Raw genomic sequence first — 56,240 nt, forward strand, 5'->3', positions numbered from 1 at the left:
TCGCGCAGTACCGCGATCAGGTGCGCCGCCGCTTGTCGGGCGAGTTGAGCGAAGACGAGTTCCGTCCGCTGCGCCTGCAGAACGGCCTGTACATGCAGCGTCACGCATACATGCACCGCATCGCGATTCCGTACGGCAACCTGCGCAGCGACCAGCTGCGGATGCTGGCCCGCATCGCGCGCGAGCACGACCGCGGCTACGGCCACTTCTCGACCCGCTCGAACATCCAGTTCAACTGGGTCCAGCTGGAAGACACGCCCGAGATCCTCGCGAAGCTCGCGTCGGTGCAGATGCATGCGATCCAGACATCGGGCAACTGCATCCGCAACATCACGGCCGATCAGTTCGCCGGTGTGGCTCAAGACGAGGAGATCGATCCGCGCCCGTGGTCGGAAATCCTCCGCCAGTGGTCGACGTTCCATCCCGAATTCGCATGGCTGCCGCGCAAGTTCAAGATCGCGGTGTCGGGCTCGAAGGACGACCGCGCGGCCGTGCAGATCCACGACCTCGGCGTGTACCTGAAGAAGAACGCGCAGGGCGAGGTGGTCGCGAGCATCCTCGCGGGCGGCGGCCTCGGCCGCACGCCGATCGTCGGCGCGGTGATCAAGGAAGACCTGCCGTGGCAGCACCTGCTGACCTACTGCGAAGCCGTGCTGCGCGTGTACAACCGCTACGGCCGCCGCGACAACCTGTACAAGGCCCGGATCAAGATCCTCGTGAAGGCGCTGTCGCCGGCGAAGTTCGCGCAGCAGGTCGAAGAAGAGTGGCAGCACCTGAAGGACGGCCCGTCGACGCTCACGCAGGCGGAGCTCGACCGCGTGTCGCAGTATTTCCTGCCGCCCGTCTATGAAAAGCTCGCCGACACCGACGCGTCGTTCGAGCAGCACCTGCTCGAGAACAAGGCGTTCGCGCGCTGGGTCGAGCGCAACGTCGCGCCGCACAAGGTGCCCGGCTATGCGGCCGTCACGCTGTCGCTGAAGAATCATCGCATCGCCCCGGGCGACGCGACCGACGCGCAGATGGAGCAGGTTGCCGACTGGGCGGACGCCTACTCGTTCGGCGAGCTGCGCGTGTCGCACGAGCAGAACCTGATCCTCGCGAACGTGAAGAAGCGCGACCTGTTCGCCGTGTGGGAAAAGGCGAAGGCGGCCGGTTTCGCGACGCCGAACGTCGGCCTGCTGACCGATATCATCGCGTGCCCGGGCGGCGACTTCTGCTCGCTCGCGAACGCGAAGTCGATCCCGATCGCGCTGGCGATCCAGCAGCGCTTCGACGATCTCGACTACGTGTACGACCTCGGCGACCTGTCGCTGAACATTTCCGGTTGCATGAACTCGTGCGGCCATCACCACGTCGGCAACATCGGCATCCTCGGCGTCGACAAGGACGGCGCCGAGTGGTACCAGGTGTCGCTCGGCGGCGAGCAGGGCACGGGCCGCAACGGCGCGCGCCTCGGCCGCGTGATCGGCCCGTCGTTCTCGGCGGAGGAAGTGCCGGACGTGATCGCGAAGCTGATCGACACGTTCGTCGAGTCGCGCGCCGACGGCGAGCGCTTCATCGACACGTATGATCGCATCGGCATCGCGCCGTTCAAGGAGCGCGTCTACGCGGCGCGCCAGGCGGTGAACGCGTAACCAACCGGGTAGAAGGAATTTGCAGATGGCTTCGATTATCAAGAACCGCGCAGTGATCGACGATGCATGGCAGGTCGTGCGCGCGGCGGAAGACGGCGCGCTGCCCGCGGTCGACGCGTTGCCGGCCGGCAAGGTGCTGGTGCCGCTCGCGCTGTGGCAGGCCGAGCGCGCGGCGCTCGTCGCCGCGAAGACGAAGGACGAGCTCGGCGTGTGGCTCGCGCCGGACAGCGAGCCGGCCGATCTCGCCGCCGACTTCGACGCGATCTCGCTGATCGGCGTCGAGTTCCCGCGCTTCGCGGACGGCCGCGGCTACAGCATCGCGCGCCTGCTGCGCGAGCGCCACGGCTGGACGGGCGAGCTGCGCGCGATCGGCGACGTGCTGCGCGACCAGCTGCTGTACATGTCGCGCTGCGGCTTCGACGCGTTCGCGGTGCGCGCGGACAAGGACATCCACGACGCGCTGAACGCGTTCGGCGAATTCTCGCAACGCTATCAGGGCGCGTTCGACGAGCCCGCGCCGCTGTTTCGCCGCCGCGCCGCGACGCCCGACATAGCGACGCCCACAGCGAAGGTGACCGCATGAGCGACGCCAACACCACCGCGCTGACCCCGGAACTCGCCGCAAAGGTCGAACGGCTCGACGCGCTGCTCGCGCAGATCGCCGCGCGCCACCCGAACGTGAAATTCGCGAGCAGCCTTGCGGCGGAAGACATGCTCGTCACGCACGCGATCCTGTCGAAAGGCGTGGCGATCGGCATCTTCTCGCTGAACACGGGCCGCCTGCACGCGGAGACGCTCGGCATGATCGACCGCGTGCGCGAACGCTACGGCTACGAGATCGATCAGTTCCACCCGCAGCAGGACGCGGTCGACCAGTACGTCGCCGACCACGGCCTGAATGCGTTCTACGAGAGCGTCGAGCTGCGCAAGTCGTGCTGCCACATCCGCAAGGTCGAGCCGCTGAACCGTGCGCTCTCCGACGTCGATGCGTGGGTCACCGGCCAGCGCCGCGAGCAGTCGGTCACGCGCGCGGAGCTGCACGAGCAAGAGCAGGACGAAGCACGCGGGATCGCGAAGTACAACCCGCTCGCCGACTGGACGGAAAGCGAAGTGTGGGCGTACCTGAAGGCGTTCGACGTGCCGGTCAATCCGCTGCATGCGCGCGGCTACCCGAGCATCGGCTGCGAGCCCTGCACGCGGGCGATCCGCCCCGGCGAGGACAGCCGGGCCGGCCGCTGGTGGTGGGAGTCGCGCGACACGAAGGAATGCGGGCTGCACATCACGATCACGCCGATTCCCGCGACGTCCGATGCAAGCGCCGCGCACTGAGCGCCCTACAAGAAACTGAATATTGCGCCGCTCGCGAAAGCGGGCGGCACGAACCCGGAAGAGAAGGACTGAAATCATGAGCACGACGCTCGAGCAATCCGCCTTTGTCCCGCCCACCGGCGACAGCAGCCGCATGGGCCACCTCGACTGGCTCGAGGCCGAGTCGATCCACATCCTGCGCGAGCTGGTCGCCGAGTGCAGCAAGCCGGCGCTGCTGTTCTCGGGCGGCAAGGATTCGGTCGTCGTGCTGCATCTCGCGCTGAAGGCGTTCGGCCTCGGCGCGAATCGCAAGACGTCGCTGCCGTTCCCGCTCGTGCACATCGACACGGGCCACAACTACGACGAAGTGATCGACTTCCGCGACCGCCGCGCGCAGGAAATCGGCGCGGAGCTGATCGTCGGCCACGTCGAGGATTCGATCAAGCGCGGCACGGTCGTGCTGCGCCGCGAAACCGATTCGCGCAACGCCGCGCAGGCCGTCACGCTGCTCGAGACGATCGAGCAGCACGGCTACACCGCGATGATCGGCGGCGCGCGCCGCGACGAAGAGAAGGCGCGTGCGAAGGAACGCATCTTCTCGTTCCGCGACGAATTCGGCCAGTGGGACCCGAAGGCGCAGCGCCCGGAGCTGTGGAGCCTGTACAACGCACGCCTGCACAACGGCGAGCACCTGCGCGTGTTCCCGATCTCGAACTGGACCGAGCTCGACGTGTGGCAGTACATCGCCCGCGAGAACCTCGAGCTGCCGTCGATCTACTACGCGCACCAGCGCGAGATCGTGCGCCGCAACGGGCTGCTCGTGCCGGTCACGCCGCTTACGCCGATGCGTGAAGGCGAGACGAGCGAAGTCGCACAGGTGCGCTTCCGCACGGTCGGCGACATCAGCTGCACGTGCCCGGTCGAGAGCGACGCGGACGACGTCGAGAAGATCATCGCCGAGACGGCGGTGACCGAGATCACCGAGCGCGGCGCGACCCGGATGGACGACCAGACCTCCGAAGCCGCGATGGAACAGCGCAAGAAGCAAGGTTATTTCTGAAGCACACGAGGACATTCACATCATGAGCATCATCGAGAACAACGAAGACCTCGGCGTGCTGCGCTTCATCACCGCGGGCAGCGTCGACGACGGCAAGAGCACGCTGATCGGCCGCCTGCTGTACGACAGCAAGGCCGTGTTGTCCGACCAGCTGTCCGCGCTGTCGCGCGCGAAGAACAAGCGCACGGTCGGCGACGAGCTCGACCTCGCGCTCCTGACCGACGGGCTGGAAGCCGAGCGTGAGCAGGGCATCACGATCGACGTCGCGTACCGCTACTTCGCGACCGCGAAGCGCAAGTTCATCATCGCCGACACGCCGGGCCACGAGCAGTACACGCGCAACATGGTGACGGGCGCGTCGACCGCGCACGCGGCGATCATCCTGATCGACGCGACGCGCGTGACGGTCGAGAACGGCGTCGCCGAGCTGCTGCCGCAGACCAAGCGCCACAGCGCGATCGTCAAGCTGCTCGCGCTGCAGCACGTGATCGTCGCGATCAACAAGATGGACCTGGTCGACTACAGCGAAGCGCGCTTCAACGAGATCCGCGACGCGTACGTGACGCTCGCGCAGCAGCTCGGCCTCGCCGACGTGCGCTTCGTGCCGGTGTCGGCGCTCAAGGGCGACAACATCGTCGGCGCGAGCGAGCGCATGCCATGGTATGCGGGCGAGCCGCTGCTCGACGTGCTCGAGTCGCTGCCCGTCGAGACGCAGGCGCACGACGCGCTGCGCTTCCCGGTGCAGTGGGTCGCGCGCCAGGACGGCAGCTCGGCGGACGATTTCCGCGGCTACATGGGCCGCCTCGAGTCGGGCGAAGTGAAGGTCGGCGACGAGATCGTCGTGCTGCCGTCGAACCGCAGCGCGACGGTCGCCGAGATCATCGCGCCGGTGCCGGGCGGCACCGCGGCCGTCGAACAGGCGTTCGCGGGCCAGACGGTGACGATCCGCCTCGCGCAAGACGTCGACGTGTCGCGCGGCGACATGTTCGTCGCGGTCGCGCAGACGGTCGCGCCGGCGAAGAAGCTCGAGGCGGACCTGTGCTGGTTCGACGAAGCGCCGCTGTCGCCGCAGCGCAAGTACCTGCTGAAGCAGACCACGAGCACGGTGTTCGCGAAGATCGGCGCGGTCAAGCAGGTGCTCGACGTGCACACGCTGTCGCACGCGACCGACCGTCACGAGCTGAAGATGAACGACATCGGCCGCGTCGCATTGACGCTGCAGAAGCCGATCGTGTGCGACACGTACGACGCGCATCCGGGCACGGGCGCGTTCGTGCTGATCGACGAGGCGACGCATCACACGGTCGCCGCGGGCATGATCCGGGCGTTTTCGGCATAAGCGGGAAACTGCGCGGCGAACCGCGCCGCCTTTCGGGCGGCGCGGGCCGATGCCGGCGCCCGCGGACAAGCGAAGCGAAGAATATGGGCAAGGTATATCTGATCGGAGCCGGGCCGGGCGCGGCGGACCTCATCACGGTGCGCGGCGCGCGGCTGCTCGCGCAGGCCGACGTCGTGCTGCACGACGCGCTCGTCGAGCCCGCGATGCTCGACTACGCGCCGAACGCGCGCAGGATCGCGGTCGGCAAGCGCTGCGGGCAGCGCTCGACCGCGCAGCAGTTCATCAACAAGCAGATCGTCGACGCGGCGCGCGAGCATGCGTGCGTCGTGCGGCTGAAGGGCGGCGATCCGATGCTGTTCGGCCGCGCGGACGAAGAGATGCGTGCGCTCGAAGCGGCGGGCATCGACTACGAGATCGTGCCGGGGATCACCGCGGCGCTGGCCGGCGCGGCGACGCTGAAGCGCTCGCTGACGCTGCGCGGCGTCGCGCGCAGCGTCGCGTTCGCGACGCACAGCCGCGCGCCGGGCAGCGACGAGATTCGCGAAGCTGCGCGCGCCGATTCGATCGTCTACTACATGGGCCGCGACAGCGCGCCGGGCATCGCGCAGGAACTGATCGACGCGGGCCGCGCGAGCGCGACGCCGGTCGCGATCGTCGAGGCATGCAGCACCGCGCGCGAGCGCACGCTGACGCTGACGCTCGGCGAGATGGCGGCGGGCGCGGCGCAGGCGTGGCTCGATCCGGCGCAGCCGAGCCTGCTGATGATCGGCGATGCGTTTGCCGAACGCGGAGCGCATGCGAAACGCGCCGGCGGGATGCGCGACGCGGCCTGAGCGGAGCAGGGCGTCCGAAACGAAAAAGCGCTGGCCTGGTTGGCCAGCGCTTTTTTCTTGTGCGGCAGGTGGGGCAGGCGCAGCGCCTACGCGCCGTCGTCCAGCTGGTCGAGGCAATAGCGCGCGATCGCGTCGAGCACGCCGTCGTCCTCGCCGACCGCGGTCGCGCAGCGAATCTCGACGCCCGGATGCGCGGCGCGGCACGCATCGACGAGCTGCGGCAGGTCGCGCCGGATGTGGCCGCCCTGGCCGAAGAACACCGGTACCACGGTGATGCGCGTGCAGCCGGCCGCGGCTTGCGCGGCGACCGCGGTGTCGAGCGACGGCGTCATCAGCTCGAGAAACGCGAGCGATACGGGCGAAGCGGAAGAAGCGGGCGCGCCGCGCGCGGCGCGCAGCCGTGCGGCGAGCCGCTCGAACGGCTCCGCCCAGCGCGGATCGCGGGCGCCGTGAGCGAACAGGACGATGCCGTGCGAATCCATGTCGAACTCCGTCGCGAGGCCGGCGCTCAGTGCCGGTCGACCCATTTGAGCGCGAACAGGCCGAGCCCCAGGTAGAGCAGGCCGGGGAGCGCCGCCGTCAGCGGCGCGGGCCATGTATTCAGCGTGCCCATGTGCGAGAACAGCGTATTGAGCAGCTGGAAGCTCATGCCGAGCATGATGCCGCCGAACACCTTCACGCCGACCACGCCCGCGCGCGTATGCAGGTACGCGAACGGCAGCGACAGCACCAGCATCACGAACACCGCGAACGGATACAGCAGCTTGCGCCACAGCGCGATGTCATAGCGCTGCGTGTCCTGCTGGTTCTCCTTCAGGTGCTGGATGTAGCGGAACAGGTTGATCAGCGACATCCGTTCCGGCGACACGAGCAGCACCGACAGGATCTGCGGCGTCAGGTCCGAGCGCAGCCGGAACTCGGGCAGCGTGACCTGCTGCGACCGGTACACGGGGTTCAGCGCGTCGGCGGGCTGGCCGCTGATCGGCTTGATCGGCGTGAGCTCGGTCTCGGTGACGCCCGTCAGCAGCCAGTGGCCGGGCGCCTCGTAGCGGCCCGTCTGCGCGATGCGCACGTTCTGCAGCTGGAATTTCGAATCGAATTCGTAGATCCGCACGTTGCTGATCGTCGAATCCGGCGACAGGCTGCCGACGTTGACGAAGCGCGTGACCTGCTCGCCGTTGTCGCGCGCGGCGAGCGTGTCCTTCACCCACACGCCGGACTGGAAGTTCGACGACACCGACGCGCCGAGCGCCTGCAGCCGCACGCGCTCGGACAGCTGGTCGGCGTAGGGGCCGACGAATTCGCCGATCAGGTAGGTGACGATCACGAGCGGCACGCCGATCTTCAGCAGCGAGCGCAACGCCTGGTTGGTCGCGAGGCCCGACACGCGGAAGATCGTGAATTCCGAGTTCGCGGCCATCTGCGCGAACACGTAGATCGCGCTGATCAGCGCGGCGACCGGAATGATCTCGTAGAAGCGCGACGGCGTCTGCAGCGCGACGCGCAGCACCGCGTAGCCGAACTTGTAGTTGCCGTGCCCGACCGAGTTCAGCTCGTTGATCAGGTCGAAGAAGAAGAACAGGCCCGAGAACGCGAACAGGATGAAGACGAACGTGACGTAGATCTGCCGCGCGAAGTACTTTTCAAAGAGCCGCATCGATCATGCTCCCGTCGAGCGGCTGAACAGCGCGCGTGTGAACAGCGGGCGGTTGCGCACGCGCAGCCAGAAGATGAAGCCGACGATCGCCGCGACGACCACGTGCAGGCCGACGAGGCCGACGCCGAACGACAGCTTGCCCTGCTCGATCTGCGCCTGCACGACGTTCAGCAGGTTCGAGTAGGTCAGGTAGATCAGCACGGCCATCACGAGGTTGATCGTGCGGCTGCGGCGCGGGTTCTGGTACGCGAGCGGGATGCCGAGCACCATCAGGTTGATCGCGATCAGCGGCAGCCCCGCGCGCCAGGCGAATTCCGCGAGCTTTTCGCGCGTCGGGTCGCGCAGCAGCTCGGGCGTCGGCGTGCTGTTGGTCGTCTGCACGTTGACGACCGGCTTGCTCGTGATCTTCACGCCGTAGCGCTCGAACTCCATGATCTTGAAGTTCGGCTGGCCGGGCGAGCCGTCGTAGCGGCGGCCGTCCTCGAGCACGACGAAGCGGTCGCCGTCCTTCGTGGTCTCGGTGTGGCCCGTCTGCGATACGACGACGTTGACCTTGCCGTTCTCGGTCGACGTGACGAACACGTTCTGCACCTTGCTCTGGTCCGGCGCCATCTTCTCGATGAAGAACACGCGGTGGCTCGCCGCCGATTCGCGGAACTGGCCGGGCGCGAGCAGCGAGATCTCGTCGCGCTGCTGGAAGCGCGCCTTGATCATCTTGCTCTGCTGATTCGACCACGGCCAGCCGACGAACGCGAAGAACGCGATCAGCAGGATGATTGGCGTCGCGAACACGCCGATCGGCTTGATGAGGCGGGTCAGGCTCACGCCGGACGCGAGCCAGACGACCATTTCGGAGTCCCGGTACCACCGGGTCAGCACGAACAGGATCGACACGAACAGCGTGACGACGAGCATCACGGCGAGGTAGCCGATCACGGTCAGGCCGATCAGCACGAGCACGTCCTTCGGATCGATTTCGCCGGACGCGGCGTAGCCGACGATGCGGATCATCATCGTCGTGAGCATGATCGTGAGCAGCACCATGAACACGGCGCCAGCCGTATACGCAAGCTCGCGCTGGAGGGAGCGTTCGAAGATCATTCTTGAAGAGAAGAGGGCGGGAAGCTGCGCACGCGTGGGCAGGCGCTCGCGCCGCCACGGGAAAAATAGCGGATAATTGCGGCTTTCATCCTTAGCCCAGATTTTATCCGAGGACAAGCGCGATGGACTTTAGCATAAAAGGCTGTGATTGGAGCAAAGGTGAGTCGAAGGGGTTCCTGACCGGCAAGTCGGACTGCATCGTGCTCGGCATCTTCGAGGCGCAGACGCTGTCGGGCGCCGCGCTCGACATCGATACGGCCACCAAGGGGCTGATCTCGCGCGTCGTGAAGGCCGGCGACATGGACGGCAAGCGCGGCAAGACGCTGATCCTGCACGAAGTGCAGGGCATCGGCGCATCGCGCGTGCTGCTGGTCGGCCTCGGCAAGCAGGATGCTTTCAATCAGAAAGCCTATAACGACGCGGTCACCGCCGCATGGCGCGCGCTGCTCGCGACCAAGGTCGTTCAGGTCACCTTCACGCTGGCCCAGCTGCCGGTCGACGAGCGCGGTTCCGACTGGGGCGTGCGTGCGGCGATTCTCGCGCTGCGCAACGAAACGTATCGCTTCACGCAACTGAAGAGCAAGCCGGAACCGGCGTCGCATGCGCTCAAGCGCATCGTGTTCAGCGTCGATCCGGCCGACGAGAAGGCCGCGAAGGTCGCGGTCAAGCAGGCCGTCGCGCTCGCGAACGGGATGGATCTGACCCGCGATCTCGGCAACCTGCCGGGCAACGTCTGCACGCCGACCTATCTCGCGAACACCGCGAAGCAGCTCGCGAAGGACTGGGGCCTGAAGGCCGAGGTGCTCGGGCTCAAGCAGGTTCAGGCGCTCAAGATGGGCTCGTTCCTGTCGGTCGCGCGCGCATCGGTCGAGCCGGCGCAGTTCATCGTGCTGCACTACCAGGGCGCCGCGGCGAAGGCCAAGCCGGTCGTGCTGGTCGGCAAGGGCATCACGTTCGACACGGGCGGCATCTCGCTGAAGCCGGGCGACGGCATGGACGAGATGAAGTACGACATGTGCGGCGCGGGCTCGGTGCTCGGCACGATCCGCGCGGTCGCGGAGATGGGCCTGAAGATCAACGTCGTCGCGATCGTCCCGACCTGCGAGAACATGCCGGGCGGCAATGCGACCAAGCCGGGCGACATCGTCACCAGCATGAAGGGGCTGACGATCGAGGTGCTGAACACCGACGCCGAGGGTCGCCTGATCCTGTGCGACGCGCTGACCTACGCGGAGCGCTTCAAGCCGGCTGCGGTGATCGACGTCGCGACGCTGACGGGCGCCTGCGTGATCGCGCTCGGCGGTCACAACAGCGGCCTGTTCTCGAAGGACGACGCGCTCGCGGGCGAGCTGCTCGACGCGTCGCGCGAGGCGAACGATCCGGCATGGCGCATGCCGCTCGACGACGAATACCAGGACCAGCTGAAGTCGAACTTCGCGGATCTCGCGAACATCGGCGGGCGTCCGGCCGGCGCCGTGACGGCCGCGTGCTTCCTGTCGCGCTTCACCGACAGCTACCCGTGGGCGCACCTCGACATCGCGGGCACCGCGTGGAAGAGCGGCGCGGCGAAGGGCGCGACCGGCCGTCCGGTGCCGCTGCTCGCGCAATTCCTGATCGACCGCGCCGGCCAGTGATGGCAGAGTGGTCGACAATGCGGGCGGTCGGGTGATGACGCGGATCGATTTCCACACGAACGTCGGCGATTCGCTCGCTTACGCGTGCCGGCTGCTGCGCAAGGCCTACCAGGCCGGGCAGCCGGTCGTCGTGCTCGCGGAACCCGCGCGCTTGCGCGCGCTCGACGAGCGGCTCTGGACGTTCTCGCCGCTCGATTTCATCCCGCATTGCGGGATCGACAGCCGGCACGCGGCCGACACGCCGATCGTGCTGACCGCCGAGCTCGACAAGGCGCCGCATCATCAGGTGCTGCTGAATCTCGGCGCGGCGGTGCCCGCGCAGTTCGCGCGCTTCGAGCGGCTGCTCGAGGTGGTCGGCAACGAGCCGCCCGAACTGGCCGCGGGCCGCGAGCGCTACCGCTTCTATCGAGATCGCGGTTATGCGCTGAACAACTACAAGCAGGGCAGCTAGCCAGTCGACGGAGTATCACCGTGGGACAAGCCGAAACCTCCTCCATCCCGATGCTGACGGACGTGCTGGTGCCGGGCCATCCGGCGCCCGCGCGCCGGCCTGAGGCCGGGTTGCCGCAGGACGACGCGGCGATTCCGGTGCTTACCGACGTGATCGCGCCGGGCAATCCGGCCACGGCGGCGCCGGAGGCTGCGGCGCAGACGGTGCCGGCGCCCGAAGCAGCCGCGCCTGCCGACATCGAAGCCGACCCCGCGACGGTCGTGGTCCAGCCGGTGCCGACGCCGGAGGTGCCGGTCGTCGAGCTGGCGCCGGTCCCGCGGGCGGACGCGCCCGAGATGGCCACGCAGGGTGCCGCGACCGCGGCCGCGGCAGCGTTGACGCCGGAAGACGCGCAGCACATCGCCGAGCGGCTGCGCGATCGTCTGATGAATTACCTGACCGGGGAAGGGCGGGAGGCGATCGAGGCGCGCTGCCGCGACGCGCTGCAAGGCCATACGGCGTGGCTCGTCAGCCAGATCACGCGCGAAGTGGCGCTGGCGCTCGAGACCGAAGTGATGGATTGGGTGCGGGACGCGGTCGACGACGAGATCGCGCGCCGCCGCACCGGACGTTCGGGCTGACCGGGCCGGCCGCCTTATCTGAGCGACATCACCCAGTTCGCGAGGGCGTGCGCTTCGGCGCCCGTCAGCTGGGTATTGGCGGGCATCGGTACGCTGCCCCACACGCCGACGCTGCCCTTCACGATCGTCTGCGCGAGGTAGTCGCTCGCGTCGCTGCGCGGCGCGTACTTGCCCGCGATATCGTGGAATGACGGGCCCATCAGTGGTTTGCTGACCGCATGACAGGCCATGCAGTTCTTGCGCTGCGCGAGCGCGAGGCCGTCCGCCTCGGCGGCGTGCGCGGCCGTGCCGCCGAGCAGCAGGGCCAGGAGCGTCGCGCGCAATATCATCTGTTTCATGCCGTTCTCCGCCAGCAGGCACCGCCGGCTTGACTCCCGGGCATTATAAAAGCAAAGGGAGCGCGAGTTTTTCGCGCCCCCTTTGCGTGCGATCAATCAGGGGCCGCATCGCGGCCCGGCCGGGCGTCAGCCGGTGACGGCGCCCTGGTTCGCCGGGCGGGCGAGCGCGGCGAACTTGGCGAGCACGCCGCGCGTATAGCGCGGCGCCGGCTGCTTCCACGCGGCGCGGCGGCGCGCCAGTTCGGCGTCGTCGACGTTCAATTGCAGCAGCAGCTTGTGCGCGTCGATCGTGATCGAATCGCCTTCCTGCACGAGCGCGATCGTGCCGCCGACGAACGCTTCCGGCGCGACGTGGCCGACCACCATCCCCCAGGTGCCGCCCGAGAAGCGGCCGTCGGTGATGAAGCCGACCGACTCGCCGAGGCCCTTGCCGATGATCGCCGAGGTCGGCGCGAGCATCTCCGGCATCCCCGGGCCGCCCTGCGGGCCGAGGTAGCGCAGCACGAGGATGTCGCCCGCGCGAATCCGGTCGCCGAGGATCGCTTCCAGCGCGCTCTGCTCGTCGTCGAACACGCGCGCCGGGCCCGTGATGACCGGGTTCTTCAGGCCGGAGATCTTCGCGACCGCGCCGTCTTCCGCGAGGTTGCCCTTCAGGATCGCGAGGTGCCCCTCCTTGTATAGCGCCTGCTCGATCGGGAAGATCACCTTCTGGTCCGCGCGCGGCGCGCTCGACACGTCCTTCAGCTCGTCGGCGAGCGTGCGGCCCGTGATCGTCATGCAGTCGCCGTGCAGCAGGCCGGCGTCGAGCAGGATCTTCAGCACCTGCGGAATGCCGCCGGCCTGGTGCAGGTCGGTCGCGACGTACTGGCCCGACGGCTTCAGGTCGCAGATCACCGGCACGCGCTTGCGAATGCGCTCGAAATCGTCGATCGTCCAGTCGACCTCGGCCGCGTGCGCGATCGCCAGATAGTGCAGCACCGCGTTGGTCGAGCCGCCGGTCGCCATGATCAGCGACACCGCGTTCTCGATCGACTGCTTCGTGATGATGTCGCGCGGCTTCAGATCCTGCTTGACCGCCTCGACCAGCACGCGCGCCGATTCGGCCGCGGAGTCGACCTTTTCCTGGTCCGGGTTCGCCATCGTCGACGAATACAGCAGCGACATGCCGAGCGCCTCGAATGACGAGCTCATCGTGTTCGCGGTGTACATGCCGCCGCACGAGCCCGTCGTCGGACACGCGTTCTGCTCGACCCCTTCGAAATCCTCCTGCGACATCCGGCCCGCGGTGAACTCGCCGACCGCCTCGAACGACGACACGATCGTCAGGTCGCGGCCCTTCCAGTGGCCCGGGCGGATCGTGCCGCCGTACACGTAGATGCCCGGCACGTTCAGGCGCGCGAGCGCGATCATCCCGCCCGGCATGTTCTTGTCGCAGCCGCCGACGACGACCACGCCGTCCATCCACTGGCCCTGCGCGCAGGTCTCGATGCAGTCGGCGATCACTTCGCGCGACACGAGCGAGTACTTCATCCCCTCGGTGCCCATCGACATGCCGTCCGAGATCGTCGGCGTGCCGAAGATCTGCGGATTCGCGCCGGCGTCCTTCACGGCCGCGACCGCCGCGTCCGACAGGCGCTGCAGGCCCGCGTTGCACGGCGTGATCGTCGAATGGCCGTTGGCGATGCCGATCATCGGCTTGTCGAAATCTTCCTTCCGGTAGCCGAGCGCGTAATACATCGAGCGGTTCGGCGAACGGGCCACGCCCTGCGTGATGTTCTTCGAGCGGCGGTTGTATGACATGGGGGACTCCATCCTCGTTGGTGGGGGCATCGGCAGGTGCGTCCGGAGGCGGCGCATCGACTCGGCTGAGCCAAGAATGCAATGTCCGTTTGGGCGTGTCCAATATATTATTCATCGCCTATTAGGTCGATTTTCATATGACTGACCGATGCCTGATGTGACCCCCGATCTGCGCCAATGGCGCTATTTCGTGACCGTAGCCGAGGAACGCCATTTCGGCCGCGCGGCGGCGCGCCTGTCGATGACGCAGCCGCCGCTGTCGCAGGCGATCCGCGCGCTCGAGGACCTGCTCGGCGTCGCGCTGTTCGTGCGCACCAAGCGCTCGGTCGCGCTGACCGCGGTCGGCGCGGCGCTGCTGCCGGACGTGCGCAAGCTGCTGGCGGCGGCCGACGCGCTGCCGCCGCGCGCGCAGAGCCTCGCGCGCGGCGAGACCGGTTCGCTCGCGCTCGCGTTCGTGTCGACCGCCGACTACGGGCTCTTGCCGTCGCTGCTGCGCGCGTTCGGCGCGCGCTATCCGCAGGTGCGGCTGCAGCTCGAGGAGGCGACCAGCGACGTGCAGATCGAGGAGCTTGCCGCCGGCCGGATCGACGCCGGGCTGATCATTCCGCCGGTGCCGCCGCGTCATGCGGCCGAGCTGTCGTACCTGCCGGTCGTGCGCGAGCCGCTCGTGCTGGCGATGCCGGCCGCCGCAGCGCCGGCCGACGCATCCGAGAATGCGCCGGTGCGGCTCGCCGACGTCGCCGCGCTGCCGCTCGTGATCTTTCCGCGCCGTTTGGCGCCCGGCTTTTATGACATCATTACGGGCTGCTACGGCGCGGCGGGGGCGACCCCGCGCATCGGCCAGGAAGCGATCCAGATGCAGACGATCGTGAGCCTCGTGTCGGCCGGCATGGGCGTCGCACTGGTGCCGCAATCGCTGCGTAACCTGCGGCGCACCGGCGTGGTCTACCGGCCGCTCGCGGACGGCGCGCCCGTCGTCGAGACGGGCCTCGTGTGGCGCACCGGCGACGTCAGCCCCGTGCTCGCCGGCTTCATCGACATCGTGCGCGCGCAGGCGTTCGTGCGCGCATGACGCGAACGATGGCGCGCCGGCGCCGTCCAATGCGCGACGCGACGCAGGTGTGCGCGCCGCGCCGAATTCGAAAACTTCACCGCTAACCCATGATCATTCACCCGAATTTCGACCCCGTTGCGATCCATCTCGGGCCGCTGGCCGTGCGCTGGTACGGGCTCATGTATCTCGTCGCGTTCATCGCGGCGATCGTCGTCGGCCGGCTGCGCCTGAAGCTGCCGCATGTGGCCGCGCAGGGCTGGACCGTGAAGGACATCGACGACATGATGTTCTACGGCGTGCTCGGCACGGTGCTCGGCGGCCGGCTCGGCTACGTGCTGTTCTACAAGGCGGGCTACTACCTCGCACATCCGCTCGACGTCTTCAAGGTATGGGAAGGCGGGATGTCGTTTCACGGCGGCTTTCTCGGCGTGACGCTCGCGATGATGCTGTTCGCATGGCAGCGCAAGCGCCACTGGCTGCAGGTCACCGACTTCGTCGCGCCGATGGTGCCGACGGGGCTGGCGGCGGGCCGGCTCGGCAACTTCATCAACGGCGAGCTGTGGGGCCGCGTGACCGATCCGAATTCGCCGTGGGCGATGCTGTTCCCGGGCGCGATGCGCGACGATGCGGCCTGGCTGCCCGCGCATCCGGAGCTCGTCGCGAAGTGGCATCTGGCCGACGTGTTCATGCAGTACCAGATGCTGCCGCGCCATCCTTCGCAGCTCTATGAAATCGCGCTCGAAGGCGTCGTGCTGTTCTTTGCGCTGTTCTTGTTCTCGCGCAAGCCGCGGCCGATGGGCGCGATATCCGCGCTGTTCCTGATCGGCTACGGTCTCGCACGCTTCACGGTCGAGTTCGCGCGCGAACCGGACGACTTCCTCGGGCTGCTTGCGCTCGGCCTGTCGATGGGGCAGTGGCTGTCGCTGCCGATGATCCTCGCGGGCGTCGCGCTGATGGTCTGGGCATACCGCCGCCGTGCGGCGGCCTCGGCTGCATGATGCGATCGCGCAACTGACGCACCAACGAAAAACGCCGGCCCAGTGGCCGGCGTTTTCGCATCTGACGTACTCGAGCGTCGTGCGTTACTTCATCTGCACCGAGCCGTTGACCGTGACGGACACGGTCGCCTTGCCGCCTTCGACCGCGATCGGCGCGCTCATCTTCGCGTTGTCCATCGGTGCTGCGGCCATCGCCATCATGCGCGGATACGGCTGTACGTTGCGGCCGCTGCCGACGTTCACGTCGCGAATCGAATAGTTGTTGTAGCCGAACGCCTTCGCGGCTTCGTCCGCACGCACGCGGAACGACTTGATCGCTTCGGTCGTGAGCTTCTGCTCGGCCGTGCGCTGCGCTTCCGGCGACAGCGAGAACTCGACGTTCGCGACCTGCATCAGGTTCGACAACTGGCCCGCGAGCTTCGACGCCGCGGCGAAATCGCGCGATTCGAGCACGACCTCGGTGCGGCCGCGCCATGCGGAGATCCGGCCGTCGCGGTCGGTGCTCGGATAGACGGAGAACGCGCCCGTGTGCGCAGTGACGCCCGACACGGCCTTGGCCTGCGCGAGCGCGGCGTCGGCGCGCTGGTTCAGCGCGGACGTCAGGCTGCCCGGGTCCTTCGCCTGCTGCTCGTAGAACAGCGTGATGTGGATGATGTCCTGCGGCACTTCGGCGCTGGCCTGCGACGACAGCGACAGCACGCCCGACGGCTCCGGAAAGTGCGGGTTGACGGCCTGCGCGCGCGCCGCGGGCGACGCGAGCGTCACCGCGACGGGAACGGCGGCGGCGAGCGCGAGCGACAGCGCGAGTGCGGATTTCTTGGTCATTGTTGGACTCCTTGTGCGAGGGCGCGCACGCGGATCACGCGTGCGCGATGCGGGCGGGCCGCGCGACGAAAAAACGACGGCCGGCCCGATTGGCCGGCAGCGGTTGCTTAGGCTGCGCGAGCGCGCCGCGAGTTCCGGGCGGGCGGTCGTGCATTGACCAAATTTAATGTTTGCCCTTTACGTTCACTTCATCAGCCGTTCGGTGATGAAGCGCCATTCGGCGCGCGTGACGGGCGTGATCGACAGCCGGTTGCCTTTCGCGAGCACGCGCATGTCGGCGAGCGCGTCGTATTCGCGCAGCGCGGCGAGCGGCACGAGCGCCGCCTTCTTCACGAAGCGCACGTCGACGAGCAGCCAGCGCGGCGTTGCCTGCGTCGACTTCGGATCGTAATAGGGGCTCTTCGGATCGAACTGCGTGGGATCGGGGTAGGGTGTCGACGACACTTCGGCGAGGCCCGCGATGCCGGGCTCGGGGCAGCTCGAATGATAGAACAGCACGCCGTCGCCGATCTGCATCGTGTCGCGCATGAAATTGCGTGCCTGATAGTTGCGCACGCCGGTCCACGGCAGCGTGCGCTGCGGCGCATTCGCGAGATCGTCGATGCTCGCTTCGTCCGGTTCGGACTTCATCAGCCAGTATTGCATGGATCGTGATCGACGCAGAAAGAGGCCGCTACAAAAGGAAACGGCATCGGGATGTGTACCCGATGCCGTTGAATAGGCCCCCGCCTTAGCCGCTAGGCCGGCATCCTGAACCTGGGGTTCAGAATTGGTCGCAGTTAGCAGCACTTCGGGTACATCAGACAGAGTGACGCGCGCGCCCGTGCTACAAATTTCCGCAACCGTGCACATGGCATTGGTTCAAGGAATATATGACCTTGGCGAACCAGGCAGGGAAGCTGACTAAACTGTGAATCTATGTGTCCAATTTGACCACCGTTGACCGTGGAGATCAAGGGAAATCGACGCATCGATTCGGGTTACTGCGTCTCGTGCTGTGCGAGCACCGCACCGAGCTGTTCATTCATCTGGCGCATTGTACGCCGGATTTCTTCCGCGGGAAATGCTTCACCGTGACGCACGCTCTGCTGCAGCCGCAGCAGCTCCGACGCGAGCGACAGCGCCGCCATCACGGCGATGCGGTCGGTGCCGCGCACCGAGCTGTTCGAGCGGATCTTCGTCATTTCCGCGTCGACGCGCGCGACGGCTTCCAGCAGCGCCGCTTCGGTCTCGGCCGAACAGGCTAGCCGGTAGGCCTGGCCGAGAATCGAGACTTCGATCTGCTTGGTGCTCATGCATGTTCTCCGTGGCTGGCTGCGTCGTCGCTATCGGTGCGCGACTGCGCATCCAGCAGGTCGAGCTGGTTGTCGGCTTCCGCCGCGCTCTTCGTGCGCGGCAGCTTCTCGAGAATCGCGTTCAGCTTGACCTGCGCGTCGTCGATCTTCGCCGACAGCGTGTCGCGTTCCTCCGCAAGCGCGTTGCGTTCCTCGCGCAGCTGCGTGAGCTCGCCACGCACCGTGTCCGCTTCCGCGCGCAATTGCGCGACCTGCTCCTCGAGCGCGAGCCGTTCCGAGTGATAGCGCTGGTTCAGCGCAATCAGTCGGCCAATATTTTGAGATAAGGTTTCGAGTTCGTTGAGCATCTGCTGCGTCCTCTAAAGACCCAGCATTTTAGCGCGGAATAACGCACATTCCGACATATGTAACGTTTCCAGTCGTAACACCCCCGCTTCTTGCCGCGAATATGTCGATTGCGCGTCGCGCGGACCGCTTTCTTGACGCTCTCGCGGCCCGCTCCTAAACTTGGCGCCGCCTCGGTGCTCGCGCGTGCAACGCGCGGTTAAACGGGAAGCAGGGCGCGGGCTCCGCCAGGAGCCGCCAACCTGCGCTGCCCCCGCAACGGTAAGCGGCCGCATCGGACGATGCAGGCCGGCTCGGGTGCGCTCGACGTGTGCGGTTCGCACGCGGGCGCAGGCCACTGCGCATGTCTCGCGCGGGAAGGCGAGCCGGAACGCCGCCAGCCCGGATACCGGCCGAGGCGGGGAGCCCGTGCGCGGGCTTCGTGACGCGCGGCCTGCGGGGAAGCGGGGCGCGCTGCGGTTCACAGGACTTTCTTCGATGCTGACCCCAATCGCTCGCACGGCGCTCGGCGCGCTTTGCGGGCTGCCGCTCGCCGCCGTCGCGCAGACGGCGGCCGCCGCCGGTAATGCCCCCGCTGCGCCCACGGCCGCGTCCGCCGGCCATGCCGTCGACGCCGCGCAGCTCGCGCCGGTCGTCGTCACCGCGCAGCGTGCGCCGCAGGCGCTCGCCGACGCGATCCCGCAAACCACCGTGTTCGACGCGCAGGACATCGCCGCGCATCCCGGCGCCGACCTGCCGACGCTGCTCGCGCTCGCGCCGGGCGCGCAGATCGTGCGCAACGGCGGCCCGGGCGCGACCGCGACGCTGTTCCTGCGCGGCGCGCAATCGACGCAGTCGCTCGTGCTGATCGACGGCGTGCGGGTCGATTCCGCGAGTCTCGGCGCAGCGCAACTGAGCCAGCTGCCGCTCGACCAGATCGAGCGCGTCGAGGTCGTGAACGGCAACGTGTCGTCGCTGTATGGCTCCGGCGCGATCGGCGGCGTCGTGCAGGTGTTCACGAAGCACGGCGGCAATCATCCGCCGCGCTTCAATTTTGCGGTCGGCCTCGGCAGCTACGGCACGCAGACGCAGCAGGCCGGCGTGTCGGGCCGGCTCGACGGCGACGGCAGGACGACCTTCAGCGTGTCGGTCGCGCGCGAAAAGGACAACGGGTTCTCCGCGCTTGATCCGGCGAAGCGGCCGAAGGCGAACCCGAACGCGAACGGCTATCTGAACGAGAGCGTCACCGCGTCGCTGCGGCACCGCTTCGACGACCGCTGGGATGCGGGCGTCAGTTACTTTCAGTCGAACGGCAACAACAGCTACGACAGCGCGTTCGGTGCGCCGACCGACCTGAACAACCTGTATTCGCGCGTGCAGCAGGCGCGCGCGTTCGCGAACGGCAACCTGTTCGACTGGTGGACAACGCACGTGAGCGTCGCGATCGGCAACGACCGCAACCAGTCGGAACTGAACGGCGCGTACACCGACCACTTCAATACCGACAGCCGCCAGTACACGTGGCAGAACGATTTCCGGATCGCGCCGGACCACGTGATCCAGGCCGGTTACGAACGGCTCGACCAGCAGTTCATGTCGAACGTCTATTCGGTGCCGCAGCGTCACGTGAATTCCGGCTGGCTCGGCTACACGGCGCGCATCGGCCGCCAGCAGTTCCAGGCGAACGTGCGGCGCGACCAGTATTCGGATTTCGGCGGCGCGAACTCGTACTATCTCGGCTACGGTCTCGACCTCACCGACCGGTGGAAAGTCACCGCGAGCTATTCGAGCGCATTTCGCGCACCGACCTTCAACGACCTCTACTACCCGATTTACGGTAATCCGTCGATCCGGCCCGAGCGCAGCCATTCGGTCGAGGCCGCGGTGCAGTATGCGTCCGATGCGGTGGGCGTCGCGCGCTTGACCGCATTTCAGACGCGTTACACGAACCTCATCGACTACCAGCCCGTCGCACAGAACGTGGGCCGTGCAAAGGTGCAGGGGCTCGAAGCATCGTGGCAGGGGCATGTCGGCGCGACCGACGTGCGGGTCGCCGCCACCTTGCAGAACCCGGTCGACGAATCGCAGAATCAGGACCTGGACCGCCGCGCGCGGCGTTTCGCGTCGGCTTCGGTGGGCCGTGCATTCGGTCCCGTGCGGGTCGGCGGCGAATGGCTCGTCAGTGGCGCGCGCAACGATCAGTATGGCGGACGTCTCGGCGGCTACGGGCTCGTCAACCTGTCCGCGCGCTACAACATCACGAAGGCGTGGTACGTCAGCGCGCGCATCGACAACCTCTTCGACAAGGACTACGAGCTTGCCTACGCCTACAACACGCCGCGGCGCGGCGCCTATGTCACGCTCGGCTGGCAGCAGCAGTAAGCGGCCGGGCGGCGCGCCCGCGCGCGCGGGACGGGGCGCCGCATGAGCCCCGCACGCGCCGCCGCGATCTGGGCCGCGCTCGCGACCGCGGTCGCCGCGCTGTTCGTCGCGTCGCTGACGATCGGCAGCGTGCCGATCTCGCCGCTGCAGGCGCTCGCGTCGCTCGTGCCGCACGGCGGCGACGCATCGGGCGGCACGGCGCTGTTGGCCGACATCGTCCGCACGCTGCGCGTGCCGCGCGCGCTCGCCGGCTTCGCGTGCGGTGCGCTGCTCGCGCTCGCGGGCGCGCTGCTGCAGGTGCTGCTGCGCAATCCGCTCGCCGAGCCGTACGTGCTCGGCGTATCGGGCGGCGCGGCCGGTTTCGCGCTGGTCGCGATGATCGCGGGCGGCGCGTGGTGGCTCGTCGATGCGTCGGCGTTCGCCGGTGCGCTCGTGTCGATGCTGCTCGTGCTCGGCCTCGCGCGCCGCGAGCTGTGGCGCGGCGACGCGCGCGACGCGTCGCCGCGGCTGCTGCTCACCGGCGTCGTGATCGCGGCCGGGTGGGGCGCGCTCGTCACGCTGCTGCTGTCGCTCGCGCCCGATGCGCGGCTGCGCGGCATCATCTTCTGGCTGACGGGCGACCTGAACGGCGTCGCGACGCCGTGGTTCGCGTGGGCCGCGCTCGCGCTGGCCGCTAGCGTCGCGCTGCCGGCCGCGCCGCAACTGAACGTGCTGCTGCGCGGCGACGCGACCGCGCTCGCGCTCGGCGTGCCGGTCGCGCGGCTGCGCGTGCGGATCTATCTCGTCGCGTCGCTGGCCGCCGCGGCCGCGGTGACGACCGCCGGCACGATCGGCTTCGTCGGGCTCGTCGTTCCGCACGCGCTGCGCCTCGCGTTCGGCAACGACCAGCGCATGCTGCTGCCCGCCGCGATGCTCGCGGGCGGCGGCGGCGTGATGGCGGCCGACCTGCTCGCGCGCACCGTGATCGCGCCCGCGCAACTGCCGGTCGGCGTGATGACCGCGCTGATCGGCGTGCCGGTGTTCCTGTGGATGTTGCTGAGGAGACCGATGCGATGAGCGTGACCGAATCCCGTCGTTCCGGCGATGCCGTATACGCGGCCGTCGACCTGACGCTGCGGGCCGGTGCGCGCACGCTGCTGGGCGACTTCACGCAGACGTTCCGGCCCGGCGAGATCTGGTGCGTCGCGGGGCCGAACGGCGCCGGCAAGACGACGCTGCTCGCGACGCTCGCGGGCCTTTCCACGCCGTCGGGCGGCCACGTCGAAGCCGACGGCCGGCCGCTCGCCGCGTGGCCGGCCGCGCAGCTCGCGCAGCGGCGCGCGCTGATGCCGCAGCAACTGCACGACGCGTTCAGCGCGACCGTGTTCGACACGGTGCTGCTGAGCCGCTTCCCGTATCTCGGCGGCTGGGGCTGGGAGCGCGACGGCGATCGCGCGGCCGCGCGCGATGCGCTGGCGACCTTCGGCCTCGCGGCGTTCGCCGGGCGCGACGTGCTGTCGCTGTCCGGCGGCGAACGGCAGCGCGTCGCGCTGGCCGCGACGCTGTGCCAGGGCGCGCCGCTGCTGCTGCTCGACGAGCCGCTCGCGCATCTCGACGTGCATCACCAGATCGACTGCCTGACCGCGCTGGCCGCTTGGCTCGAAGCCGGCCGGCGCACCGTGCTGTTTTCGTGCCACGATCTGAATCTCGCGCGGCGCTTCGCGACGCATGCTCTGCTGCTCGATGGACGCGGCCGCGCATGGGCGGGGCCCGTGCATGACGTGCTGACGCCCGAACGCGCGAGCGACGCGTTCGGCTACCCGCTCGTGCTGATCCGCCAGGACGGCCGCGATGCGCTGCTGCCCGCGTGGCCGGAGCGGCGATGAATGCCTTTCTTTCGACGCGCGGCGGTTGCCGCGCACATGAGGTGAACTCACGATGACACCGATCGACTTCCTGCCCGAGATCGCGCCGCTCGACGCGTCGCTGCGCGCGCGCCTGCAACATGTGATCGACCACAAGACCAAGCCGCCCGGCAGCCTTGGCCAGCTCGAAGCGCTGGCGCTGCAGCTCGGCATGATCCAGCGCACCGAGCGTCCGCTCGTGCAGCGTCCGGTGACGATCGTGTTCGCCGCCGACCACGGGATCGCGGCCGAAGGCGTGAGCCCGTATCCGCAGGCCGTGACCGCGCAGATGGTCACGAACTTTCTCGCCGGCGGCGCGGCGATCAACGCGTTCTCGGGTGTCGCGCAGAGCACGCTCGAGATCGTCGACGCGGGCGTCGCATCACCGCTGCCCGCGTCCGACCGGCTGATCGCGCTGCCGATCGCGCGCGGCACGCGCAACTTTGCGCAAGAGCCCGCGATGACGCGCGACGAGGCCGTCGCCGCGCTCGCGGCCGGCGCGGCGCGCGTGCGTCATCACGCGGCGCTCGGCACCAACGTGATCGGCTTCGGCGAGATGGGCATCGCGAACACGTCGTCCGCCGCGTGCCTGATGAGCCGCCTGCTCGACGTGCCGATCGACGCCTGCGTCGGGCGCGGCACCGGCCTCGACGACCAGGGGCTCGCGCACAAGCGCGCGGTGCTCGGGCGCGCGCTCGTGCGGCATTCGCATGCGATCACGCCGCTCGACGTGCTCGCGACGTTCGGCGGTTTCGAGATCGCGATGATGACGGGCGCGTTTCTCGCGGCGGCGAGCGAGCGGATGACGATCCTCGTCGACGGCTTCATCGCGACGTCCGCGCTGCTGGTCGCCGAGCGGCTCGCGCCGGCCGTGCGCGACTACTGCGTGTTCTCGCACACGTCGCACGAGGCGGGGCACCGCCGGATGCTCGAGCATTTCGGCGCGAAGCCGTTGCTCGCGCTGGACCTGCGGCTCGGCGAGGGCACCGGCGCGGCGCTCGCGCTGCCGCTCGTGCGTGCGGCGGCGGCGTTCATGAGCGAGATGGCGAGCTTCGAATCCGCGGGCGTCGACGATCGTGACGCCTGACCGGACGACCGGCGTGCGCGCCGAGCTGCGTTACTTCTTCGTCGCGCTCGGCTATTTCACGCGCGTGCCGGTGCCGCGCGCGATCGGCTATGCGGCGGGCGATCTCGATCAGGCCGCGCGCTACTTCCCGCTGGTCGGCGCATGCGTCGGCGCGTGGGGCGCGCTCGTCTACCTGGCCGCGCTGCGCGTGTTCCCGGCATCGATCGCGGTCGGCCTGTCGATCGCCGCGACGCTCGTCGCGACCGGCGCGTTCCACGAGGACGGCCTTGCCGACAGCTGCGACGCGTTCGGCGGCGGCTACACGCGCGACGACGTGCTGCGCATCATGCACGACTCGCGGATCGGCACGTTCGGCGCTGCCGCGCTCGTGATCGCGCTCGGCCTGAAGTGGCAGGCGCTCGCCGCGCTGCCGCCGCTGCGCGCCGCGTGGACGATGATCGCCGCGCACGCGGCGAGCCGCGCGGCGGCGGTGAGCCTCTTGATGTCGCTCGACTATGTGCGGGCGGAGGGCAAGGCGAAGCCGGTCGCGCAGCGGATGGGGCCGCGCGCCGCGCTCGTCGCGGCGGCGTTCGGGCTGCCGTGGCTGTTCTGGCCGGACTGGCGCATGGGCGTTGCCGCGCTCGGCGCGCTCGTGCTGCTGCGCGCGTGGCTCGCGCGCTATCTGGTCCGGCGGATCGGCGGCTATACCGGTGATTGCCTGGGCTTCGCGCAGCAACTGTGCGAATTGACGATCTATCTGGTCGTGCTCGGATGGACGTCGTCCTGATCCGCCATCCGGCAGTCGCCGTCGATCCGGGCGTGTGCTACGGACGCAGCGACGTGCCGCTCGCCGCATCGGCGCAGGCCGGCGCGCAGGGGATGCGCGAGCGGCTCGACGCGTTGCGCGCGCCATTGCCGCAGCGCATCTGGTCGAGCCCGCTCGCGCGTTGCGCGTCGGTCGGCGAACGGCTCGCACAGGCGCTCGGCGTGCCGTTGCAGTACGACGGATGCTGGCAGGAGATGGACTTCGGCGCGTGGGAGATGCAGCGCTGGGACGATATCGACCGCGCGGCGCTCGATGCTTGGGCCGCCGATCTGATGCACGCCTGCGCGCATGGCGGCGAAAGCGTCGCGCGCTTCGCCGCACGGGTCGCGCAAGGCGTCGACGCGACCGTGCAGGCCGACGCGCCGCAATGGGCGGTCACGCACGCCGGCGTGATCCGCGCGTTTGCGTCGCAGGTGCTGCGCGTGCCGCTCGACACGCTGTTGTCGCGGCCGGTGCCGTTCGGCGGCATCGTATGGCTGCGCATGCGCGATGCGGCCGGCGCGTGGGAGATCGTGCACTGGGACGCGTGAGCGTCGCGCGTCCGTCAGCGTGCGGGCCGCCGCGTGCGCGCAGCGTCGAGGTCCTCGCACAGCGCGGCCGCGCCCTGCGCGACGCGCGGCGACGCGCGGGTCAGCAGGTCGCCGTCGATCGCGAACAGGTTGCCGCGCGCGACGGCCGTCAGCGCCGGCCATGCGCGCCAGCGCGCGAGGCTCGGCAGCGCGTCGTTCGACGGCGTCGCACCGGCGCTGGTCGTCACGATCGCTTCGGGATTGGCCGCGAGCACGGCCTCGTCGGTCACCGTCGGCACGAGCGGCTTGAGCGACGCGAACACGTTGCGGCCGCCGCACAGCGCAATCACGTCGCTGATCAGATGCGCGCCGTTGAGCGTCACCAGCGGCCGGTCCCACACCTGGAAGAACACCGTAACGGGCGGGCGCGCCGCATAGCGCGTGCGCAGCGCAGCGACGTCGCGCGTGAACGAAGTGGCCGCCGCGTCGGCCGCGGGCTGCGTGCCGAGCAGTGCGCCGAGCTGGCGCAGCGACGTCGCGATGTCGTCGAGACGTTTCGGTTCGCTGTAGAACAGCGGGATGTGCAATGCGCGCAGCGCATCGGTCTGCCGCTCGGCGTTGCCGTGACGCCAGACGACGATCAGGTCGGGCTTCAGCGCGGCGATGCGTTCGAGATCGAGCGACTTGTTGTCGCCGACGCGCGGCACCGCTCTCGCGGCGCTCGGGTAGTCGCTGTAAGTGACCGTGCCGACGAGCTTCGCGCCGCCGCCCGCCGCGTAGACCAGCTCGGTCGCGTGCGGCGCAAGGCTGACCACGCGCTGCGCGGGCGCGGGGAGCGTGACCGTGTTGCCGGCGTCGTCGCGTGCGCTGACGTCCGCATGCGCGAACGGGGCGGCGCCGAGCGCAATCAGTGCGGCAAGCGCCGGCAGGCCGCGGCGCGCCACGTTCGTCATCGCGGCTCCGCGAGCAAGGCCGGCACGCACTGTGCAAGCGCGCGCTCGAGACGCCGCCATTCGTCGTCGTTGCCGGGCAAGCCGAAGCGCACGCTCGACGGCTGCGCGAAATGGCGCGTCCAGATGCCGTGCCGCGCCAGCGCCGCATGCAGGTCCGCCGCGCGCGGATCGGCGGTCCAGCTGAACAGCGGCGTCGATTGCACGACGCAGCCGTGTCCGCGCAGCAGCGCCGCGAGCCGTTCGCCGTCGGCGGTGAGCCGTTCGCGTGCGGCCGCCTGCCACGCACGGTCGGCGAACGCGGCGGCCACCGCATGACGCGCGGGGCCGCCGACCGTCCACGCGCCAAGCGTGTCGCGCAGCCGGACGATCAGTTCGGGATGGGCCAGCACGAAACCGGCGCGGATGCCGGCGAGGCCGAAGAACTTGCCGACCGAGCGCAGGACGACGAGACCCGGGCGGTTCACGCAAGCGGCGAGCGAGCCGGTCGCGCCCGTATCGGCGAACGCCTCGTCGACGATCAGCGTGCCGCCGCGCGCCGCCAGCTGCGCATGCCAGCCGAGCAGGCGCTCGGCGGCGACGCGCTCGGCAGTCGGGTTGTTCGGATTCCCGACGATCACGTGGCGCAGCGTCGCGGGCAGCGTGTCGACGGTGATGTCGAGCGGTGCGACGCGATGGCCGCGCCGCGCGAACGCGGGCCCGTATTCGCCATACGCGAGTGGTGCGACGCCCACGTCGCCGTCGGGCAGCAGCGCGGGCAGCGCGCGGATCGCGGCCTGGCTGCCGGCGACCGGCAGCACGTGCGCCGGGTCCGGCGCGCCGTAGTAATCGGCCGCGCACGCGGCGAGCCCGTCGCCGTCGTCGGGCAGCCGGCGCCACGCGTCGGCGGGCACGGGCGGCACCGGATAGCCGACCGGGTTGATGCCGGTCGACAGGTCGAGCCATGCGTCGTACGGAATGCCGTGGCGGCGCGCGGCGTCATGCAGGTTGCCGCCGTGCGCGATGCGGGTGTCAGACATGTTGGGTGCCCATGACGAGGATGGCGCCGGCGACCAGCAGCGCGAGCCAGAGCGCGAGCGTGCGCGTGACGAGCGACAGCGCGGCGACGATGTGCGCGGCGCTCGCGGGCGAACCCGCGCCGAGCACCGGGCGGTGCTCGAGCTCGCCGTGATAGACGGCCGGGCCGCCGAGCTGCACGTTCAGGCTGCCGGCGCCGGCGGCCATCACCGGGCCCGCGTTCGGGCTGTCCCAGTGCCGGGCCTGCGTGCGCCAGCAGCGCCATGCCGACGCGGTGTCGCCGAGCAGCGCGTAGCTCGCGGCCGTGAGGCGCGCGGGCACCCAGTTCAGCAGGTCGTCGGTCCGCGCGGCGGCCCAGCCGAAGGTCAAAAAGCGCGGCGTGCGATAGCCCCACATCGCGTCGAGCGTGTTCGCGAGCCGGAACATCAGCGCGCCGGGGCCGCCGGCGATGACGAACCAGAAGAGGGCGCCGAAGATCGCGTCGTTGCCGTTCTCGAGCGCCGATTCGACGGCCGCGCGCGACAGCGCGCCCTCGTCGGCGGCGCTGGTGTCGCGCGACACGATGCGCGCGGTCAGCGCGCGCGCGCCCGGCAGGTCGTGCCGGAACAGCGCGGCGGCGATCGGCGCGAGATGGTCGGCGAGGCTCTTCGCGCCGAGCGCGAACCAGAGCAGCGCGACGTGCAGCGCGGCCGCGAGCGGCGTGGGCAGCGCGGCGGCCAGCCACACGGCGATCAAGACCGGCGGCGCGACGGCCGCGAGCCACGCGGCGATGCCCGTCAGGCGACCGCGCCGGCCCGTGTTCAGCACCGCTTCGATGCGTGCGGCGAGCCGCCCGAACGCGACGAGCGGATGCGCGGCCGACGGCTCGCCGACCACGCGGTCGACGATTACCGCGATGACCGCGAGCATCGCGACCGTGGGCAACGACAGCATCAGCATGACGCGGGCTCCGTCTTGATCGCGACCGGCACCCCGGCGACGAGCAGCGTGACGCGCGTCGCGAGCGCGGCGACGCGCTGGTTCAGGCGGCCGAGTTCGTCGACGTAGCGGCGCGTGAGCGCGCCGAGCGGCACGACGCCGAGCCCGATCTCGTTGCTGACGACGATCACCTTCGCGCGGGCGTCGCGCAGCGCGGCTTCGAGCGCGGCGACGCGCGCTTCGTAGTGCGCGTCGTCGAGCGGCTCGCCTTCGGCCGGGCACAGCAGGTTCGTGAGCCACAGCGTCAGGCAGTCGACCAGCAGGCATGCGCCGGGATCGTCGAGCCGCGCGATGGTTTCGGCGAGCTCGACGGGCGCGTCGGCGAATCCCCAGCTCGCGGGCCGGCGCGCGCGATGATGCGCGATGCGCTGCGCGAATTCGGCGTCGGCAGCCTGCGCGGTCGCGATATAGGTGACGGGGCGGCCGCAGTCGGCCGCGAGCCGTTCGGCATGCGCGCTCTTGCCCGAGCGTGCGCCGCCGAGGACGAAGGTGAGATCGTGCGGAATCATCGCGTGATTGTAACGGCGCAGGCGATAATGCGGCCTTCGATTCGCCACGCCTTTCACACGATGAATGCACCCGAGCCGCGGCCGCACGGCACGCTGATGATCCAGGGCACGACGTCGGACGCCGGCAAGAGCACGCTCGTCGCGGGCCTGTGCCGCCTGGCGCGCCGCGCCGGCGCGCGCGTCGCGCCGTTCAAGCCGCAGAACATGGCGCTCAACAGCGCGGTGACGGCCGATGGCGGCGAGATCGGCCGCGCGCAGGCGCTGCAGGCGCTCGCCGCGGGCGTCGCGCCGCATACCGATTTCAACCCCGTGCTGCTCAAGCCGACCAGCGACCGCGGCGCGCAGGTGATCATCCACGGCAAGGCGCGCGCGAACCTGAACGCGCGGGCGTACCACGACTACAAGCCGGTCGCGTTCGACGCGGTGCTCGAATCGTATGCGCGGCTGCGCGCCGGCTACGACACGGTGATCGTCGAGGGCGCGGGCAGCCCGGCCGAGATCAACCTGCGCGAAGGCGACATCGCGAACATGGGCTTTGCCGAGCGGGTCGACTGCCCGGTCGTGCTGGTCGCCGACATCGACCGCGGCGGCGTGTTCGCGCATCTGGTCGGCACGCTCGCGTGCCTGTCGGACACCGAGCGCGCGCGGGTGCGCGGCTTCGTGATCAATCGCTTCCGCGGCGACTTCAAGCTGCTCGAACCGGGCCTCGACTGGCTGCGCGCGCAGACCGGCAAGCCGGTGTTCGGCGTGCTGCCGTATCTGCACGGCCTCACGCTCGACGCAGAGGACATGCTGCCCGCGCAGGCCCGAAGCGGCGCCGCGCACGCCGGCGGCCGCGTGCTGCGTGTCGTCGTGCCGGCGCTGCCGCGGATCAGCAACCACACCGATTTCGATCCGCTGCGCGCGCATCCGCAGGTCGAGTTCACGTACTGGAAGAGCGGGCCCGTGCCGGCCGCCGACCTGCTGATCCTGCCCGGCTCGAAGAGCGTGCAGCGCGATCTCGCGTGGCTGCGCGACGCCGGCTGGGACGCGGCGATCCGGCGGCACCTGCGCTATGGCGGCAAGCTGATCGGCATCTGCGGCGGCATGCAGATGCTCGGCCGCTCGCTCGACGATCCGCTGGGCCTCGAAGGGGCGCCCGGCAGCGTGCCGGGGCTCGGCCTGCTCGAGTTCGACACGACGCTGCAGCCGGACAAGACGCTGAAGAACGTGACGGGCCGCCTGGCGTTGCCGGGCGGCGCGGCCGTGCACGGCTACGAGATCCACATGGGCGAGACGCGCGGCCCCGCGCTCGCGGCGCCGGCGCTCGAGCTGACGGCCGACGGCGCGGCCGCCGCGCACGCGGACGGCGCGCGGTCCGACGACGGCCAGATCCTCGCCACCTACGTGCACGGGCTGTTCGACGCGCCGGACGCGTGCGCGGCGCTGCTCGCGTGGGCGGGCCTCGACGCGGCCGAGCGGATCGACTACCCGGCGCTGCGCGAGGCGTCGCTCGAACGCCTCGCCGACACGTTCGCCGCGCATCTCGACCTGCCGGCGCTGTACGCCGAATTCCGCTGAGCGATTCGTCCTCGCTTTTTTCGTCGCGTGGCGTACAACCAAAGCAGGGCGGATATCCGTTCTGAGGAGCGCGACGATGAAGGCTCGACGGTGGTTGGGTGTATTGCTGCTGGCGTTGCTGACTGTTCCGACGTTGGCACAGGCCTGCGATTACGGATCGGGCGGCGGCAGCTCGTCCGGCACTAGCGGATCGCAAGGCAAGGGCGGCGGCTACTGACGCACGAATCGGGGGCATGATCGCTCATGCCCCTTTTTATTTTGATTCGTTCTTTTGAGGAGATAATTTAAGCGGGGTTGCGTATTTATTGGTGGAAAAGGTTCGAATAGAGTGCGGTTCATTCCAATCCACTCACGAAGGAACCCCGACATGAACCCCAACCGCCTCAACGATTTCGCCGCCACGCTGCTGCGCGTGGCGCTCGGCGTGCTGTATCTCGCGCACGTCGCGCAGAAGGTATTCGTCTTCACGCTGCCCGGCACCGCGCAGTTCTTCGCGTCGATCGGCCTGCCCGCGTGGCTTGCGTACGTCACGACGGCCGTCGAGCTGGCGGGCGGCATCGCGCTCCTGGCCGGCTTCCGTGTGCGCGTCGCCGCGCTGGCGCTGCTGCCGTTCATGCTCGGCGCGACGGCCGCGCACCTGCCGAACGGCTGGAGCTTCGGCGCGCCGCACGGCGGCTGGGAATATCCGGCATTCTGGGCCGTGACGCTCGCCGTGCAGGCGCTGCTGGGCGGCGGCGCATTCGCGCTCGGCGGGCCGCGGGTCGCGGCGCAGCGCGCGGCGTGACCCGGCCCGGCGCCGGGCGGCATCGATGCCGCCGGTTCCGGTGATGCCCCATTTGCCGATATCATCGCTCCCTGTATCCGCAATTGTGCGGCGCCCGCCTGCCGGCCGGCGCCGCACGGCTTCTTCGGGGGAATTCATGACGGTGATCGTGGTGGCGAATCCGAAGGGCGGCGTCGGCAAGAGCACGCTGTCCACCAATCTCGCTGGTTATTTCGCGGCGCAGGGCGCATGGGTCGCGCTGGCCGATCTCGACCGGCAGCAGTCCGCGCACGCGTGGCTCGACCTGCGCCCGGCCGGGCTGCCCGCCATCGAGGCGTGGGCGCTCGACCCGGATGCGCCGTCGAAGCCGCCGCGCGGGCTCGAATACGCGGTGATCGACACGCCGGCCGGCCTGCACGGCAACCGGCTGAACGTCGCGCTGCAGCTCGCGGACAAGGTGATCGTGCCGCTGCAGCCGTCGATGTTCGACATCCTCGCGACCCAGCACTTCCTCGAACGGCTCGCGAATGAAAAGGCGGTGCGCAGGGGCAGCGTCGAAGTCGGCATCGTCGGGATGCGGGTCGATGCGCGCACGCGCTCGTCCGAGCAGCTGCACCGTTTCGTCGAGGGGCTCGAGCTGCCGGTGCTCGGCTACGTGCGCGACACGCAGAACTACGTGCAGCTCGCCGCGCACGGGCTCACGCTGTGGGACGTCGCGAAGAGCCGCGTCGACAAGGACCTCGAACAGTGGGGCCCGATCGTCGCGTGGGCGGAGCGCAAGGCGTCGAAGGGCGCATGACGGCGCGGCGCGGATCGGTCGCCGGCGATAACCGCCGACACGCCGCGCGCACGTGACAAGGGCCGGATTCCGTGCTGGACGGAATCCGGCCCTTTGCATTGGGCGGCGCCGCCTGACGCGGCGCTCGGGCTTACGACCAGCTCTGGGTCGGCACGTGGTCGCGGCTGCCCTTGATCTTGTTGTCGTCGTCGACGAACACGAGGTTCGGCTTCCAGCCGGCCTGCAGTTCGGCTTCGTCGACCATCGCGAACGCCGCGATGATCACGAGATCGCCGAGCTGCGCGCGCCGTGCGGCCGAGCCGTTCAGCGAGATCATCCCGCTGCCGCGTTCGCCCTTGATCGCGTAGGTCGAGAAGCGTTCGCCGTTGTTGATGTTCCAGATGTCGATCCGCTCGTTTTCCGCGATGTTCGCGGCCTCGAGCAGGTTCTCGTCGATCGCGCACGAGCCTTCGTAGTGCAATTCGCAGTGGGTGACGGCTACGCGGTGGATCTTCGATTTGAGCATGTGGCGCTGCATGGGGCCTCCTTGATGCGTCGTGATGCGCTGGCGGACGAAAGCCGTCAGATTTCCAGGTTGTCGATGAGGCGCGTCGCGCCGAGCTTCGCGGCCGCGAGCACGACGAGCGGCTCGCCGGCTTCGAGCTCGGCGGCGCTCGGAGCGATCAGGTTCGCGCGCCGGCGGATCGAGATGTAGTCGGGCGCCCAGCCGCGGCCGGCGAGGTGCGCCTGCGCGTGCTGCTCGAGCTTGACGAGGTCGCGCTCGCCGCCGAGCACGCTTTCGCGCATGCGCTGCAGCGTCTTCGCGAGCTCCGGCGCCTCCTGGCGCTCGGCCGGCGCGAGATAGCGGTTGCGCGACGACAGCGCGAGGCCGTCGGTGTCGCGCACGGTCTCGGCCGCGATGATGTCGACCGGCAGCGCGAGCTGCTGGCACATGCTGCGCACGATCATCAGCTGCTGATAGTCCTTCTTGCCGAACACGGCGACGCGCGGCTGCACGCAGGCCATCAGCTTCGCGACGACCGTGCACACGCCGGTGAAGAAGCCGGGCCGGAACTCGCCTTCGAGGATCCCGCCGAGGTCGTCCGGCGGCTGCACGCGGTATTCCTGCGGCTCCGGATACATGTCGCGCTCGGTCGGCGCGAACAGCACGTAGACGTTTTCCTTCTGCAGCTTCTCGATGTCGTCCTGCAGCGTGCGCGGATACTTGTCGAAATCCTCGTTCGGGCCGAACTGCAGGCGGTTGACGAAGATGCTCGCCACGACCGGATCGCCGTGCTGGCGCGCGAGGCGCATCAGCGACAGGTGCCCTTCGTGCAGATTGCCCATCGTCGGCACGAAGGCGGTGCGGTTCTGGCCGCGCAACTGGTCGCGCAGTTCCTGGATCGAGCTGATGACTTTCATGATCGGGTAGCGGGTTCCTCGCGCTGGCGCGCGTTGACGCCGCGGCACGCGGCGTCGGGGTCGAAGCGGCAAAAAGTAAGTATCCGCGGCATCCGCGCGCGGGCGGCGCGTCGGGCGTCGGCGATTGTAGAGGATTTGGCCGCCGGGCGCACCGATAAAAGGACGATCGTTCACTTTTATCGGGAATGCGGCCGCGCGGGTGTGCCGGGTCCGGCGCGCCGCGCGGCGGTGCGGTTCAGGCGGGCAGGTACGCGAGGCGCACGTAGATCGGCGCGAACGGTTCGGGCTGGGTGATCTCGACGAGCGATTCGCGCGCGAGCTCGAGCATTGCGATGAAGTTCACGACGACGACCGGCACGCCGCGCGACGTGTCGAACAGCTCGGCGAATTCCATGAAGCGCGCGTTCTGCAGCTTGCGCAGGATCAGGCTCATGTGCTCGCGCACCGACAGCTCCTCGCGGGAGATCTTGTGATGCTGGACGAGCTTCGCGCGCTTGAGCACGTCGGCCCACGCGGCGCGCAGGTCGTCGGAATTCACGTCGGGGAAGCGCGGCGTGATGCTCTGCTCGATGTACACCTCGGCGCGCAGGAAGTCGCGGCCGAGCTGCGGCAGCCGGTCGAGGCGCTGCGCGGCGAGCTTCATCTGCTCGTATTCGAGCAGGCGGCGCACCAGCTCCGCGCGCGGGTCTTCCGCCTCCTCGCCGGTGTCGGCCTTCTTGACCGGCAGCAGCATCCGCGACTTGATCTCGATGAGCATCGCGGCCATCAGCAGGTATTCGGCCGCGAGTTCGAGGTTCGACGCGCGGATCTGGTCGACATAGCCCAGATACTGCGCGGTGACCTGCGCCATCGGGATGTCGAGCACGTTGAAGTTCTGCTTGCGGATCAGGTAGAGCAGCAGGTCGAGCGGGCCTTCGAACGTTTCGAGGAACACCTCGAGCGCGTCGGGCGGGATGTACAGGTCCTGCGGCAGCTTGAAGAGCGGCTCGCCGTACAGGCGTGCGAACGCCGCGACGCCGTCGACCGTGTCGGGCGTCGAATCGGCACCCGCGGGCGCGGCGACCGCGTCTTCGGGTCGGGCCGCGTCAGGCCGGGCGGCGCTGGCCTCGTCGGCGGCGCTCACGTCGTCAGAAGTTCTGGTAGTAGACGTAGGACGTCTGCTTCACGCGCGATTCCTGCTGCGCGGCGCGCTCGTCGAGGTCGATCGGCTGCTTGTCCCACAGCAGTGCGCGGCCCTTGCGCTGCTCGTCCTCGAGCGTCGGCTTCTGCTGCTTGAGCTGGTTCAGGAATTGCGTGACGTCGGACTGGTACGGCATGGCTTGGCTTTCCGTTTCAGGCGGCGCGCAACGCGCCGGATTGTGCGATGGCGGGATTTTACCGCATCGCGGGGAACGGCCGGCGTGAAACGCGCGTCGAACGCGCGGGCGTCGCGCCGTTGCGCGCAAGCATCAAAGCGGCGCGCAGGCGGGGGCGGCGACGTCCGTGTGGTCAAATACGGGTTTTCGAACAATTCACATCATTGAGGGCGAGGTCATATTTGGCGGGGCAGGCACACCAGCAACGAAACACGGCGCATGACGCCGCGCGGGGCGCCCGACGCGGCGACGCCGGCGCGGCCCGGGCCGCGCGCATCCTCGCCGGCTGCCTGGCCGCGCTCGCCGCACTGCCCGCCTGGGCGAAATACGACGTCGAGATCGACGCGCCGCGCGCGGTCCGCAAGCTGCTCAAGTCGCACCTCGACATCGCGCGCTTCGCGAAGCGCGACGACGTCAGCGACGACCAGTTCGACTTCCTCGTCACCGCCACGCCGCAGCAGGTGCGCGACCTGACCGCGACCGAAGGCTATTTCTCGCCGGTCGTGCGCACCGACGTGCGCACGCGCGACGGCAAGCGCAGCGTGCAGATCGCGGTCGATCCGGGGCCGCAGACCGTCGTGTCGTCGGTGGACCTGACGTTCAAGGGTCCGGTCGGCTCGGAAGACCCGAAGCAGGAGACCGCGACGCGCTTCGCGTTCTCGCTGAAGACGGGCGAGCCGTTCACGCAGGCGGGCTGGGACGCCGCGAAGGGCGCCGCGCTCAGGCAGCTGCAGTCGCGCCGCTACCTCGGCGCGAAGATCACCGCGTCCGAGGCGCGCGTCGATCCGCGCACGCAGCGCGCGACGCTCGCGGTCACGTTCGACAGCGGCCCGACGTTTACGATCGGCAAGGTCGACGTCGAAGGCGTGCGCCGCTATCCGGAGAAGATCGTCACCAACGTCAATCCGCTGTCCGAAGGCGAGATCTACGACGTGCAGCGGATCACCGAGCTGCAGCGGCAACTGCAGAACACGCCGTACTACGCGAGCGTCGCGATCGACGTCGGCAACGACACCGAGAAGCCGGACAAGACGCCCGTGCACGTGAAGGTCAGCGAGTACCCGTACAACAGCGTGCGCGGCGGGGTCGGCTACGCGACCGACACCGGCCCGCACATCCAGGGTTCGTACACGTACCTCGACACGTTCGGTGCGGCCTGGCCGCTGACGGTGTCGGGCCGGCTCGACCAGATCCAGCAGTACGGCCAGGTGCAGCTGTCGATGCCGCCGGGGCAGCGCGCGTGGACCAACAGCGTGCTCGCGTCGTATACGAACACCGACGTGTCGGACACGCGCATCTACAGCGCGCGGGTCGGCGTGCAGCGCACCCGCACCGGGCAGTACATCGACTACGCGTATTCGCTGATGTTCTATCAGGACCGGCTCAAGCAGAACGGTGCGGGACCGACCATGAGCCGCGCGCTCGTGCCGCAGTGGGCGTGGACGCGCCGCAACGTCGACGATCCGCTGTTTCCGCGCTCGGGCAACCTGATTCATGCGGAGGCCGGCTTCGCGATCAAGAACGTGCTGACCGACCAGACCTTCATCCGCGGCTATGCGCGCGGCCAGCAGTACGTGCCGATCGGCAAGCGCGACCTGTTCGTGTTCCGCGCGGAGCTTGGCGGCGTGTTCACGAGCGGCAGCTCGAGCGGCGTGCCGGCGTCGCTGCTGTTCCGCGCGGGCGGCTCGAACTCGGTGCGCGGCTACGGCTACCAGAGCATCGGCAACAGCGTCGCCGGCTCGGTGCTGCCCACCAAGTACCTGACGACCGGCACCGCCGAATACCAGCACTGGTTCAACCGCGACTGGGGCGCCGCGACGTTCTTCGACGTCGGCACCGCGACCGACGCGTGGGGCGAGAAGGTGTTCTACAAGGGCGTCGGCATCGGCGCGCGCTGGCGCAGCCCGGTCGGCCCGATCAATGTCGACCTCGCCTACGGGCTGCGCAACCACAGCGTGCGCCCGTACCTGACGCTCGGCGTCGCATTCTGACCCAACCGATTCATCCATCACGCACCGCATGACGAAGGACACCCACGACACGCCGCCGCCCCACGATCCGGACACGCCCGAGCGAGCGCCCGAGGACGCGCCGCGTCGGTCGCGGCTCGTGCGCGGCGTCGCATGGACGCTGGCCGGCGTCGTGCTGCTGGTCGTGCTGGTGGCGGGGCTCGCGCTCGCCGCGGTCACGACCGAGCGCGGCACCCGGCTCGCGTGGCAGACGGCGGTGCACGTGCTCGGCGGACGGTTGTCGGGCAAGCTCGACGGCGGCGCGCTGGCTACCGGCGTGCGCCTGCGCGCGTTCGCGTGGACGAGCCCGGACGGCACGGGTACCGAGGTGCGGATCGACCGTCTCGACGGCCGCTGGGCGTTGACCCGTGCGCCGCTGCGCCTGACGATCGACGCGCTGCGCGCGGGCACGATCGACGTGCGGATCGTGCCGGGGCCGCCGACGCCGACCGTGATGCCGCAGGACCTGCGCCTGCCGCTGCAGCTGCGGATCGTCGACCTGCGCTTCGACCGTCTCGCGATCCACGAGGGCGGCTCGACGACGCAGCTCGACCATCTCGCGCTGAGCGGCCGCAGCGACGGCCGCCACCATGAGCTTGCGCTCGAGCGGCTCGACACGCCGTACGGCGCGCTCACCGCGCGCGCGAAGCTCGACGGCGTGCGGCCGTTCGCGCTGACGGGCGACGCGACCTACGCGGGCAAGCTCGCCGACGAGCCGGTCGATGCGCGCGCGCGCGTGTCGGGCTCGCTCGAAGCGCTCATCGCCGACGTCGACGCGAGCGGCCTGAAGCTCAACGGGCGCGCGCATGTCGAGGCGGCGCCGTTCGGCGCGGTGCCGCTCACGCGCGCGTCGCTCGCGTTCGATCACGTGAATCCGCAGGCGCTGGCGCCGGGCGCGCCGGCCGCGGACCTCGCGGTGCGCGCCGAGCTCGCACCCGCGCCGGCCGATCCCGCGCATCCGCACGCATTCGCGGTGACGGGCCCGGTGTCGATCGTCAACGCGAAGCCCGGCACGCTCGGCGACCATCTGCTGCCGGTCGTCGATGCGCACGCGGCCGTGCGGCTCGACGCGCACGCGCAGCGGATCGACGGCCTCGCGCTGAAGCTGATCCGCGACGGCAGCGTGACGGGCGGCGGCGCGGTGGCGGGCGGCAAGGGCCGTTTCGACCTGAAGGTCGCGAATCTCGACCTCAATGCGTTCGTGGCTGAACTGCGCCCGATGCGGCTCGGCGGGCCGGTCGGCGTGACGCTCGCGAGCGGCGTGCAGACCGTCGAGTTCGACCTGAACGATCCGAAGCTCGCGCTCGGCGCGCGCGCGAAGGTCGCGCTGACGCCGCAGCAGACGGTGCTGACCGAAGCGCGCGTGACGGCGGCCAAGGGGCGCATCGACCTGGCCGGCGTGTTCCGCCACGACGCGCATTCGAGCTACGACGCGAAGGCGACGCTCGCCAACTTCGATCCGCTGCTGCTCGCCGCGATGCGCGCGCCGCCGCCAGCCGCCGGCAAGGCGGCCAGGAATGTACCGAAGCTGGCGAAGGCCGCGCCCGCGAAGCGCGGCGAGACGCGCGTGAACGGCACGCTGACCGCGTCGGGCGCGTTCGCGCCGCAAGTGTCGACGAAGGCGACCTTCAAGCTCGGCGACAGCCTGTACGACGGCTTGCCGCTGACCGGCGCGGGCGTCGTGCAGCTCGCGGGCGCGCGAATCCTGCCGAGCAACGCGAACCTGTCGATCGCGGGCAACCGCGTCGACCTGCGCGGCAGCTTCGGTGCGCCAGGCGACCGGCTGCGCTTCGTCGTCGATGCGCCGCAGCTCGACCGGCTCGGCTTCGGCGTCGCGGGGCTCGTCGAGGCGCAGGGCGACCTGACGGGCAGCTTCGCGCATCCGAACGTGACCGCGACCTACAAGGCGCAGGGCGTCGTGTTCGGCGCGAACCGGATCGGCGCCGCGCAGGGCCGCGCCGATATCCGCGACGGTGCGCACGGCGCGCTGGTGTTTACCGCCGACGCGAGCAACGTGGCGCTCGGCTCGCTGCAGCTGAAGACGCTGCGCGCGAACCTCGACGGCACGCGCGCGAAGCACACGCTCGACGCGTCGGCGCTCGGGGCGGCCGGCGGGCGCGTGATCGACCTGACGGTCGCGGCGAACGGCGGCGTCGTCGAGAACCGTGACGGGATGCGCTGGGACGGCACCGTGACGCGCCTTGCGAACCGCGGCACGCCGGCGCTTGCGCTGCAGACGCCGCTCGCCGTCTCGGCGGGCGCCGGGCGCGTGACGCTCGGCGCAGCGAAGCTGACGCTCGAAGGCGCGGCGATCGACCTGAAGACCTTCGTGTTCGACCACGGCCTGCTGCGCTCCGTGGGCACGGTGAGCGGCGCGTCGGTCGCGCGCTTGCTCGAGGTCCGCCAGGAACTGACGGGCGAGCGAGCGCCGGTGCGGACCGACGTGGTGCTCGATGCCGACTGGGATTTCGCGGTCGGCGCGAGCGCGACCGGCCATCTGCAGGTCAAGCGGCGCAGCGGCGACGTGACCGTCGAGACCGCGCGCGGGATCGCGTCGCTCGGGCTCACCGACCTGCAGGCGCGCGCCGTGTTCGGCGCGGGCAATCGGCTGAACGTGACCGTGCAGGGCAAGGCGAACCGGGTCGGCACGCTCGACGCGAGCGTCGCGGTGCCGTTCGCGCCGCGCGACGGCATGCTCGCGGTCGCCGACGACGGTCCGCTGTCGGGCCGCATCGATGCCGACATCCCTTCGCTGAAGGCGACCGGCAACCTGTTCGGGCCGAGCTACCTGCTCGGCGGGCGCGCGGCGCTGAAGCTGACGGTCGCCGGCACGCCGGCGAAGCCGAACGTGTCCGGGATGCTGACGGGCGACGACCTGTCCGCGACGCTCGTCGACCAGGGCGTGCAGCTGAAGGACGGCATCGTGCGCATCCGGCTGGCGGAGAACCTCGTCGAATTCCAGCAGGTCGAGTTCCACGGCGGCAGCGGCACGCTGCGCGCGATCGGCCGCGTGCGGCTCGACAACGAGGCGCCCGACCTGACCGCGAGCATCGTCGCGGACAAGCTCGAGCTGTTCGCAGCGCCGGACCGCAAGCTGTCGCTGTCGGGCAAGGCGACGGTCGCGAACGAGGGGGCGCACGGCGGGCTCGCGATCGACGGCAAGTTCGTCGTCGACCATGCGCTGTTCGACCTGCCGGAACAGGCGGCGCCGCACCTGTCCGACGACGTGGTGATCGTGCGCCCGGACAGCACGGTGCGCGGCGAGACGCAGACCGGCACCGCGATCGCGAAGCCGAAGCCGGCGACCGACAAGCCTGCGCCGTCGCTCGCGCCGCGCGCGAACATCGACATCGGCCTTGGCAACGACTTCCGCTTCAAGGGCCACGGCGCGGATCTCGGGCTGCGCGGCACGATCACCGTGATGAGCGCGCCCGGCGTGCCGCTGCGGGCGGTCGGCAACGTGCGCGTGACGGAAGGCTCGACGTACACGTCGTTCGGCCGCAAGCTCGCGGTCGAGAACGGCTTCTTCACGTTCAACGGCCCGGTGTCGAACCCGGGCGTCAACATCCTCGCGATGCGGCGCAACCAGGAAGTCGAGGCGGGCGTGCAGGTGACGGGCACGATCCAGGCGCCGACGGTGAAGCTCGTGTCGGAGCCGAACGTGACCGACAACGAGAAGCTGTCGTGGCTGCTGTTCGGCCACGGCACCGACCAGGGCAACAACGTCGGCCAGCAGAACGCGATGACCGCCGCGCTCGCGCTGCTCGGCAGCGCGACCGGCAAGCGCGTCGCACAGAGCATCGGCCTCGACGAATTCTCGATCGGCCGCAGCGATGTCGGCCTGACCGATCCGCAGGTCGTGCAGATCTCGAAGGCGATCAACGAGCGCTTCGTGCTCGGCTACGAGCAGGGGCTGCAATCGGCAGCCAACGCGTTCAAGGGGACGATCAACCTGACGCGCTTCTGGTCGGTGTCCGCGTACGGCGGCACGTTCCAGGGCGTCGACCTGAACTACACGCGGCGCTTCGACCGGTGGTTCGGCCAGCGGTGACGGCGGCGCGCGCGCAACCGGCTCAGCGGTCGTTCGCGCCTGCCGCCGCGCACGCGGCGTATCCTTCCCGCGTGTCGGCGACCGTGACGTCGACCTGCAACAGCCGGCCGTGCGCATCGACCCGCCGCGCGCGGAAGTAGTGGCGGTAGCGCAGCGCGGCGGCCGCGACTGGCGGCGTGATCCGTGCATTCCACGATTCCAGCGCAAAGCCGTCGGCTTCCAGCCATTGCAGCAGCCGCGATACGCCCGCGTCGTCGGGCGGCACCACGAGGTCGACGTCGTTCAGCGGCGCATCGGCGTCGTCATCGCCATGGCCCGCTTCGGCCGCGAGCCGGCGCGCGAAGCCGCCGATCACGGCGAACGCGAAGCCGTCGCGCGTCAGCGCGGCGACGAGCGCACGGGCGGCGTCGGCGTCGCTCGCAAGCGGCGCCTTGCGGCACACGAGCGCGTACTCGTGCGTGCGATCGGTCGCGCCGTCGCCGTGCGGCGCGGGGCCGCCCGCGCGTTCGTAGATCAGCACGCGCTCCTCGTGCAGCTCGAAGCGTTCGCCGAGCAGCCGCGCGACATCCCACGCGAGCGGCACGAACCGGCCGCCGAGGCGCAGGTTCTGCGCCATCGCGATGCACCAGCCGCCCGGTTCGAGCAGCGCGTGCACGCCCGCGAATACGTTGCGCATCCGTTCCAGATACGGCGCGTAGTGCGCGACACCGTACAGCTGCCCGTCGGACGCCTTGCCGGGCAGCTCGTCGCAGCCGAAGTACGGCACGCTCGTCAGGCACAGCGTGAACGGGCCGCCGGCGCTGCGCGCGGAGGCTTGCGTCGCGATGGTCGACAAATCGCCCGCGAGCACCGGATGGCGGCCGGCCGCGGCGCCCGCCCGCGCGAGCCGTTCGCGCGCGAACGCCGCGCGCTCCGGATCGACCTCGACGCCGAGCGCCGGCGCACCGCATTGCGCAGCGGCCACGAGCGTCGTGCCGAAGCCGCAGAATGGATCGACGATCCAGCCGCCCGGCGTCGCGTGGCTGCCGATGAACGGCACCATCTGCTCGACCCAGCCGCAATCGCGCGCGGCGAATGAATCCCGCGCGCGCAGGTCGGCGGGCAGGGTGGTGTCGGCGGCCTCTTCGGTCAGGCGCAGCCAGCTAGTCACGGTGGTCATCGTCGCTCCACAGGATGTCGCGCGTCGGTTGCCAGCCCGCGCACAGGTTGCCGTTCGGATGAAATACGAGCTTGTACACGGCGTCGCGCAGTTCATGCTCGCGCATCGCGCCGTAGTCGGACGCCTCGAACACGACCTCGAACCCGTCGCGGTGCGCCCAGCGCGCGTTCCAGAAGTAGTAGCCGCCCGTCAGCGCGATCGGCTCGCACCGGGAGGCGAACGCGGGGTCGGCGACGCACGCGAGCAGCAGCGCGTCGATCGCGATCCGCGCGTGGTCGACGTAGCGCCGCGTCGCGTTGTGCCGGTACGTGTCGGGCAGCGCGGAGAACTCGCGGAAGATCACGGCGCTCGCGCCGAGCACGCGTGCGCGGTCCAGGTAACGGAGCACGTCGGCCGGCGTCTCGACGCCGCCGCGCTGCACGATGCAGACGAGCTTGACCGGGAAGCGCTCGCGCGCGGCGGCGAACGCCGTCTCGAACGCGGCGTCGCGCATCACGGGCTGGCCGGGGCGAAAGCGCATGATCGACTGATTCACGTCGTCGCGATCGTGATGCCGCGACCATTCGAGCCACGACAGCCCGAAGCTCGCGAGCGCGGGCAGCAGCGCGCCGCCGTGCTCGACGAGGCCCGCGCCGTTCGTATACAGCACGCTGCCGCCGACGTCGGGGCCGTCGTCGCCGGCCGCGCCGAGGGTCGCGACGAGCGACAGCAGCCAGCCCGGATCGTCGGTGTTCTCGAGCCCGGACAGCGAATACGACAGCGGCACGCCGCGCAGCGCCCGCAGCGCGCGGCCGAGCGTGTCGAAGTAGCTCGCGCCCGGGCGCAGGCTCGCGGCCATCGGGCCGGACGCGGTCTCGTCGACGAGCGTTTCCGAGCAGAACCGGCAGCGCGCGGAGCAGGGCTGCGCGGCGGCGTAGGGCGTGAACGTCAGCGGCTGCGCGAAGCGGATCGCGCGTTTGCCGAGCCTGTGCGCGTGCCAGCGGGCATTGTCGTCGGCGGGCGGCTCGCGCAGCGCGAGCCACGCGAAGCGTTCGGCGAGCGCGTCGAACGCGCGGCTGCGCGCGACGAGCGGCGCGACGCCGTTCGCGTCGGCGACCGGCACGAGCGGGATCGTCATCGGGGAACGGGCGCGGCTCATGCGGGACGACGCGCGCGTCCGGCCGGCCGGGAAGGTGTCGGGTGCGTTTTCATTTCGTTGTTCTGTGGGCGGAGCCCCGCCGCCACGGCCCGTGGCCGACCGCTCGCGGCGATCGTCGGAATCCGGCGGGTTCCGGTGCTGCATATTGCGTCGGCATGCGCTAGCGGCTGCCGCGCAAGCCGACATGGTAGCGGAATCCGTCCGCGGTACGCACCGCGCGGCCCAAGCATAAAAAAACCCCGCACGCATCGTGCGGGGCTGTCGCGCAAGCGGCGGCGCGTGCGGCTTACTTCACGCGCATGCCGGGCTTCGCGCCGCTGTGCGGCTCGAGGATGTAGAGGCCCGGCTCGGCCTTCTCGTCGGTTGCCGACGCCGCGAGCACCATCCCTTCGGACAGGCCGAACTTCATCTTGCGCGGCGCGAGGTTCGCGACCATCACGGTCAGCTTGCCGACGAGCTGCTCCGGCTGGTACGCGGACTTGATCCCGGAGAACACGTTGCGGGTCTTCTCCTCGCCGACGTCGAGCGTGAGCTGCAGCAGCTTGTCCGAGCCTTCGACCGCCTGGCACGCGACGATTTTCGCGATGCGCAGGTCGATCTTCGCGAAATCGTCGATCGAGATGGGCGCGCCGGTGTCGTCCGCGCCGTTCGCGGCCGCTGCGGGCTTCGCGTTCGTCTTCGCGGCCTTGGCGTCGGCCGTCGCGGCTTTCGCGGCCTTCGCGCTGCCGGCCGCATCCGTCGAGGCGCCCGCGCCGGCCAGCGAATCGCGGTTCGCGGCGAGCAGCGCGTCGATCTGCTTCGCGTCGACGCGGGTCATCAGGTGCTGGTACGCCTTGATCGGCTGCTCCGACGACAGCGGCTTCGCGGCGTCGGCCCACGCGAGCGGCGCGATGCCGAAGAACGACTCGACCGCAACCGCCACGCGCGGCATCACCGGCTTCAGCGCGAGCGACAGCAGGCGGAACGCCTCGAGGCTGACGCTGCAGGTCTCGTGCAGCGCGACGGCGTTGGCCGGATCCTTCGCGAGCTCCCACGGCTTCGCGCCGTCGACGTACGCGTTGACTTCGTCGGCGAGCTCCATCGTGTGGCGCAGCGCGCGGCCGTATTCGCGGGCCTCGTAGTGGGCGGCGATGCCGGGAATCGCGTCGCGCAGCTTCGCGACGAGCGGATGGTTCATCGCGCTGTCCTGCACGCGGCCGTCGAAGCGCTTGAGCAGGAAGCCCGCCGCGCGGCTCGCGATGTTCACGTACTTGCCGACGAGGTCGCTGTTCACGCGCGCCTGGAAGTCGTCGAGGTTCAGGTCGAGGTCTTCCATCGTCGCGTTCAGCTTCGCGGCGAAGTAGTAGCGCAGCCACTCGGGGTTCAGGCCCGTGTCGATGTAGCTTTGCGCGGTGATGAACGTGCCGCGCGACTTCGACATCTTCGCGCCGTCGACCGTCAGGAAGCCGTGTGCGAACACGTTGGTCGGCGTGCGGTGGCCGGAGAACTCGAGCATCGCGGGCCAGAACAGCGTGTGGAAGTACAGGATGTCCTTGCCGATGAAGTGGTACTGCTCGGCGGTCGAGCCCTTGCGGATCCACGCGTCGAAATCGATCCCGCGCTGGTCGCACAGGTTCTTGAAGCTCGCGTAGTAGCCGACCGGCGCGTCGAGCCACACGTAGAAATACTTGCCGGGCGCGCCCGGGATCTCGAAGCCGAAGTAGGGCGCGTCGCGCGAGATATCCCAGTCGGCGAGCTTCGCTTCGCCGGCGTCGCCGAGCCATTCGCGCATCTTGTTGGTCGCTTCCGGCTGCGCGAGGCCGCTCACCCAGTCGCGCAGGAACGTTTCGCAGCGCGGATCGGACAGGCGGAAGAAGTAGTGCTTCGACGTCTTGCGCACCGGCGTCGCACCCGACACCACCGAATACGGGTTCAGCAGCTCGGTCGGCAGGTAGGTCGAGCCGCACACTTCGCAGCTGTCGCCGTACTGGTCCTTCGCGTGGCACTTCGGGCACTCGCCCTTGATGAAGCGGTCCGGCAGGAACATTTCCTTGACGGGATCGTACGCCTGCTCGATCTCGCGCTCGGCGATCAGGCCGTTTTCCTTCAGCGCGACGTAGATCTGCTCGCTCAGCACGCGGTTCTCGTCCGAATCGGTCGAGTAGAAGTTGTCGAACGACACGCCGAAGCTGTCGAAGTCGCGCTTGTGCTCGGTCCAGACGCGGTCGATCAGCTGCTTCGGCGTCAGCCCTTCCTTCTCGGCGCGCAGCATGACCGGCGTGCCGTGCGTGTCGTCGGCGCCGATGTAGTAGACCTCATGGCCGTGCATTCGCAGCGTCCGCACCCAGATGTCGGTCTGGATGTACTCGACCAGGTGGCCGATGTGGATCTGGCCGTTGGCGTACGGCAGAGCGGACGTGACGAGAATCTGGCGGCGGCCTTGCGGCGCGGCCTGCACGGAAGTGAGGTCGGATGCGGACATAGGGTCTGTAGAGGAACGGCGGGAAACCACTGGAAACTGCGATTCTAGCAGGGGCGCGGGCCGGACAGGCGGGTGGCCGGCCCAGGTGGCACGGGCGGGACGCAGCGGGCTGCAAGCGGCGTGTCCGGGTGTCGAATGTTGCGTTGCAGCGCAAATTGCGCAGGCAAAAAAAACCGGGGCGGATACGGCCCCGGAGCAACAACGACAAGAGGAGAATGGTGACGCGCCGGCAACACCAGCCACGTACCGTAAAGAAAGACCGCGGAACGCGACAGAAGTTCGAAATTTTTTTCGATTTGTTACTTGCCCCGCCGGAAGCCTTGTCCGGCGGGGCAGTGCGGGCGGCGCGAGCCGCGCATTCCCCCGCCTGCGCGCTTACTGCTGGGCAGCGCGCAGGTAGATCTCGACGCGGCGGTTCTGCGCGCGGCCGGCTTCGGTCGCATTGTCGGCGATCGGGTTCGACGCGCCCATGCCTTGCGCCGACAGGCGGCCGCCGGCGACGCCGCGCTGCGTCAGCGCGTTGACGACGCTCTGCGCGCGGTTCTGCGACAGCGTCTGGTTCAGCCCTGCCGAGCCGGTGCTGTCGGTGTAGCCGACGACCGACGCGGTGACCTGCGGGTTCTGGTTCAGCGTCGTCGCGAGGTCGTTCAGCAGCGGCGTGAACGCCGGCGTGATCGCGTACTGGTTCGTCGCGAACGTCACCGAGCTCGGCACGTTCAGCTTCAGCGAGCCGTCCGGCTGCTCGGTCACCTGCGTGCCGGTCTGGGCCGCCGACGGCGCGAGCTTGTTCTTGATCGCCTGCCAGTTGTAACCCGTCACGCCGCCGACCAGCGCGCCGACGCCTGCACCGATCGCCGCGCCCTTGCCGCCGCCCGCCAGCGCGCCGATGCCGGCGCCCAGCGCGGCGCCCGCGCCCGTGCCGACGGCCGTGTTGGTGCCTTGCGGCGACGTCGCGCAGCCGGCGAGAACCGCACCGGCCAATACGAAGACGGACAGGCGAGTCGCGATTTTCATGTTCATGTTGGATTCCTCTCTTGATTGAACGAGTCGACAACGACAACAACAACAGGTACGGCTTCCCGGGCAGGCCCGCCCGGAAAAAGAGGGGCGATCCTGCACGCGCGGCGGTCGCCGCGGCGACCGCATGCCCTGCCCGGCAGCGTGGCTGTTCGGGCAGCGCGACGCGTCAGCCTCTACAATATAGGCGGTACGGGGTCGATTTGGCCCCATGGCCGCGCCGCACGCGAAGATTGCGCCGGCCCGCGCGTTCGCGCAATGGCATGCAACAGATTCTTTCACTTTTCCCGATTTTCGCCGCGTTATTTGATAATTCTTGACGTTTGGGTGCGAAAAGAACGTTTTCACGGAGTTTCGATGAGCATTGACCGGGCACTCGTCGACGCCGCGCTCGCGGCTGTCGTTGATCTCAACACCGGCCGCCCGTATGCGGCCAGCAAAGGCGTGCGCAACGTCGCGATCGACGGCGACGTCGTGAGCGTCGACGTCGTGCTCGGCTATCCGGCGAAGAGCCTTCATGACGATGTGCGCGCGCGCGTGAGCGCTGCGCTCGAGGCCGTGCCGGGCGTGCGCGATGCGCGCGTCGCCGTCTCGCAGGACATCGTCGCGCATACCGTGCAGCGCGGCGTCAAACTATTGCCGAACGTGAAGAACATCGTCGCGGTCGCGTCCGGCAAGGGCGGCGTCGGCAAGAGCACGACGGCCGTCAACCTCGCGCTCGCGCTGGCCGCGGAAGGCGCGTCGGTCGGCATCCTCGACGCCGACATCTACGGCCCGTCGCTGCCGACGATGCTCGGCATCCACGGCCAGCGGCCCGAGTCGCCGGACAACCAGTCGATGAACCCGCTCGTCGGCCACGGGCTGCAGGCCAACTCGATCGGCTTCCTGATCGAGGAGGACAACCCGATGGTGTGGCGCGGCCCGATGGCGACGTCGGCGCTGGAGCAACTGCTGCGCCAGACCAACTGGCGCGAGCTCGACTACCTGATCGTCGACATGCCGCCGGGCACCGGCGACATCCAGCTGACGCTCGCGCAGCGCGTGCCGGTGACGGGCGCGGTGATCGTCACGACCCCGCAGGACATCGCGCTGCTCGACGCGAAGAAGGGCCTCAAGATGTTCGAGAAGGTCGGCATCCCGATCCTCGGCATCGTCGAGAACATGAGCATCCATGTGTGCTCGAACTGCGGCCACGAGGAGCACATCTTCGGCGCCGGCGGCGCGCAGCGGTTGTCGCAGGACTACGGCGTGAACGTGCTCGGCAGCCTGCCGCTCGACATCGCGATCCGCGAGCAGGCCGACAGCGGCGCGCCGACGGTCGCGGCGGATCCGGACGGCAAGCTCGCGCAGCGTTATCGGGAAATCGCGCGCGGCGTCGCGCTCGCGATTGCCGAGCGCGCACGCGACATGACGTCGAAGTTTCCGAGCATCGTTGTTCAAAATACGTAAAACCCTTGCGGGGCGGGGCCGGACGCTGTTTACGCCGCCGCGAGGCGCGGTATCATGGCGACTTTTCCAGGGTCCCTTTACCCGCCCGGTGGGCGCCACGCCACAAGCGGCGTCCGCCGGCATGAGGAACGCATGAACGATCGACATCACGGCGCGCGCGCCGGCAGCGTGCGGCACGCGCTGCTGGCCGCCGCCGCGCTGGGCCTCTTGGCCGGCTGTACTTCCTTTTCATCGACGCACGAAAAGCGCGCCGACGCGCAACTGCAACCGACGGTCGGGTCGCAGGCGCGCGGCATGGTGACGCTCGTCGAGCGCCCCGACGGCGTGCAGGTCACCTACAACCTGGTGGGCCTGCCGCCGAACAGCGACCACGCGCTGCAGGTGCACGAGCGCGGCGACTGCAATGCGGGCGACGGCTCGAGCGCCGGCCAGGTGTTCGCGCCGGCCGCCGACCGGCTGCGCGCGGGCGCCCGCGTCGCCGGCGACCTCGGCAATATCCACGCGGACGCGAACGGCGTCGCGGCGGGTTTCATCGTCGCGCCCGACCTGGCTCTCGACGGCGTGCGCTCGGCGTTCGGCCGCTCGGCGCTCGTGCATCGCGACCCGAGCGATCCGGCGTTCCCGCAGCACGGCGCGGGGCCCGCGCTCGCGTGCGGCGTGATCCGCTGATGACAAGGGCCGCATGCGCGCCGTCGCGATCGCGTAAAATGTGCGCCTTTCCCGGCCGCCGCCCTGGGCGGACGGCCCTCCCTGACAGTCACGCAGCGTTTTCTGGCGCCCATTTATGAGCATCAAGTCCGACAAGTGGATCCGGCGCATGGCCGAAGAGCACAAGATGATCGAGCCGTTCGTGCCCGATCAGGTCCGTGCGTCCGCGGACGGCCGCAGGATCGTCAGCTACGGCACGTCGAGTTACGGCTACGACATCCGCTGCGCCGACGAATTCAAGATCTTCACGAACATCAACTCGACGATCGTCGATCCGAAGAACTTCGACGAGGGTTCGTTTGTCGATTTCAAGGGCGACGTGTGCATCATCCCGCCGAACTCGTTCGCGCTGGCCCGCACCGTCGAATATTTCCGCATTCCGCGCACCGTGCTGACGGTCTGCCTCGGCAAGTCGACCTACGCGCGCTGCGGGATCATCGTCAACGTGACGCCGTTCGAGCCCGAATGGGAAGGCTACGTCACGCTGGAATTCTCGAACACCACGCCGTTGCCCGCGAAGATCTACGCGAACGAAGGCGTCGCCCAGGTGCTCTTCTTCGAGAGCGACGAGGTGTGCGACGTGTCGTACGCGGATCGCGGCGGCAAGTATCAAGGGCAACGGGGTGTCACGCTGCCGAAAACCTGATCTGGTTGCATATCAGCCATACACCGACCGGTTATCAGGTGACCGCTGCGCGTGACGCGCCGCGGTCGTTCTTTTTGGAGATTCGCCCATGAAGTTTCGTTTCCCCGTCGTGATCATCGACGAAGATTTCCGCTCCGAGAACATCTCGGGCTCCGGCATCCGGGCACTGGCCGAAGCGATCGAGAAGGAGGGCGTCGAAGTCCTCGGCCTCACGAGCTACGGCGATCTGACGTCGTTCGCGCAGCAGTCGAGCCGCGCGTCGTGCTTCATCCTGTCGATCGACGACGACGAACTCATGCTCGGCGAGACGGGCCCGGACGGCGAGCTGCCCGAACTGGCCACCGCGATCATCGAGCTGCGCGCGTTCGTCAGCGAAGTGCGCCGCCGCAACGCGGACATCCCGATCTTCCTGTACGGCGAGACGCGCACGTCGCGCCACCTGCCGAACGACATCCTGCGCGAGCTGCACGGCTTCATCCACATGTTCGAGGACACGCCGGAGTTCGTCGCGCGCCACATCATCCGCGAGGCGAAGGTGTATCTCGACTCGCTCGCGCCGCCGTTCTTCAAGGAGCTCGTCAAGTACGCGGACGAAGGCTCGTACTCGTGGCACTGCCCGGGCCACTCGGGCGGCGTCGCGTTCCTGAAGAACCCGCTCGGCCAGATGTTCCACCAGTTCTTCGGCGAGAACATGCTGCGCGCGGACGTCTGCAACGCGGTCGACGAACTCGGCCAGCTGCTCGACCACACGGGCCCGGTGGCCGCGTCCGAGCGCAACGCGGCGCGCATCTTCAGCGCCGACCACCTGTTCTTCGTGACCAACGGCACGTCGACGTCGAACAAGATCGTCTGGCACGCGACGGTCGCGCCCGGCGACATCGTGCTGGTCGACCGCAACTGCCACAAGTCGATCCTGCACGCGATCACGATGACGGGCGCGATTCCGGTGTTCCTCACGCCGACGCGCAACCACTTCGGCATCATCGGCCCGATCCCGCGCGACGAGTTCAAGCCGGAGAACATCCGCAAGAAGATCGAGGCGAACCCGTTCGCGCGCGAGGCGATGCGCCAGAATCCGGACATGAAGCCGCGCATCCTGACGATCACGCAGAGCACGTACGACGGCGTCGTCTACAACGTCGAGATGATCAAGGACCTGCTCGGCGACCTGCTCGACACGCTGCACTTCGACGAAGCGTGGCTGCCGCATGCGACGTTCCACGACTTCTATCGCGACATGCACGCGATCGGCGACGGCCGGCCGCGCACCGGCGCGCTCGTGTTCGCGACGCACTCGACCCACAAGCTGCTCGCGGGCATCTCGCAGGCGTCGCAGATCGTCGTGCAGGATTCGGAGAACCGCACGTTCGACAAGCACCGCTTCAACGAGGCGTACCTGATGCACACGTCGACGAGCCCGCAGTACGCGATCATCGCGTCGTGCGACGTTGCGGCCGCGATGATGGAGCCGCCGGGCGGCACCGCGCTCGTCGAGGAATCGATCGCCGAGGCGATCGACTTCCGCCGCGCGATGCGCAAGGTCGACGCCGAGTACGGCGACGACTGGTTCTTCAGCGTGTGGGGGCCGGAAGACCTCGCGCAGGAAGGCATCGGCTCGCGGGAAGACTGGATGCTGAAGCCGAACGACCGCTGGCACGGCTTCGGCCCGCTCGCGGAAGGCTTCAACATGCTCGACCCGATCAAGGCGACGATCATCACGCCGGGGCTCGACGTGGACGGCGAATTCGGCGAGACCGGCATCCCGGCCGCGATCGTCACGAAGTACCTCGCCGAGCACGGGATCATCGTCGAGAAGACGGGCCTGTACTCGTTCTTCATCATGTTCACGATCGGCATCACGAAGGGCCGCTGGAACTCGATGGTGACCGAGCTGCAGCAGTTCAAGGACGACTACGACAACAACCAGCCGCTGTGGCGCGTGCTGCCGGAATTCGTCGCGCAGCATCCGCGCTACGAGCGCGTCGGCCTGCGCGACCTGTGCACGCAGATCCACGACGTCTACCGCGCGAACGACATCGCGCGCCTGACGACCGAGATGTACCTGTCGGACATGGAGCCGGCGATGAAGCCGTCGGACGCGTTCGCGAAGCTCGCGCACCGCAAGATCGACCGCGTGCCGCTCGACGAGCTCGAAGGCCGCGTGACGAGCATCCTGCTGACGCCGTACCCGCCGGGCATTCCGCTGCTGATTCCGGGCGAGCGCTTCAACAAGACGATCGTCAACTACCTGCGGTTCGCGCGCGACTTCAACGAGCGCTTCCCGGGCTTCCACACCGACATCCACGGCCTCGTCGCGGAAGAGGTGAACGGGCGCGTCGAGTACTTCGTCGACTGCGTGCGCGACTGACGATGGCACGGAATCGAATCGGGACGATGCGCGCGGCCGCGGCCGCGCTCGTCGCCTGGGCGGCCTGGTCGGCGGGGTTGGGGGGGGCGCACGCGGAAGTCGCGGCGGCCGATCCGATCGACGTCGCGATGCGGCAGTGCCTCGCGCAGCGCGACCGCTCGTCGACGGCCGGGCAGATCCAGTGCATGGGCGAAGCGCAGCAGCAGTGGCAGACGGTGATGGACGCCGCGTACAAGCGCCTGCTGAACGACGCGCCCGCCGACGCGAAGCGCGGCTGGCAGGAGAGCCAGCGGCGCTGGCTGATGTGGCGCAAGGACGAGGCGCACCTGCTGACGGCCGTGTACGACACGACGCGCGGCACGATGTACACGATGGCGAGCGCCGACATGCAGCTGCAGCCGGTGCGCGAGCGCGCGCTCGCGCTGCGGGCGGCGGCCGATCGTTATGCGGCGCCGGCCGGCGGGCCGGGCCAGGTGGCGGCGAAGGCGGCGGACAACGGCGCGGCGAACGCGGCGAATGCAGATGCGAGCGGCCCGGCGAACGCGCCCAGGAACGACGCGCGCGATCCGTTGCGCCGCATCCGGCCGTGCGAGCAGGACGCCGCGTGCGAGCACGCGCTGTTCGACCTGAACCGCTATTACCAGAAGCTGCGGCGCAAGATGCCCGCGCATTCGGCCGCGACGCTCGTGCATGCGCAGCGCGCGTGGGTCACGTACCGCGACGCGACCGCGCCGCTCGTCGGCGAGGACGGGCGCATCGACATCATCGGCGCGCGCATCGCGACGATGAAGCGCCTGTCGGAGACGGCCGGCAACAATTGACGGCCAGGCGACGCATCGTGGCAAGGAAAGACGGGCACCGGGAGGTGCCCGTTTTCATTTGGGGAGGTGGGTTGCCTACGCGCGCTGCGCGTCGTGCAGCCCGAACCACGCCGGCACGAGGGCGAGCGCGTCGTCGAGCGACGCGAGCACGTGCAGGCTCAGCGTGACGATCTCCGGCGTGGGCGCCTTCAGGTCGGGCACGGTGACGACCGACGCGCCCGAGCCGGCCGCGGCCTGCGCGCCGAAATCGCTGTCCTCGAACGCGATGCACGCGTGGGCCGGCACGCCGAGCCGTTCGGCGGCGAGCCGGTAGACGGCCGGGTCGGGCTTGCCGCGCGCGACTTCGTCGCCGCCCGCGAGCGCGTGGAAGAACGGCAGCGCGCCGACCGCGTCGAGCCGCGCGCGGATCACGTCGCGCGCGGACGACGACGCGACCGCGCACGGGATGCCGGCCTGCGCGAGTGCGTTCAGCAGCGCGTGCGCGCCGGGCTTCAGCGGGAATTTCGGATGGGGTTCGGGCGCCGCGAGCTGTTCGCGCACGCGCATGCGGACCGCGTCGAACGTGCCGGTGTCGCCGATGATGCCCGCGAGAATCGTCTGGCCTTCCGCGAACGAGCGGCCGACGATCTGCAGGTAGTCGGCGACGGACAGCCCGACGCCGTGCGCGCGGGCGACGTCGATCCACGTGTTCATGATCGTCCGCTCGGAATCGATGAGCAGGCCGTCCATGTCGAAGATCGCGGCGGAAAACGTCATTGCTGAGGTCCGGAAGTCGGGGGAGAAGGCGGGCGACGCACGCAACGTGAGCGGCCCGCGCCAACAAGAAACGGACGCCGCGGGGCGTCCGTTCGCGGCGACGCTTACTTGCCGAGCGCCGCGCGCGCGGCCTTCACGGCGGCGCGCACCTGGTCCGGCGCGGTGCCGCCCGGGTGGTTGCGGCTCGCGACCGAGCCTTCGAGCGTCAGGTAGCCGAACACGTCGTCGCCGATCAGGTGCGCGACGTTCGGCAGCTCCTGCTTCATCTCGTCGAGCGTCAGGTCGGCGAGGTCGATGCCGCGATCGTCGCAGATCCGCACCGCGTGCGCGACCGCCTCGTGCGCGTCGCGGAACGGCAGCCCGCGCTTCACGAGGTAGTCGGCGAGGTCGGTCGCGGTCGAGAAGCCCTGCAGCGCGGCCGCGCGCATCGCGTCGGGCTTCACGGTGATGCCCGCGACCATCTCGGCGAAGATCCGCAGCGTGTCGGCGACCGTGTCGACCGTGTCGAACAGCGGTTCCTTGTCTTCCTGGTTGTCCTTGTTGTACGCGAGCGGCTGGCCCTTCATCAGCGTGAGGAGCGCCATCAGGTGGCCGTTCACGCGGCCGGTCTTGCCGCGCGCGAGCTCGGGCACGTCCGGGTTCTTCTTCTGCGGCATGATCGAGCTGCCGGTGCAGAAGCGGTCGGCGATGTCGATGAAGCCGACGCGCGGGCTCATCCACAGCACGAGCTCTTCCGAGAAGCGCGACACGTGCGTCATCACGAGCGCGGCCGCGGCCGTGAATTCGATCGCGAAGTCGCGATCCGACACCGCGTCGAGCGAGTTCGCGCAGATGCCGTCGAAGCCGAGCGTCTTCGCGACCGCGTGACGGTCGATCGGGTAGCTCGTGCCCGCGAGCGCGGCCGCGCCGAGCGGCAGGCGGTTCACGCGGGTGCGGCAGTCGCGCATGCGCTCGGCGTCGCGCGAGAACATTTCGACGTACGCGAGCAGGTGGTGGCCGAACGTGACCGGCTGCGCGACCTGCAGGTGCGTGAAGCCGGGCATGATCGTGTCGGCGTTTTGTTCCGCGAGGTCGATCAGCGCGCCGCGCAGGTCGCCCAGCAGGCCGCCGATGCGGTCGATCTCGCCGCGCAGCCACAGGCGGATGTCGGTCGCGACCTGGTCGTTGCGCGAGCGGCCCGTGTGCAGGCGCTTGCCGGCGTCGCCGATCAGCGCGGTCAGGCGCGCCTCGATGTTCAGGTGGACGTCCTCGAGGTCGAGCTGCCATTCGAATTCGCCTCGCTCGATCTCGCCCTGGATCTGCGCCATCCCGCGTTCGATCGCGGCCAGGTCGTCGGCGCTGATGATCTTCTGCGCGGCGAGCATCTTCGCGTGCGCGAGCGAGCCGGCGATGTCGACGAGCGCGAGGCGCTTGTCGAAAAACACCGACGACGTGTAGCGCTTGACCAGCTCGGACATCGGTTCCGAGAAGCGGGCCGACCAGGCCTCGCCCTTTTTGTGCAGTTGGGACGTCATGGCGAATCTTCGAAGGGTGTTGGGCGGCGTGCGCCGCGAGGGAATCGGAGGATTTTAGCATTCGCCGCCGTGCGACCGGGCGGGCGTCAGCGCAGCGCGCAGGTCAGCGGGCCGATGCGCGGCAGCGTGCCGTCGTCCGGGCGCTGGTACGCGAATTCGACGCTGCAGCGGCGTCCGTCGCCGGCAATCTCCAGATGATTGTCGGCGACGAGGCCGTCGACGAACGTGAGGCCGTCGTAGCCGACGATCGTGCGCTGCCCGCTCTCGACGTGGACGACTTCGAGGCCGGGCGGCAGCGGCGCGCCGTCGGGCATGCGCAGCGCGATCGTCGCGGCGCGGTAGCGCGTGACCGGAAACCGCGCGAACACGCCGGAGCGGGCCTGCGGCACGAGGTCGAGCGTCGTGTCCGTAATGCGCGCATCGGCCGGCAGCGTCGTGCCGTCGATCGCGACGCGGTTGTTCTGGTACGCGTTGAGGTCGGGCACGAGCAGGTAGCCGGCGCGGTCGGTCTCGCCGATCGGCCGGTTCTGGTGCAGCACCGGCACGCGCCCGGCGTCCGTCGATACGAGCGCGAAGCCGTCGTCGATGCGGCGCGACGCCATCAGGTGGCCGTTCATCAGCACGAGCGCGCCGGCGACGTCGACCGCCGCATTGCGCTCGCCGGCGAACGACTGCGCGAGCAGCGTGACTTCGCCCGCGCGGCCGAGGTATTGAAGCTGTCCTTGCCCGTAGCGCATCCCGCCGTTCCCGCCGGCCTGCACGTTCCAGCCGAAGCCGCCGTCGTAGTCGGGCGCGCGCGACGCGTTGACCGCGTAGGTCGACTTGCCGTTCTGCCGGCCGGCGCTCGCGGAGATCGACGTGTTGTCGCCGAGGCCGATGCTCAGGCTGATGAAGAAGCCGCGCGCGCTGCGTTGCCGGAAGTCCTGGAACGCGCTGATGGTCATCGACGCGAGCATCCCGAAGTTGACCGACCAGGCGGCCGAACCGATTCGCGATGCGCGGGCGCCCGGATACTTGAGGCCGAGATAGCTGAACGACAGCGTCTGCGCGTGGAGGAACGGCAACGACACCGTCACGCGGTCGCTCGCGGTCGCGACCGGCGTGCCCTCGCGGGAGCCGAGGTCGCCGTAGCCGCCGAACGCGCGCAGCGTCTGCGCGTCGATCGAGAAGCGCGGCGTCACGTACTGGTAGCCTGCGCCCGCCTGCGCGCCGCCGAAGCGTCCCGCGCTGACGGCCAGCGACGCATTCGCGACACCCGCGTCGCCGATGCGCGCGAGCGCGCCCGCGCCGGCGTTGTAGACGCCGCTCGTTGCTTCGGCGTGCGCTTCGACGGTCAGCCGCTCGTTGATCCCGTAGCGCAGCGACCCGCTCGCGGCCGGCGTGCGCGCATAGTCGAACGTGTCGATGCCGTACGCGCGGCGCAGGAAGCCCGCTTCCGCCGAATAGCTCGCGAGGCCGGGCGCGAGCAGGCGCGTGTCGACGTACAGCGGGATCGACGTGGTGATCGTGCGGCCGAGCGCATCGCGCGTGATCACGGTCGCGTTGCCGGCGCCGGTGATGCCCGGCACGCTGTTGATCACGAACGGGCCGCCCGGGACGTTGCCGCTGAACTGGCGCACGTTGTTCACGTACAGGTCGACCGCCGACGGCACGACCGCGCTGCCGGACAGCGCCGGCACCGGGAAGGTCACGAGATCGGGGCGCAGCCCGAAATTGCTGCGCCACTGCAGGCCGCCGAGGCGCAGCGAGCGGGTCCACGACAGCGACGACGAGATGGTGTCGCCGATCTGCATCGTCGTGAGCGTGCGCGGGTCGGACGTCGTCCACGACGTGTCGTAGCGCAGATAGCGCTGCCGGTCGCGATAGAGATAGGC

The 56,240-nt window shown here is 69.4% G+C and carries 51 protein-coding genes, 1 other RNA gene and 1 riboswitch (2 of these 53 only partly in view); of the genes, 27 read left to right on the top strand and 25 right to left on the bottom strand.

Translation table 11 applies throughout. From position 1 onward, the window contains the following. From HWX31_RS20080 to cobA, 6 genes are all read left to right on the top strand, one after another. A protein-coding gene (locus HWX31_RS20080) for a nitrite/sulfite reductase (protein ID WP_174964700.1) crosses the window boundary here: on the top strand, window positions 1-1,634 show its 3' portion. The gene continues 46 nt to the left of window position 1, outside the view; the window shows 1,634 of its 1,680 coding nt (coding positions 47-1,680); its start codon lies beyond the left edge, outside the window; its stop codon occupies window positions 1,632-1,634. Window positions 1,635-1,659: 25 nt separating this feature from the next. Beyond that, window positions 1,660-2,217: a DUF934 domain-containing protein gene (locus HWX31_RS20085; RefSeq protein ID WP_174964699.1), complete on the top strand. Its 558-nt coding sequence runs from the start codon at window positions 1,660-1,662 to the stop codon at window positions 2,215-2,217. Next, window positions 2,214-2,963, top strand: coding sequence for a phosphoadenylyl-sulfate reductase (locus HWX31_RS20090; RefSeq protein WP_174964698.1), 750 nt, complete (start codon window positions 2,214-2,216; stop codon window positions 2,961-2,963). The genes HWX31_RS20085 and HWX31_RS20090 overlap by 4 nt, the downstream gene beginning before the upstream one ends. Before the next feature lie 76 nt (window positions 2,964-3,039). Then, window positions 3,040-4,002, top strand: coding sequence for a sulfate adenylyltransferase subunit CysD (gene cysD, locus HWX31_RS20095; RefSeq protein WP_174964697.1), 963 nt, complete (start codon window positions 3,040-3,042; stop codon window positions 4,000-4,002). A 22-nt stretch (window positions 4,003-4,024) separates the two neighbouring features. Continuing rightward, window positions 4,025-5,341: a sulfate adenylyltransferase subunit 1 gene (locus HWX31_RS20100; protein WP_174964696.1), complete on the top strand. Its 1,317-nt coding sequence runs from the start codon at window positions 4,025-4,027 to the stop codon at window positions 5,339-5,341. An 83-nt stretch (window positions 5,342-5,424) separates the two neighbouring features. Beyond that, window positions 5,425-6,174: a uroporphyrinogen-III C-methyltransferase gene (gene cobA / locus HWX31_RS20105; protein WP_059612799.1), complete on the top strand. Its 750-nt coding sequence runs from the start codon at window positions 5,425-5,427 to the stop codon at window positions 6,172-6,174. 86 nt (window positions 6,175-6,260) lie between these two features. Here the strand turns inward: cobA and HWX31_RS20110 are convergent, their stop codons facing one another. The 3 genes from HWX31_RS20110 to lptF are packed head-to-tail and all read right to left on the bottom strand — an operon-like array spanning window position 6,261 to window position 8,932. Continuing rightward, on the bottom strand, window positions 6,261-6,656 hold the full coding sequence (locus tag HWX31_RS20110; RefSeq protein ID WP_059656293.1) for a sirohydrochlorin chelatase: 396 nt from the start codon (window positions 6,654-6,656) through the stop codon (window positions 6,261-6,263). A gap of 26 nt (window positions 6,657-6,682) precedes the next feature. Next, window positions 6,683-7,831: an LPS export ABC transporter permease LptG gene (gene lptG, locus HWX31_RS20115; protein WP_174964695.1), complete on the bottom strand. Its 1,149-nt coding sequence runs from the start codon at window positions 7,829-7,831 to the stop codon at window positions 6,683-6,685. Window positions 7,832-7,834: 3 nt separating this feature from the next. Further along, entirely contained in the window at window positions 7,835-8,932 is a 1,098-nt protein-coding gene (lptF, locus tag HWX31_RS20120) for an LPS export ABC transporter permease LptF (protein WP_059659461.1), read from the bottom strand. 122 nt (window positions 8,933-9,054) lie between these two features. Between lptF and HWX31_RS20125 the strand changes: the two genes are divergently transcribed. The 3 genes from HWX31_RS20125 to HWX31_RS20135 are packed head-to-tail and all read left to right on the top strand — an operon-like array spanning window position 9,055 to window position 11,637. Continuing rightward, window positions 9,055-10,566, top strand: coding sequence for a leucyl aminopeptidase (locus HWX31_RS20125; protein WP_059612794.1), 1,512 nt, complete (start codon window positions 9,055-9,057; stop codon window positions 10,564-10,566). Window positions 10,567-10,600: 34 nt separating this feature from the next. Beyond that, entirely contained in the window at window positions 10,601-11,017 is a 417-nt protein-coding gene (locus HWX31_RS20130; protein WP_174964694.1) for a DNA polymerase III subunit chi, read from the top strand. Window positions 11,018-11,037: 20 nt separating this feature from the next. Further along, the gene (locus HWX31_RS20135) at window positions 11,038-11,637 is read left to right on the top strand and encodes a DUF2486 family protein (RefSeq protein ID WP_174964693.1); all 600 of its coding nucleotides are present in this window, start codon (window positions 11,038-11,040) and stop codon (window positions 11,635-11,637) included. Window positions 11,638-11,651: 14 nt separating this feature from the next. On the opposite strand, the gene HWX31_RS20140 is transcribed toward HWX31_RS20135, so the two are convergent. Next, window positions 11,652-11,975, bottom strand: coding sequence for a c-type cytochrome (locus HWX31_RS20140; RefSeq protein WP_059752611.1), 324 nt, complete (start codon window positions 11,973-11,975; stop codon window positions 11,652-11,654). Between the two features lie 126 nt (window positions 11,976-12,101). Continuing rightward, window positions 12,102-13,775, bottom strand: coding sequence for a dihydroxy-acid dehydratase (gene ilvD / locus HWX31_RS20145; protein ID WP_174964692.1), 1,674 nt, complete (start codon window positions 13,773-13,775; stop codon window positions 12,102-12,104). Between the two features lie 148 nt (window positions 13,776-13,923). Here ilvD and HWX31_RS20150 point away from each other — a divergent pair, with 148 nt between their 5' ends. Continuing rightward, the gene (locus tag HWX31_RS20150) at window positions 13,924-14,847 is read left to right on the top strand and encodes a LysR family transcriptional regulator (RefSeq protein ID WP_174964691.1); all 924 of its coding nucleotides are present in this window, start codon (window positions 13,924-13,926) and stop codon (window positions 14,845-14,847) included. Window positions 14,848-14,936: 89 nt separating this feature from the next. Further along, entirely contained in the window at window positions 14,937-15,827 is an 891-nt protein-coding gene (gene lgt, locus HWX31_RS20155; protein WP_174964690.1) for a prolipoprotein diacylglyceryl transferase, read from the top strand. A gap of 84 nt (window positions 15,828-15,911) precedes the next feature. Here the strand turns inward: lgt and HWX31_RS20160 are convergent, their stop codons facing one another. From HWX31_RS20160 to HWX31_RS20180, 5 genes are all read right to left on the bottom strand, one after another. Next, complete coding sequence (locus HWX31_RS20160) at window positions 15,912-16,652, bottom strand: SIMPL domain-containing protein (protein ID WP_174964689.1); 741 nt, start codon at window positions 16,650-16,652, stop codon at window positions 15,912-15,914. A 183-nt stretch (window positions 16,653-16,835) separates the two neighbouring features. After that, the gene (locus tag HWX31_RS20165) at window positions 16,836-17,297 is read right to left on the bottom strand and encodes an EVE domain-containing protein (protein ID WP_174964688.1); all 462 of its coding nucleotides are present in this window, start codon (window positions 17,295-17,297) and stop codon (window positions 16,836-16,838) included. Window positions 17,298-17,370: 73 nt separating this feature from the next. After that, a non-coding RNA gene (gene ssrS, locus HWX31_RS20170) (6S RNA) lies at window positions 17,371-17,552 on the bottom strand. Window positions 17,553-17,632: 80 nt separating this feature from the next. Continuing rightward, window positions 17,633-17,947 (bottom strand): cell division protein ZapA, encoded by a 315-nt coding sequence (locus tag HWX31_RS20175; RefSeq protein ID WP_010090984.1) that lies wholly within the window; start codon window positions 17,945-17,947, stop codon window positions 17,633-17,635. Continuing rightward, window positions 17,944-18,294, bottom strand: a complete 351-nt coding sequence (locus HWX31_RS20180) for a hypothetical protein (RefSeq protein WP_059618660.1) — start codon at window positions 18,292-18,294, stop codon at window positions 17,944-17,946. The genes HWX31_RS20175 and HWX31_RS20180 overlap by 4 nt, the downstream gene beginning before the upstream one ends. A 155-nt stretch (window positions 18,295-18,449) precedes the next feature. Continuing rightward, window positions 18,450-18,703, top strand: a riboswitch (cobalamin riboswitch). Window positions 18,704-18,769: 66 nt separating this feature from the next. Between HWX31_RS20180 and HWX31_RS20185 the strand changes: the two genes are divergently transcribed. From HWX31_RS20185 to cobC, 6 genes are read left to right on the top strand one after another with little or no spacing between them, the layout of a single operon-like run. After that, window positions 18,770-20,653: a TonB-dependent receptor domain-containing protein gene (locus HWX31_RS20185; protein ID WP_174964687.1), complete on the top strand. Its 1,884-nt coding sequence runs from the start codon at window positions 18,770-18,772 to the stop codon at window positions 20,651-20,653. A 42-nt stretch (window positions 20,654-20,695) separates the two neighbouring features. Then, entirely contained in the window at window positions 20,696-21,709 is a 1,014-nt protein-coding gene (locus HWX31_RS20190) for a FecCD family ABC transporter permease (RefSeq protein ID WP_174962228.1), read from the top strand. Beyond that, the gene (locus tag HWX31_RS20195; RefSeq protein ID WP_174962226.1) at window positions 21,706-22,518 is read left to right on the top strand and encodes an ABC transporter ATP-binding protein; all 813 of its coding nucleotides are present in this window, start codon (window positions 21,706-21,708) and stop codon (window positions 22,516-22,518) included. The genes HWX31_RS20190 and HWX31_RS20195 overlap by 4 nt, the downstream gene beginning before the upstream one ends. Window positions 22,519-22,570: 52 nt before the next feature. After that, on the top strand, window positions 22,571-23,623 hold the full coding sequence (gene cobT / locus HWX31_RS20200; protein WP_174962224.1) for a nicotinate-nucleotide--dimethylbenzimidazole phosphoribosyltransferase: 1,053 nt from the start codon (window positions 22,571-22,573) through the stop codon (window positions 23,621-23,623). Further along, window positions 23,613-24,389, top strand: coding sequence for an adenosylcobinamide-GDP ribazoletransferase (locus HWX31_RS20205; RefSeq protein ID WP_174962222.1), 777 nt, complete (start codon window positions 23,613-23,615; stop codon window positions 24,387-24,389). Before cobT ends, HWX31_RS20205 begins: the two co-directional genes overlap by 11 nt. After that, entirely contained in the window at window positions 24,374-24,958 is a 585-nt protein-coding gene (gene cobC / locus HWX31_RS20210) for an alpha-ribazole phosphatase (protein WP_174962220.1), read from the top strand. Before HWX31_RS20205 ends, cobC begins: the two co-directional genes overlap by 16 nt. Before the next feature lie 14 nt (window positions 24,959-24,972). Here cobC and HWX31_RS20215 read toward each other — a convergent pair whose 3' ends face one another. From HWX31_RS20215 to cobU, 4 genes are read right to left on the bottom strand one after another with little or no spacing between them, the layout of a single operon-like run. After that, entirely contained in the window at window positions 24,973-25,890 is a 918-nt protein-coding gene (locus tag HWX31_RS20215) for a cobalamin-binding protein (RefSeq protein WP_174962218.1), read from the bottom strand. Then, on the bottom strand, window positions 25,887-26,906 hold the full coding sequence (cobD, locus tag HWX31_RS20220; RefSeq protein WP_174962216.1) for a threonine-phosphate decarboxylase CobD: 1,020 nt from the start codon (window positions 26,904-26,906) through the stop codon (window positions 25,887-25,889). The genes HWX31_RS20215 and cobD overlap by 4 nt, the downstream gene beginning before the upstream one ends. Beyond that, window positions 26,899-27,843 carry an adenosylcobinamide-phosphate synthase CbiB gene (cbiB, locus tag HWX31_RS20225; protein ID WP_174962214.1) on the bottom strand — a complete coding sequence of 315 codons (945 nt, stop codon included), beginning with the start codon at window positions 27,841-27,843 and terminating at the stop codon, window positions 26,899-26,901. Before cbiB ends, cobD begins: the two co-directional genes overlap by 8 nt. Beyond that, the gene (gene cobU / locus HWX31_RS20230; protein WP_059612757.1) at window positions 27,837-28,391 is read right to left on the bottom strand and encodes a bifunctional adenosylcobinamide kinase/adenosylcobinamide-phosphate guanylyltransferase; all 555 of its coding nucleotides are present in this window, start codon (window positions 28,389-28,391) and stop codon (window positions 27,837-27,839) included. The genes cbiB and cobU overlap by 7 nt, the downstream gene beginning before the upstream one ends. A gap of 60 nt (window positions 28,392-28,451) precedes the next feature. Here cobU and HWX31_RS20235 point away from each other — a divergent pair, with 60 nt between their 5' ends. The 3 genes from HWX31_RS20235 to HWX31_RS20245 all read left to right on the top strand — a co-directional run bounded on the left by HWX31_RS20235 (window position 28,452) and on the right by HWX31_RS20245 (window position 31,513). Beyond that, window positions 28,452-29,951, top strand: a complete 1,500-nt coding sequence (locus HWX31_RS20235; RefSeq protein ID WP_174962211.1) for a cobyric acid synthase — start codon at window positions 28,452-28,454, stop codon at window positions 29,949-29,951. A gap of 367 nt (window positions 29,952-30,318) precedes the next feature. Then, window positions 30,319-30,735, top strand: coding sequence for a DoxX family protein (locus HWX31_RS20240; protein ID WP_174962209.1), 417 nt, complete (start codon window positions 30,319-30,321; stop codon window positions 30,733-30,735). 136 nt (window positions 30,736-30,871) lie between these two features. Beyond that, entirely contained in the window at window positions 30,872-31,513 is a 642-nt protein-coding gene (locus tag HWX31_RS20245; protein WP_059618639.1) for a ParA family protein, read from the top strand. Between the two features lie 130 nt (window positions 31,514-31,643). Here the strand turns inward: HWX31_RS20245 and panD are convergent, their stop codons facing one another. The 4 genes from panD to HWX31_RS20265 form a co-directional block, all read right to left on the bottom strand. Beyond that, on the bottom strand, window positions 31,644-32,030 hold the full coding sequence (gene panD, locus HWX31_RS20250) for an aspartate 1-decarboxylase (protein WP_059612749.1): 387 nt from the start codon (window positions 32,028-32,030) through the stop codon (window positions 31,644-31,646). A 44-nt stretch (window positions 32,031-32,074) separates the two neighbouring features. Continuing rightward, window positions 32,075-32,914, bottom strand: coding sequence for a pantoate--beta-alanine ligase (panC, locus tag HWX31_RS20255; RefSeq protein ID WP_174962207.1), 840 nt, complete (start codon window positions 32,912-32,914; stop codon window positions 32,075-32,077). 235 nt (window positions 32,915-33,149) lie between these two features. Then, a complete protein-coding gene (locus HWX31_RS20260; RefSeq protein ID WP_059618637.1) occupies window positions 33,150-34,037 on the bottom strand; it encodes a segregation and condensation protein A in 888 nt (295 codons plus the stop codon). A gap of 4 nt (window positions 34,038-34,041) precedes the next feature. Beyond that, window positions 34,042-34,230 (bottom strand): DUF3460 family protein, encoded by a 189-nt coding sequence (locus tag HWX31_RS20265; protein WP_059612745.1) that lies wholly within the window; start codon window positions 34,228-34,230, stop codon window positions 34,042-34,044. Between the two features lie 221 nt (window positions 34,231-34,451). Here HWX31_RS20265 and HWX31_RS20270 point away from each other — a divergent pair, with 221 nt between their 5' ends. Both HWX31_RS20270 and HWX31_RS20275 read left to right on the top strand, forming a co-directional pair. Beyond that, window positions 34,452-36,260, top strand: a complete 1,809-nt coding sequence (locus tag HWX31_RS20270; protein ID WP_174962205.1) for an autotransporter assembly complex protein TamA — start codon at window positions 34,452-34,454, stop codon at window positions 36,258-36,260. Between the two features lie 28 nt (window positions 36,261-36,288). After that, window positions 36,289-40,329, top strand: a complete 4,041-nt coding sequence (locus tag HWX31_RS20275; RefSeq protein WP_174962203.1) for a translocation/assembly module TamB domain-containing protein — start codon at window positions 36,289-36,291, stop codon at window positions 40,327-40,329. A gap of 22 nt (window positions 40,330-40,351) precedes the next feature. Here HWX31_RS20275 and HWX31_RS20280 read toward each other — a convergent pair whose 3' ends face one another. The 4 genes from HWX31_RS20280 to HWX31_RS20295 all read right to left on the bottom strand — a co-directional run bounded on the left by HWX31_RS20280 (window position 40,352) and on the right by HWX31_RS20295 (window position 46,107). Beyond that, window positions 40,352-41,488 carry a DNA methyltransferase gene (locus HWX31_RS20280; protein WP_174962201.1) on the bottom strand — a complete coding sequence of 379 codons (1,137 nt, stop codon included), beginning with the start codon at window positions 41,486-41,488 and terminating at the stop codon, window positions 40,352-40,354. Next, the gene (locus HWX31_RS20285; RefSeq protein ID WP_174962234.1) at window positions 41,472-42,605 is read right to left on the bottom strand and encodes a hypothetical protein; all 1,134 of its coding nucleotides are present in this window, start codon (window positions 42,603-42,605) and stop codon (window positions 41,472-41,474) included. The genes HWX31_RS20280 and HWX31_RS20285 overlap by 17 nt, the downstream gene beginning before the upstream one ends. Before the next feature lie 307 nt (window positions 42,606-42,912). Then, window positions 42,913-45,087 carry a methionine--tRNA ligase gene (gene metG / locus HWX31_RS20290; RefSeq protein ID WP_174962199.1) on the bottom strand — a complete coding sequence of 725 codons (2,175 nt, stop codon included), beginning with the start codon at window positions 45,085-45,087 and terminating at the stop codon, window positions 42,913-42,915. Between the two features lie 375 nt (window positions 45,088-45,462). Further along, window positions 45,463-46,107, bottom strand: coding sequence for a YiaD family glycine zipper/OmpA-like lipoprotein (locus HWX31_RS20295; protein ID WP_059537049.1), 645 nt, complete (start codon window positions 46,105-46,107; stop codon window positions 45,463-45,465). 354 nt (window positions 46,108-46,461) lie between these two features. Here HWX31_RS20295 and apbC point away from each other — a divergent pair, with 354 nt between their 5' ends. From apbC to HWX31_RS20320, 5 genes are all read left to right on the top strand, one after another. Next, entirely contained in the window at window positions 46,462-47,553 is a 1,092-nt protein-coding gene (gene apbC, locus HWX31_RS20300) for an iron-sulfur cluster carrier protein ApbC (RefSeq protein WP_174962197.1), read from the top strand. Window positions 47,554-47,685: 132 nt separating this feature from the next. Further along, a complete protein-coding gene (locus HWX31_RS20305; protein ID WP_059612727.1) occupies window positions 47,686-48,222 on the top strand; it encodes a superoxide dismutase family protein in 537 nt (178 codons plus the stop codon). Window positions 48,223-48,337: 115 nt separating this feature from the next. Then, on the top strand, window positions 48,338-48,907 hold the full coding sequence (gene dcd / locus HWX31_RS20310; RefSeq protein WP_096471512.1) for a dCTP deaminase: 570 nt from the start codon (window positions 48,338-48,340) through the stop codon (window positions 48,905-48,907). An 88-nt stretch (window positions 48,908-48,995) separates the two neighbouring features. Further along, window positions 48,996-51,275: an arginine/lysine/ornithine decarboxylase gene (locus tag HWX31_RS20315; RefSeq protein ID WP_059537053.1), complete on the top strand. Its 2,280-nt coding sequence runs from the start codon at window positions 48,996-48,998 to the stop codon at window positions 51,273-51,275. 26 nt (window positions 51,276-51,301) lie between these two features. Continuing rightward, window positions 51,302-52,096, top strand: a complete 795-nt coding sequence (locus HWX31_RS20320; protein WP_174962232.1) for a lysozyme inhibitor LprI family protein — start codon at window positions 51,302-51,304, stop codon at window positions 52,094-52,096. 75 nt (window positions 52,097-52,171) lie between these two features. On the opposite strand, the gene HWX31_RS20325 is transcribed toward HWX31_RS20320, so the two are convergent. The 3 genes from HWX31_RS20325 to HWX31_RS20335 all read right to left on the bottom strand — a co-directional run. After that, window positions 52,172-52,852 carry an HAD family hydrolase gene (locus HWX31_RS20325; protein WP_059612725.1) on the bottom strand — a complete coding sequence of 227 codons (681 nt, stop codon included), beginning with the start codon at window positions 52,850-52,852 and terminating at the stop codon, window positions 52,172-52,174. A 104-nt stretch (window positions 52,853-52,956) separates the two neighbouring features. After that, on the bottom strand, window positions 52,957-54,366 hold the full coding sequence (gene argH, locus HWX31_RS20330; protein ID WP_059714530.1) for an argininosuccinate lyase: 1,410 nt from the start codon (window positions 54,364-54,366) through the stop codon (window positions 52,957-52,959). Window positions 54,367-54,452: 86 nt separating this feature from the next. Continuing rightward, window positions 54,453-56,240, bottom strand: partial view of a fimbria/pilus outer membrane usher protein gene (locus HWX31_RS20335; protein WP_174962195.1) — the 3' portion only. 591 nt of this gene lie beyond the right edge of the window; only the last 1,788 of its 2,379 coding nucleotides appear in the window; the start codon falls outside the window, past its right edge — the gene reads right to left on this strand; the stop codon is at window positions 54,453-54,455.

Origin of the sequence: Burkholderia ubonensis (genome assembly GCF_902833085.1) — a bacterium.
Lineage (GTDB): Bacteria > Pseudomonadota > Gammaproteobacteria > Burkholderiales > Burkholderiaceae > Burkholderia > Burkholderia ubonensis.

Bases quoted from the DNA above. Each gene is read 5' to 3' on its own strand.
- HWX31_RS20235 (WP_174962211.1), top strand. From the start codon at position 28,452: ATGAATGCACCCGAGCCGCGGCCGCACGGCACGCTGATGATCCAGGGC.
- apbC (WP_174962197.1), top strand. From the start codon at position 46,462: ATGAGCATTGACCGGGCACTCGTCGACGCCGCGCTCGCGGCTGTCGTT.
- lptF (WP_059659461.1), bottom strand. From the start codon at position 8,932: ATGATCTTCGAACGCTCCCTCCAGCGCGAGCTTGCGTATACGGCTGGC.
- HWX31_RS20090 (WP_174964698.1), top strand. From the start codon at position 2,214: ATGAGCGACGCCAACACCACCGCGCTGACCCCGGAACTCGCCGCAAAG.
- panC (WP_174962207.1), bottom strand. From the start codon at position 32,914: ATGAAAGTCATCAGCTCGATCCAGGAACTGCGCGACCAGTTGCGCGGC.
- HWX31_RS20320 (WP_174962232.1), top strand. From the start codon at position 51,302: ATGCGCGCGGCCGCGGCCGCGCTCGTCGCCTGGGCGGCCTGGTCGGCG.
- HWX31_RS20130 (WP_174964694.1), top strand. From the start codon at position 10,601: ATGACGCGGATCGATTTCCACACGAACGTCGGCGATTCGCTCGCTTAC.
- ilvD (WP_174964692.1), bottom strand. From the start codon at position 13,775: ATGTCATACAACCGCCGCTCGAAGAACATCACGCAGGGCGTGGCCCGT.
- lgt (WP_174964690.1), top strand. From the start codon at position 14,937: ATGATCATTCACCCGAATTTCGACCCCGTTGCGATCCATCTCGGGCCG.
- HWX31_RS20100 (WP_174964696.1), top strand. From the start codon at position 4,025: ATGAGCATCATCGAGAACAACGAAGACCTCGGCGTGCTGCGCTTCATC.
- HWX31_RS20185 (WP_174964687.1), top strand. From the start codon at position 18,770: ATGCTGACCCCAATCGCTCGCACGGCGCTCGGCGCGCTTTGCGGGCTG.
- HWX31_RS20190 (WP_174962228.1), top strand. From the start codon at position 20,696: ATGAGCCCCGCACGCGCCGCCGCGATCTGGGCCGCGCTCGCGACCGCG.
- cobC (WP_174962220.1), top strand. From the start codon at position 24,374: ATGGACGTCGTCCTGATCCGCCATCCGGCAGTCGCCGTCGATCCGGGC.
- HWX31_RS20215 (WP_174962218.1), bottom strand. From the start codon at position 25,890: ATGACGAACGTGGCGCGCCGCGGCCTGCCGGCGCTTGCCGCACTGATT.
- cobU (WP_059612757.1), bottom strand. From the start codon at position 28,391: ATGATTCCGCACGATCTCACCTTCGTCCTCGGCGGCGCACGCTCGGGC.
- cobT (WP_174962224.1), top strand. From the start codon at position 22,571: ATGACACCGATCGACTTCCTGCCCGAGATCGCGCCGCTCGACGCGTCG.
- HWX31_RS20195 (WP_174962226.1), top strand. From the start codon at position 21,706: ATGAGCGTGACCGAATCCCGTCGTTCCGGCGATGCCGTATACGCGGCC.
- HWX31_RS20165 (WP_174964688.1), bottom strand. From the start codon at position 17,297: ATGCAATACTGGCTGATGAAGTCCGAACCGGACGAAGCGAGCATCGAC.
- HWX31_RS20285 (WP_174962234.1), bottom strand. From the start codon at position 42,605: ATGACGATCCCGCTCGTGCCGGTCGCCGACGCGAACGGCGTCGCGCCG.
- argH (WP_059714530.1), bottom strand. From the start codon at position 54,366: ATGACGTCCCAACTGCACAAAAAGGGCGAGGCCTGGTCGGCCCGCTTC.
- cobD (WP_174962216.1), bottom strand. From the start codon at position 26,906: ATGTCTGACACCCGCATCGCGCACGGCGGCAACCTGCATGACGCCGCG.
- HWX31_RS20280 (WP_174962201.1), bottom strand. From the start codon at position 41,488: ATGACCACCGTGACTAGCTGGCTGCGCCTGACCGAAGAGGCCGCCGAC.
- HWX31_RS20110 (WP_059656293.1), bottom strand. From the start codon at position 6,656: ATGGATTCGCACGGCATCGTCCTGTTCGCTCACGGCGCCCGCGATCCG.
- cbiB (WP_174962214.1), bottom strand. From the start codon at position 27,843: ATGCTGATGCTGTCGTTGCCCACGGTCGCGATGCTCGCGGTCATCGCG.
- HWX31_RS20085 (WP_174964699.1), top strand. From the start codon at position 1,660: ATGGCTTCGATTATCAAGAACCGCGCAGTGATCGACGATGCATGGCAG.
- cobA (WP_059612799.1), top strand. From the start codon at position 5,425: ATGGGCAAGGTATATCTGATCGGAGCCGGGCCGGGCGCGGCGGACCTC.
- HWX31_RS20265 (WP_059612745.1), bottom strand. From the start codon at position 34,230: ATGCCGTACCAGTCCGACGTCACGCAATTCCTGAACCAGCTCAAGCAG.
- HWX31_RS20240 (WP_174962209.1), top strand. From the start codon at position 30,319: ATGAACCCCAACCGCCTCAACGATTTCGCCGCCACGCTGCTGCGCGTG.
- HWX31_RS20150 (WP_174964691.1), top strand. From the start codon at position 13,924: ATGCCTGATGTGACCCCCGATCTGCGCCAATGGCGCTATTTCGTGACC.
- HWX31_RS20175 (WP_010090984.1), bottom strand. From the start codon at position 17,947: ATGAGCACCAAGCAGATCGAAGTCTCGATTCTCGGCCAGGCCTACCGG.
- HWX31_RS20295 (WP_059537049.1), bottom strand. From the start codon at position 46,107: ATGAACATGAAAATCGCGACTCGCCTGTCCGTCTTCGTATTGGCCGGT.
- HWX31_RS20180 (WP_059618660.1), bottom strand. From the start codon at position 18,294: ATGCTCAACGAACTCGAAACCTTATCTCAAAATATTGGCCGACTGATT.
- HWX31_RS20325 (WP_059612725.1), bottom strand. From the start codon at position 52,852: ATGACGTTTTCCGCCGCGATCTTCGACATGGACGGCCTGCTCATCGAT.
- HWX31_RS20160 (WP_174964689.1), bottom strand. From the start codon at position 16,652: ATGACCAAGAAATCCGCACTCGCGCTGTCGCTCGCGCTCGCCGCCGCC.
- HWX31_RS20125 (WP_059612794.1), top strand. From the start codon at position 9,055: ATGGACTTTAGCATAAAAGGCTGTGATTGGAGCAAAGGTGAGTCGAAG.
- panD (WP_059612749.1), bottom strand. From the start codon at position 32,030: ATGCAGCGCCACATGCTCAAATCGAAGATCCACCGCGTAGCCGTCACC.
- HWX31_RS20305 (WP_059612727.1), top strand. From the start codon at position 47,686: ATGAACGATCGACATCACGGCGCGCGCGCCGGCAGCGTGCGGCACGCG.
- HWX31_RS20315 (WP_059537053.1), top strand. From the start codon at position 48,996: ATGAAGTTTCGTTTCCCCGTCGTGATCATCGACGAAGATTTCCGCTCC.
- HWX31_RS20275 (WP_174962203.1), top strand. From the start codon at position 36,289: ATGACGAAGGACACCCACGACACGCCGCCGCCCCACGATCCGGACACG.
- lptG (WP_174964695.1), bottom strand. From the start codon at position 7,831: ATGCGGCTCTTTGAAAAGTACTTCGCGCGGCAGATCTACGTCACGTTC.
- HWX31_RS20140 (WP_059752611.1), bottom strand. From the start codon at position 11,975: ATGAAACAGATGATATTGCGCGCGACGCTCCTGGCCCTGCTGCTCGGC.
- metG (WP_174962199.1), bottom strand. From the start codon at position 45,087: ATGTCCGCATCCGACCTCACTTCCGTGCAGGCCGCGCCGCAAGGCCGC.
- HWX31_RS20245 (WP_059618639.1), top strand. From the start codon at position 30,872: ATGACGGTGATCGTGGTGGCGAATCCGAAGGGCGGCGTCGGCAAGAGC.
- cysD (WP_174964697.1), top strand. From the start codon at position 3,040: ATGAGCACGACGCTCGAGCAATCCGCCTTTGTCCCGCCCACCGGCGAC.
- dcd (WP_096471512.1), top strand. From the start codon at position 48,338: ATGAGCATCAAGTCCGACAAGTGGATCCGGCGCATGGCCGAAGAGCAC.